A 57671-nucleotide genomic window follows, 5' to 3' on the forward strand; every position below is an offset into this window, starting at 1 on the left:
AAATGCTATACTAAGCCGAGCATAGTATAAAAGATGAGAAGAAACGAGATAAGTGAGGTCGGTTTTTAAATCATGGATGATGTGCAGCAGTTGTTCAAACGGCATACCTATACGGCAAAGATTTCCGTTGCCTTTTTTTACGGTGTCTTGGTGTCAATCGCGGTGAATTTTTTCTGGACACCCGGACATATTTATTCGTCCGGTGTGACCGGGTTAGCGCAGTTGGTGAACACCTTAACGGGTGGTCTAGGAGTCTTTCACATTGGAACGGGTTTAGGGCTGTTTCTGATTAACATTCCCATGTTTTTCTTGGCTTGGAAACAAATTGGGAAATCCTTTACCATTTTTACCTTTATCTGTGTCTTGTTTGCGTCGGTGATGATTCGCTGGATTCAGCCGATTCACTTAACCAATGATCCCATTATCTGTGCCATCTTTGGGGGAGCCGTCAATGGATTCGGGACCGGCTTTGCTTTAAAGAACGGGATTTCGACCGGTGGGTTAGATATTATTGGGATCGTCGTTCGTCGTAAGACTGGGCGCAGCATCGGTACCATTAACATCGCATTTAACAGTTTGATCGTGATTAGTGCCGGGTTTGTTTACGGGTGGCCTTACGCGCTGTATTCAGCATTAGGGCTTTACGTGAATGCTAAAGTCATGGACATTACGTTTACGCGGCAACAGCGCATGCAGGTCATGGTGATTACGGACCGGCCTAAGACGGTGATTGACAGTATTCAAAATCACATGCGGCGAGGCATCACGATCGTTCATGGGGCCGAAGGGGCTTACCGACATGATGAAAAGACGATCCTATTTACGGTGATTACCCGGTATGAAATGGATGCGTTAGAAACGGCTATGGAGGAATCAGATCCTAAGGCCTTTGTTAGTATCTCAGATACGGTAAAAGTGTTGGGACATTTCTATGAACCGAAATGGTAAGTCAAAAGTGGTTGGGCGCTAATTGCCCGCCACTTTTTTATAAATAGGCCCAACATTATGAATTTTATGGTGGAATGTTAAAGGTTCTTAAATTTCGCTAGGTTATCTCGGGAGATGTGGTATAATTCTCGATGTTATGGGCAGCGAAATTTAGTGATATTGGTGATTAACGTGAAAGAGATTTATTTGTGGTTAGTACGACTAATGTCGCTACTGTGTGCAAGGCGTCACCGAAATAAAGTGGTTTATTTACTGAGTTTTAGTGATAACTTGCCATTCATCAAAGCATTGGCAGCAGCTTTACCCGCCGATGTTGATTTACTTGTGTTTTACCGACCAGAGCATGAAGCGGCAGCCACCCACTTGGCCGCCGCTGGGATTACCACATGTGTCTTTCGAGATGATCTGCACTTCGTTTGGCGGGGGATTCCCAGCCTGATGCAAGCACGTCTCTTGTTTTGTGATAATTATTATGCCTTTCTGGGCGGGTTGTGGCACCCGAAAAATATGCGAATTGTGCAAATGTGGCATGCTGCGGGAGCAATTAAACGGTTTGGCTGGGATGATCCGACAACGAGTCGGCGCCCTAAGAGCGACCGGCGCCGTTTTCAAGCAGTTTATAACCAATTTGATGACTACGTGGTGGGGTCATCAGCAATGGGCCAGGTGTTTGCCAATAGTTATCGCGTCCCTTTTGAGCGGATGCAGATTTTGGGCTATCCTCGATCCGATCGGTTAGTTAACACTACTTGGTTGGCGAAAACTCGCCAGCGGGTGTATCGCTTAGCACCGGAATTACAAGACCAGCGGGTGATCTTGTATGCACCCACGTATCGGGATGGCGTCACCTTCAGACCACCGGAAGGTCTCGTAACAGCCTTACAGCAAGACCCAGCTGCGAAGGTTATTGTTAAGTTGCATCCGGCACTGGCAGATCAAACAGCTAGGCTCCAACAAGAACTGGGTACTCAGGTGGTGGTTGCCCAACACCTGAGTACCACTGAACTGTTAACCGTTACGGAAACTCTGATTACGGATTACTCGTCAGTTGCGTTTGACTATAGCTTATTGTCCAATGCACACAGCTTGTTGTTTTACTTGTTTGATTTGCCGGCCTACACGCAAGATCCAGGTGTTCAGGCCGACTTATTCGAGTGGTTGCCGAGTCCAGCTTTACAAACGGCTGCTGAACTGGCTGCTGCGATTCACGCGGATACCGCGACAGATTTCACCAAATTCAATCAACATTGGAACAGTGCTAATGACGGGCAAGCCACCCAGCGGGTGATTGACCGGTATGTCGCATTGTTAACCAATTAATTAAAGGAGTGCAGTGCCTTGAAAGAGGTCATGACCTTATTTAAAGAGCAAATTTCAAGCTTGGGAATTATTTTTCGGATTTCTCGATATGAGGACCAAGCGAGTTATCAGAGTCATTATTTAGGTTTAGCGTGGGAATACTTATATCCATTGATTCAAATTGGGATTTACTGGTTAGTCTTCGGTGTGGGTTTAAAACACGGTCAACCGTTGAATGGCGTTAGCTACCTCCCGTGGATGGTGATTGGGATTACCCCGTGGTTCTTCATGAACCGGGCCACGCTGGATGCATCTAAGAGTATCTATCAGCGGGTCAATATGGTGGCTAAGATGAAGTTCCCAGTATCCGCTTTGCCCACGATTAAAGTCGTCAGCAATCTTAGCTCCTTTTGGACAATGATGGTTTTTTCCATCTTCATTGGTCTATTGAATGGCGTTTATCCTAAGGTAGCGTGGTTGCAATGGATTTACTATTTCTTCGCTATGATTTGCTTGTTAGTCGCTTTAGGGGTCTTAAACTCCTGTATCAGTGTGCTCGTGCGAGATTACCATATCCTCTTACAGTCTGTGATGCGGATGTTATTTTACGTTTCTGGCGTGCTGTTTAACTTTGTCACAACGTCATTCCCCGCACCATTTGTGCATTTGTTGGAATTGAACCCGTATTATTACATTGTTAATGGTTTTCGGGAATCCTTCATTGGGAGTGGCTGGTTCTGGCAACATCCAATGCTGACCTTGGAATTCTGGTTATTTGTGTTCTTTGTTTTGCTGGTGGGGTCTCACTTGCACTACAAGTTCCGTTCACGTTTTGTTGATTTAATTTAATTGAAAGGAGCAACGTCAAATGGCTAACGGTTTGCAACGAATCATTCGGTCATTGAAGCTGGTTGCTCGCTATGGGCTCATCGTGATGAACGATGGGCTTATTTGTTTACCGATCAAACAGCGACAAGTCGTTTTTGAAAGCTTTAATGGCAAGGATGTTAATGATAATCCAGCCGCAATTTATCGTGAATTAGTGGCTACAGCGCCGGAATACCGGACAACGGCTTATTTTAGTGTCAAACCACGTGAATTTGCCGCGCTACATAAAAAATATCCCCAGATTCAACTGGTCAAACGGTTCACACCACGCTGGGTGTGGCTGATGGCACGGGCTGAATTTTGGGTACTCAACTCACGACTGCCAAATTGGTGGCATCAGAACCGGCGAACAACGGTGATTCAAACGTGGCACGGGACGCCACTTAAAAAACTGGGAGCAGACATTGAACATGTGGCGATTCCCGGAACCACGACGGCGGCGTATCATCAAGAGTTTAAGACGGCGGCTAGTCGTTGGCAATATTTAATTGCCCCTAACCAATACTCGCAGACGATTTTTAAGTCAGCGTTTGGATTCCATCATCAATTCTTATCGGTTGGATATCCCCGTAACGATCGGTTATATACGACGCTGCCGGCTGAGATTACGGATTTGAAACAGCAACTTTTGGGATCAACTAAGGGTCCCGTGGTGACTTACGCGCCGACCTGGCGTGATGATATGGCAGTTCGACCCGGCGTTTATCAGTTTGATCTGCCGTTTGATTTGGCGGAATTCTTCCAGCATGTTCCTGCGAATACGCAGTTAATCATTCGACCGCACTATTTAGTGAAGGACGCCATTGATATTCACGGGTTTGAAGAGCGGGTCCACGTGTTGGCCGAGACAGACATTACGGACTTGTATTTGATTTCTGACTTATTAATTACCGATTACTCGTCGGTGATGTTTGACTTTGCGAATTTGCAGCGACCGCAACTATTTTTTGCGTATGATTTGGCCCATTATCGGGATCAATTACGTGGTTTTTACTTTGACTATGAACAAGAAATTCCGGGTCCATTGGTGACGACGGCGAGTGCTTTTTATGCGCAGTTAGATCGTTGGCGCCAAGACGGGGCCTTTCACGACTACCAAGCACGGCAGGCCGCTTTTTATGAGAAATTTTGCTCATGGGAAGATGGAACGGCTAGCCGTCAGGTTGTTCAGGTCATGTTGCACGGAAAGGATGAGATAAAATGACACCATTTTTAATTGGGTCGCATGTGAGTATGAAAGGGAAAGAGATGCTGCTGGGGTCGGCCCAAGAGGCTGCTCAGTACGGTGAGAATGTCTTCATGATTTATACCGGTGCACCACAAAATACACGGCGTAAGTCAATTGAAGACCTAAACATTCCCGCGGCTAAGACTTTCATGGCGGCCCATGAACAGCGAGAAATTGTGGTCCATGCGCCTTACGTGGTGAATTTAGGTAATACGGCAAAACCGGCCAATTTTCAATTTGCCATTTCATTCTTGACGGCTGAGGTCCAACGGGCAGCGGCATTGGGCGCTAAGCAAATTGTTCTTCATCCCGGTGCCCATGTTGGCGCCGGGGCACCGGCGGCAATTGCCCAGATTGCTCAGGGACTGGATACTATTTTGACGGCGGCCGAGTCGCCAGTCCAGATTGCACTAGAGACGATGGCGGGTAAGGGGACTGAAGTTGGCCGGTCGTTTGAAGAGTTGGCAGCGATTATTGATGCCACTCCCCATAACGATCAACTGTCAGTCTGTTTTGATACCTGTCACACGAGTGATGCGGGGTATGCGATTGCCACAGATTTTGATGGGGTGCTCAATGAGTTCGATCATGTAATCGGACTAGATCGCCTGAAAGTGGTACATTTGAATGATTCCAAGAATCCACAGGGCAGTCACAAGGATCGGCATACCAATATTGGCTTAGGGACGTTAGGTTTTGACGTTTTGAATGCAGCGGCCCATCATCCTCAGTTAACAACGGTACCGAAAATTATGGAAACGCCAGTTATCGGCCCAGACCGTAAGCACGGTGTGAATCCGCATGGCTATGAAGTAGCAATGCTCAAGCATCAACAGTTTAACCCAGACCTGGAAGCAGATGTTTTGGCGGGGGTTCCGGTTGACGCTTATCTTCAACGTTAAAAGCGATTGTTAATTAAAATAAGCACGACTTTCAAGGCAAACTGCCAGTTTGAAAGTCGTGCTTATTTGATACTGCCTGCTAATGTATTGAAACCAATTAGTCTTGTAAGGAGTGGGGAATGAGGTCGTAATCGACACTTTCCATAATGAGCGTAGCGGTTTCCTCAATTGATTTGTTAGATACGTCAATAACCAAACAGCCAATCTTTTTATACAATCTTTGCGCGTAGGCTAATTCTTCTGTAATTTTGGCAGTGTCAGAATAAGCACTGTCAGCGGGAAGACCATAGGATAACATGCGCTCTTGCCGAATTTTACGCAGAATTTCCGGCCGATTGGTTAGGCCAAAGATCCGTTTGGGATCGACCTGCCACAACTCGTCTGGGAGTTGCGTTTTGGGCGACAGCGGGAGATTAGCAACCCGTAAGTTCCGGTTGGCTAGGAATAAGGACAGCGGCGTTTTAGACGTCCGTGAGACCCCTAAAATGACGATATCCGCTTTTAACAGACCAGTGGGGTCTTTACCATCATCGTAGGTTACGGCGAACTCCATGGCGGCAATTCGGTCGAAATATGTGTCATTGAGATTGTGGACGAGTCCAGGGACACCCTCGGGTTCCAGCCCGGTTGCTTGGTGCATCACATCCATGGCCGGTTGGATACAGTCAAACTGCTGTAGATGATTCGTTGCAGCAAATTCACGAACGTGTTGGCTAAGTTTTGGGCTAACCAAGGTGTGAAAAATCATCGCCCGTTGTTTTTTAGCTAAATTTAAAATACCATCCAGAATTGAATCTGTTTGAATGAACGGGAAACGTTGGTAACTCACTTGAATGGTCGGGTACTGTGAAACGGCCGTCTGGGCGACGGTTAGGGCGGTCTCTCCGGAAGAATCGGAGATAACGAAAATAGTCATTTGTTGCATAGCGAGCAACTCCTCTGGTCTTTTCCTCTAGTTTACCCCGAGAGATAAAACGGTTCAAATTTTATTTGCCTGCGTTATTGACGCGGTTTGTGTGTTTATGTATAATAGTTAAGAACCGTTACGCCGGTGGACAATGTTTAACCGGTGTTATTATTTGTGCTCGGAGGGAGGGAATTTTATATGGCAAAGACAGTCGTTCGCAAAAACGAGTCTTTTGACGACGCTCTTCGGCGCTTCAAACGTACGGTTTCCCGTAGCGGTACTTTACAAGAATACCGTAAACGTGAATTTTACGAAAAACCAAGTGTGAAGAAAAAGTTAAAATCAGAAGCTGCGCGTAAGCGTAAAGCCAAGAAGAAGCGTTTCTAAGCTCTTTTTGCAAGTATGAAAAAACCTCAAGGTCATTGGCCTTGAGGTTTTTTTGTGGTGAATCACTGATTAGTAAGCACCACTTTACCGATCATTCGGTTAGATTCGACCAAAGCATGGGCTTGGCGTAGATTAGCTGCAGTGATAGGCGTCAATGTTTTGGTCAACGTTGATTGCAAGCGACCGGCATCTAGCAAACCCCGTACTCGTTCTAAGATGGCGTGTTGGCTCTGCATGTCGGGTGTTTCATAAAATGACTTGGTATACATCCATTCCCAAGCAAAGGTGGCTCGCTTTTGCTTTAAAGCGCGCAGGTCGATGGGAGTGTTACTACCGGTAATGGAGACGATCGTCCCGCTGGGGGCAATGAGGTCAACAATTTCGGACCAATGTTGGTTGAGATTACTAAGTTCCAAAATATAATCGACCGTGTCTAGTCCCAGTGCGTGAACTTGTTCGACCACATCTTGTCGATGATTGACAACATGGTCGGCACCGTGTTGTTTAGTCCAGGCAATTGTCTCTGGACGAGAGGCCGTAGCGATGACGGTGAGTCCGGCTAATTTGGCCAATTGCGTGGCAATGGAGCCTACGCCCCCAGCGCCATTAATCACCAATAAAGTTCGGCCAGCGTTGTCGGCGGGGTGATCAATGTCCAGATGCATTTGTTCAAAGAGTGCTTCCCAGGCCGTCAATGAGGTTAACGGCATTGCGGCAATTTCGGCCGGTGAGAGTGACGTGGGGGCATGTCCCACGATTCGTTCGTCGACTAGTTGATAGTCGCTGTCCGTACCGGATCGTTTGAACGATCCAGCGTAAAAGACCCGATCACCAGATTGAAAGTCACGAACGTCGTTTCCGACTGCCGTGACGATTCCGTAAGCATCCCAACCAATCACTTTGGGGTGATCAAGAATGCCCGACGTGCTCCGGCGAACGGCAGTATCGACTGGGTTAACCGAAGTTGCGATAATCTGGACCAGTAAGTCATGTCCGGTAGGTTCCGGTCGGGGCACCGTGACGTCAAAGAAACTGTGATTGTCTTCGATTGGTAAATGGCGGTCAAAACCAATTGCGTGCATCATCGTCATAAAAATCATCCTTTCATTTCTGAAGATAGTGCTAGCGTAGTCTAATTAACGGCTAAAAACAATCCTGTAGTTTTAGGGAGTAACTAACACTGATGTAAGTGAGGGTTAACGGTCGTTTTTAGCTGGAAAACGGCGTATGATGAACGCATTCATGATAAAGAGAGGAAATGAGATGAGCATGCAACGTAAGGTTTACGACTGTGTCGCTGGTTGTCCGGTGGAAAGTACCCTACAGATTATTTCCGGAAAATGGAAAAGTGTCATTTTGTACCGGCTATTTCAAGAACAGGTTGCCCGTTACAGTGATTTTGAACGCTGGTTACCCACAATTTCATCGCGGATGTTGGCTCGTCAACTACAAGAATTGGTGACCGACGACGTTGTGACAAAGCAAATTTATGCGCAGATTCCGCCTAAGACGGAGTATCGGTTGACGGAATTTGGTCAAACGCTGCGACCCGTGATTGAAGCGATGGAACACTGGGGACAATATTATAATCACTTGCAAATGGGGCAGGTAACTTTACCTGACGCTCAGGAAAATAAGGTGTAGACTAAATAATAAGTTGAATTTTTTAGGAGGAAGACACATGAGTTTAGAAAGCCAACTCAATACAGATTTGAAGACCGCTATGAAGGCCCACGACAAACTATCGTTAAACGTTATCCGGATGATGAAGGCCGCTTTAACCAACGAAAAGGTTAAGCAGGGTCATGATTTAACGGCAGACGAAGAACTAACCGTGGTATCGCGTGAACTTAAGCAACGCAAGGAATCCTTGGCTGAATTTCAAAAGGGTGGTCGGCAAGACTTGGTTGATGGTGTTGAAGCCGAGATCAAGATCGTTGAGGCCTATGCGCCTAAGCAATTAAGTGCCGATGAAATCACCCAAATTGTCAAGGATAGCATTGCTAAGGTGAACGCTAGCGGAATGGGTGACTTTGGCAAGGTCATGGGTGCTGTTATGCCCCAAGTTAAGGGGAAGGCTGATGGTAATCTCGTCAACCAAACCGTTAAAGCGCAATTAAATCAATAACCGAAAACACCACGGCTGACTGGCTGTGGTGTTTTTAAATGATATGAATCTCATTGCAGTGGTGGGATTGAAAAAGAGAAAGTCCATGAGTCGGGGCTGGTCAATAGGGTGTCTTTATGAGGCAAAGTGTCTCGATTTAGTTTGTTCGGTCAGCTTTTCGCGCCGAATGCTTTTACAATCCCCGGTGGTATGCTAAAATTTGACTATCAATAACTTTAAATATAACGATAAAGGAGCCACCGTATTTGACTGAAAACACAACGATTGAAAAAGAATACATTCTGGAACGGCCTGAAGATGAAGTGGCCTTACTCGGCGTTCAGGATCAATTTGTGACCTTACTTGAGGAAGGGCTCAATGTGACGGTTAAGCCCTTTGGTAATTCAATCAAAGTCGCCGGTGCAGCCGAAGCTGTTGACCAAACGCTGGATATTCTACGGAATATGAGTGACTTGTTGGCTAAGGGAATCAAACTCAACAGTGCAGACGTCGTCAGTGCCATGAAGATGGCCGATCGGGGAACCTTGACGTATTTCAAGGATCTGTACACGGAGACGTTAATCAATGACGCCAAGGGTCGTCCGGTACGGGTGAAGAACTTTGGTCAACGACAATATATTGATTCAATTAAACACAACGATGTGACGTTTGGCATTGGCCCCGCCGGAACTGGGAAGACCTATCTAGCGGTAGTGATGGCGGTCTCTGCTTTAAAGCACGGCGATGTGGAGAAGCTGATTATTACCCGGCCAGCAGTCGAAGCCGGTGAAAGTTTGGGATTTTTACCAGGAGATTTGAAAGAAAAAGTTGATCCCTATCTCCGACCAATCTACGACGCGTTGTACGCCATCTTAGGTGCAGAACATACGACGCGATTGATGGATCGTGGGGTCATTGAAATTGCCCCATTGGCTTATATGCGTGGACGGACGTTGGAATCGGCCTTTGTTATCTTAGACGAAGCCCAAAACACCACGAATATGCAAATGAAAATGTTCTTAACGCGGTTAGGTTTTGGTTCTAAAATGATCGTCAACGGGGATATCTCACAGATAGATTTGCCGCACAATACGCGTTCGGGGTTGGTTCAAGCCCAACATATCTTACAAAACGTGGCACATATTAACTTTGTCACCTTTAGCGCCGATGATGTGGTTCGCCATCCAGTGGTTGCCAGCATCATTAACGCTTACGAAGCAAACGAAACTAAACCAAATGGAGCTAAAAAATAATGGATTTAGAGATTTACGATAAGACCCAAGATGGCGTGCCGGCTGAGCACGTAAACCTGATTCAAGATGTTTTGCAGTATGCTGGAAAATACTTGAAATTAGCGGACAATACTGAAATGTCCGTGACGTTGATGAACAATGAAGACATTCATCGGATTAATCAACAATACCGGGGAGTTGATCGCGCTACTGACGTCATTAGTTTTGCGATTGAGGATGATGACGAGGAAGCTGCGGATTTTCCGTTGGTTATGGATGATGAATTGGCAGCCGAAATTCCAGAAAACATCGGGGATATTTTTGTGTCGATGGATAAAGTGGCCGAACAGGCTGACTATTTGGGACACTCTTACGAACGGGAACTGGGCTTCTTAGTGGTCCACGGTTTCTTGCACTTGAACGGATATGATCACATGGAACCGGAAGACGAGAAGGTCATGTTTAAGTTGCAAGCCGATATTTTAGATGCTTATGGCCTCAAGCGATAAGCACCGGCAAACCGGTAAAAACCGTGCTTTTCGCCAATCATTAGGGCACGCGTTAGAAGGGTTACAGGCGCTCTTTCACTACGAGCGTAATTTTCGCAAGCACCTCTTGTTTGGCAGTTTGGCTGTGATAGCGGGCTTAATCCTGCAATTAACGATTAATGAATGGCTGTGGTTAATGCTGGCCATTTTCTTGGTTTTGATTGCGGAGACATTGAATACCATTGTGGAAGCGGTGGTAGACCTAGTTGTCGGTCAAACGTATCATGAGTTAGCGAAGCGGGCCAAGGATGTGGCCGCAGGTGGCGTCTTATTGGCGGCTCTTTTTGCGGTCATAGTTGGGGCGCTCGTGATGTTACCAGCGCTAGGCCGCTGGTTCTAGGAGGAAATTATGGATAATCCAGATTACAAATCAGGTTTTGTGGCCATTGTGGGTCGGCCCAATGTGGGAAAATCAACGTTTTTAAACCGGGTAATTGGCCAAAAGATTGCGATCATGTCAAATACGGCCCAAACGACCCGTAACAAGATTCAAGGTATTTATACGACGGATGAAGCCCAGATTGTGTTTATTGATACGCCAGGGGTGCATAAGCCGAAGAGTAAGCTAGGCGATTATATGGTGCAGTCAGCCATGTCTGCTTTAAACGAAGTTGACGCGGTGCTATTTATGGTGAACGCGGCTGAAAAACGGGGTGCCGGTGACAACTTTATTATCGATCGGCTAAAGAACGTAAAAGCCCCAGTTTATCTCTTAATTAACAAGATCGATCAAGTTAAACCGGATGATTTATTGCCGGTCATGGAGCAATACCAAACGGCACTTCCTTGGAAAGCGGTGTACCCAATTTCAGCGTTGGAAGGTAACAACGTTGATGAATTGTTAACGGGATTAGTTGAACAAATGCCAAATGGACCGCAATATTATCCAGCCGATCAAGTGACAGATCATCCCGAACGGTTTGTCGTGAGTGAGCTGATTCGCGAGAAAATTTTTATGTTGACGCGTGAAGAGGTGCCCCATTCAGTTGCCGTTGAGATTGAAAGCATGAAGCAAAAAGATGAGGATCACGTGCACATTGAGGCAACGATTATCGTTGAACGGCCAACTCAAAAAGGTATCATGATTGGTAAAGGCGGTAGCATGCTTAAAAAGATCGGCACATTAGCCCGTCAGGATATTGAGCACCTGTTGGGTAGCAAAGTCTATCTGCAATTGTGGGTGAAAGTTCAGCCCAACTGGCGGGACAAATCCACGTTGCTGAAGTCTTACGGCTATCGGCGTGACGATCTGTAAGACAAGAAAGTGGGGATGACGGGTGGCACGAAATGTAACGGATTTTCACGGCATCCTGTTGTTTCGACGTGATTATGCTGAACGTGATTTTTTAATCAAGTTTTTTACGCAAGAGTTTGGCAAGAAGATGTTTTTGGTTCGAGGAGCTAAGAAGCGGGGCTTCAAGATGGTGGCGGATATCTTGCCGTTTACGGTTGGTAGCTACGTTGGCGATATTGCGGATGACGGGTTGTCCTACATTCGAACGGCCCGTGAAACGCGGCAATTTCAAGATATTAGCGCGGATATTTTTAAGAATGCTTACGCCACGTATATCATGAGCTTGGTGGATACGGCTTTTCCGGATAGTCAGCCGCTACCAGACTGGTACCACCGGGTGCAACGGGCACTGACGTTAATTGATGATGGCGTCAATGCCGCGATTGTTACCAATATCATGGAAATTCAATTAATGCCGGCCTTTGGGGTGGCGCCACAATTGCAAGGTTGTGCCGTCTGTGGGCGTAATGACTTGCCCTTTGACTACTCAGAAAGCTATGGCGGTCTTTTATGTCAGGCGCACTGGACGCTAGACCCGCGACGGTTGCATGTCAGCCAGCGGACCATCTACTATCTTCGTCAGTTCTCGGTCTTAGATTTAGATCGGCTGCATACGATTAACGTCAAACCGCAGACTGAACATGCTTTGCGGCAATTGATGGATGAAATCTATGACAGCCAGATTGGGGTTCATCCCAAGAGCAAGCGTTTCTTGGACCAAATGCAATCGTGGTCTGCACGGTTAAAACCACCGACTGACCATTGACAACCCTGTGGGGAACGACTATCATAAAACTCAGTTAAATAAGTCGATTATGATGAATGAGAAACATAGTGTTGATTCTTAGCGAGTTCGGGAGAGTGGGAGCCGAATAATTGGTGCTGTGGGTTGGCACATTCGGAGTCGTTTCCAAGTAAGCTGCTAATCGGTGATCGATTAGAAGTAGGGTGGAACCGCGAAATTAAAACTTCGTCCCTACGTGAATTTGCCTCGGTGAATTCTCGTAGGGATTTTTTTGCGCTTATTTGTTAAATAAGGAGGAACTGCACCTATGACAGAAAAACTGTCCATGCAAGCAATTATTTTGAAGTTACAACAGTATTGGTCCGCTCAGGGCTGCATGCTGATGCAAGCTTACGATACAGAAAAAGGTGCTGGGACGATGAGTCCTTACACATTTTTACGGGCGATCGGTCCAGAACCCTGGAACGCCGCTTACGTTGAACCTTCTCGGCGTCCAGCCGATGGCCGTTACGGGGAAAACCCGAACCGGTTATACCAACATCACCAATTCCAAGTAATTATGAAACCCTCTCCCGACAACATTCAAGAGCTTTACTTGAATAGTTTGAAGGAATTGGGCATTGATCCTTTGGAACATGATATTCGGTTCGTCGAAGATAACTGGGAAAACCCATCCATGGGCTGTGCCGGTGTTGGTTGGGAAGTTTGGTTGGACGGGATGGAAATCACCCAGTTCACTTACTTCCAAGTTGTTGGGGGTATGGAAGTTGACCCCGTCACGTCCGAAGTGACTTATGGTCTAGAACGATTGGCCTCATACATTCAAGACGTTAACTCCGTCTTTGATTTGGAATGGGCCGATGGTGTCAAGTATGGTGATATCTTCAAGGAACCAGAATACGAACATTCTAAGTATAGTTTTGAAGAAAGTAACCAAGACATGTTATTGCGGCATTTCGATGAATTTGAAGATGAAGCCAAAAAGCAAATCGCCAATGGTTTGGTACATCCAGCCTATGACTATGTGCTGAAGTGCAGTCATACATTTAACCTGCTGGATGCCCGCGGGGCGGTTTCGGTGACTGAACGGGCCGGCTACTTATCACGAATCCGGAATATGGCGCGTTCAATTGCGCGGGCTTTCGTTGCTGAACGAAAGAAGCGCGGCTTCCCACTGGTTAAGGATGAAAAGCTACGCCAACAATTATTAGCGGATGAGGAGGCCAAATAATGGCACACACATTTTTACTAGAAATTGGGCTGGAAGAAATGCCCGCACACGTCGTGACACCAGCCATTAAGCAGTTGGTTAAGCGGACGGCGGATTACCTAAAAGAAGAACGCGTCGATTATGATGAGATCAAACCATTCTCAACGCCCCGGCGTTTAGCGGTCTTAATTACGGGACTTGCCGACAAGCAAAGCGATATTAGCGAATCCGTCAAAGGACCAGCTAAAAAGATTGCCCAAGACGCTGAGGGTAATTGGAGCAAGGCCGCAATTGGGTTTACTCGTGGTCAAGGTTTGACCACCGATGACATTACCTTTAAGGAAATTAAGGGTACCGAGTACGTTTACGTCGATAAATTTATTGCTGGTGAACCAGTGGCTACCGTTTTGGCTGGACTCAAGGACGTCATCACGGCCATGACTTTCCCGACGATGATGAAGTGGAGCACCCATCATTTCCAATATATTCGACCAATCCGTTGGCTGGTAGCCTTGTTAGATGCCGACGTCATTCCGTTTAGTATCTTGGATGTGACAACGGATCGTAATACCCGTGGTCACCGCTTCTTAGGTAAAGACATATCGATTGCAACGGCCGCTGACTACGAAGGTGACTTGACCAGTGAATTTGTGATCGCTGATGCGGATAAGCGTAAGTCGATGATTAAAACTCAAATTGACAAGCTGGCCGCCGATCATGGTTGGACGGTTAACGTTGATGCGGGCTTGTTAGAAGAAGTTAACAACTTGGTAGAGTGGCCAACTGCTTTTGCCGGCAGCTTCGATGAAAAGTATTTGACGATTCCAGAAGAAGTTCTGATTACCTCAATGCGTGATCACCAACGGTTCTTCTATGCACGGGATGCACAAGGGCAATTATTGCCAACGTTCATTTCGGTCCGTAATGGGAACGATCATGACTTACAAAACGTGGTTTCAGGAAACGAAAAGGTCCTGACTGCGCGACTAGAAGATGCCATGTTCTTCTATACGGAAGATCAGAAGAAGACGATTGCTGATTACGTTGACCGGCTGAAGACTGTTAGCTTCCATGATAAGATCAGTACGATGGCTGAGAAGATGAGCCGGGTTAAAGCAATTGCTGGGGTTTTGGCCAAGCACGTTGGGTTAAACGATGCCCAGACTAAGGCCGTATTGCGGGCCAGTGAAATCTATAAATTTGATCTGGTTACCGGAATGGTTGGCGAATTTGCTGAATTGCAAGGTGTCATGGGTGAAAAATACGCCTTACTTCAAGGTGAAGATCCCGCTGTGGCTCAAGCGATTCGTGAACATTACGAGCCAATCTCTGCCGATGGTGCTTTACCAGCGTCTGTTCCCGGTGCCGTATTAGCCTTAGCTGATAAATTCGATAGTATCTTAACGTTCTTTGCCGCTGGCATGATTCCGAGCGGTTCAAATGATCCTTACGCATTGCGGCGGCAAGCAACTGGGATTGTGCGGATTGCTCAGGACCAACAGTGGTCCTTACCAGTAGCTGACTTGGCACAGGCCTTTGTTGCAGCCGAGACGACGGCCAATGTTGCACCAAAGCTCGATCAAGCTGGACAAATTGACGCGCTGGTTAACTTTATCAAGGATCGGATTCGGAAGATTCTCCGTTCGGCTAAGCAACGTCACGATATTATTGATGCCGTGACGGCCGGTAGCAGTAGTGATGTCTTACAGATCTTTACGGCAGCCGATATTTTGGCGAGTCATGCTGACGATGCCAACTTTAAGGATGTGATTGAATCCTTGACGCGGGTGATTCGTTTGGCCCAAAAGGCACCCGCTGAAGTGGCCGCCACGACAGTTGATCCAGCATTGTTTGAAAATGACAGTGAAGGGCAATTACATCAAGGTGTCGCAACAGTGGCCACGGCAGCGAAGGACGGGTTAACGGCCTTATATACAGCCTTAGCTGATATCCAACCAGTCATTGCGGCTTACTTTGACGCCACGATGGTAATGGCAAAAGATGATGCCGTTCGGAATAACCGTTTGGCGGAATTGAGTCGGTTAGCTGACCTAGCATTGGCATTGGGTGATTTGGATCAACTGGTTGTGAAGTAAAATCGAGAGCTTTTAATTGGACAATCGGGATTTATGTGCTATCATATAACTTGTATTTTTGCGCACGAATTCCAATTAAAGAGTCGCACTTTTCGGGTTCCCGGGGTGCGACTTTTCAAGGCTAAGGGCGCGATGAGATCCACGGTAAAGGGAGTGATGGCTTGGCGAAGATACCCGAAGACGTGATTGAAACGGTGCGAACGGCCACGAACATTGCGGATGTGGTCGGTCAATATGTTCAACTCAAAAAGTCGGGGAAGAACCTGTTTGGGTTATGCCCCTTTCACGAGGAACGAACACCGTCATTTTCCGTTGCAGAAGACAAACAAATCTTCCATTGCTTTAGTTGCGGTCGTGGTGGTAATGTGTTCAAGTTTCTCATGGAATTAGAACACGTGACGTTCCCCGAAGCAGTGGTGAAGGTAGCTGATTTTAGTCATGTGGACCTTGATAGTGAATACCGTCAGGATGCCCAAGGACCGGCAGTAGATTCCAAAACCAGTCAATTGATTGCGTTACAGGAGCAAGCCGCTAAGCTGTATCACCATATTTTGGTGAATACGGAGGTGGGGCAGCCCGCTTTAGATTATTTGCATCAACGGGGACTAACTGATGAGACGATTGAGACATATCAGTTAGGTTTTGCGCCAGGTCAGCGGCTACTCAAACCGTTTTTTGACCAGCGTAACAGTGACTACCAGCTGTTAAGGCAATCGGGACTCTTTATTGAAAATGCGCAGGGGGAATTACGGGATCGGTTTACTGAACGCGTGATGTTTCCGTTACGCAATGCGAGTGGACACGTTACGGCCTTTTCTGGGCGGCTGATGCAACCAGCCGACAATCAGCCCAAGTACTTGAACAGCCCTGAAACCACATTATTTAATAAGAGTCGCTTATTATTTAATTTTGATTTAGCGCGTCCCGCTATTCGTGAGGCCGGTGAAGTGACGTTGTTTGAAGGATACATGGACGTTATTTCTGCGACTCAAGCAGGGGTTCGTAACGGGATTGCCTCGATGGGAACAAGCTTGACGACAGAACAGATTTACGCAATCGAGCGGACGACTGACAAGTTAAATGTTTGTTATGATGGGGATGAGCCCGGTCAACGGGCCATCTCACGGGCTTTGGGCCTGTTAAATCAGCACAGTCACTTGCAGTTAAGTGTGATTCAACTACCAGAGGGTCAAGATCCCGATGAATATCGACAAGCGCATGGGGATGTGGCTTTTAAGCAAATGATGACCACCGCCAAAGAGACGCCAATTAAGTTTCAACTACGATTTTTGCGGCGCAATAAGGCCCTCGATACGGACGCGGAGCGCTTGGATTATGTGAATCAGGTCATGCCACTTTTGGCGCAGGTGCAAGAACCGGTCGAATTGGACCTTTACCTGAATCAATTGGCGACAGAGTTTAAGATTGATAAGTCAGCCCTATTGGCACAGTTAAAACAAACTCAGCGGGATGTAGCAGCGCAAACCGAGCGTGACCGACCACGGGAGCCAGAAAAGGCACCTGTGGCTCCGCCAGTAACGGTTTACCAGCAACAGCGGCCGTTAACCCGCTTAGAACGGGCAGAACGGAACTTGCTGTATCATTTGCTCCACGATCGAAATGTGTGGGCGAAAGTCAGCAGTGTTGCTGACTTTTGCTTCGTTCACGATGATTATCAAGTGATTTATACCTTGGCCCAAGGTTATTTCCAAACGCATCAAACGTATCAAACCGCGCAGTTTACGGACTTCATTCAAGAAGACCGGCTGCAGCAATTAGTCATCGAGTTAGAAACAACCACTCATGCGGCGGCTACCCCACGTGAGATCGATGACTATTTAGCGGTGATTATGAATGAAGCGCCCGTCGATGAACAACTCCGCCAGAAGAAAAATCAACTGGCGGAGGCCTCACGATTGGGTGATGCCGAGCAGCAACGGCAGTTAGTCATTGAGATTGTTCAATTGGAGCGACAACGCCAAGCGAACAAGCAACTTTAGTCTAGGGGGTATTTTAATGGCAAAAAAAACCACGGATCAACCAATGTTTGACCAAAAAGCATACAACAAGACGGTACGTGCCTTAATCAAGGACACCAAAAAGGCGGGTCACATCACGTATGATGACTTAACTGATAAGGTGGCGACACCGTACACGCTGGATGCTAAGCAAATGGACAAGTTACTTGAAACCATTTCCGATGCCGGAATCAGCGTGGTTGATGCTAAGGGTGAGCCAGACGCACGGGCGGTTAAAGCTCAAAAGGCCGTTTCTAAGAAAGAATTAAAAGATGCTTCGACGACAACGGGCGTTAAGATTAACGATCCAGTGCGGATGTATCTAAAGGAAATTGGGCGCGTCAACCTCTTGACTGCCGATGAAGAAGTCGCATTGGCTTTACGGATTGAAAACGGTGAAGAAGCCGCTAAGCAAGAACTAGCGGAAGCCAACTTACGGTTAGTGGTTTCTATCGCTAAGCGTTACGTGGGTCGGGGAATGCAGTTCTTGGATTTGATTCAAGAAGGTAACATGGGGCTGATGAAGGCCGTTGAAAAGTTTGACTACCGCAAAGGGTTTAAGTTCTCAACTTACGCAACTTGGTGGATTCGTCAAGCGATTACACGGGCCATTGCTGACCAAGCCCGGACGATTCGGATTCCCGTTCATATGGTGGAAACCATTAACAAGTTAATTCGGATTCAACGGCAATTACTTCAAGATCTTGGGCGCGAACCAACGCCAGAAGAAATTGGGGCCGAAATGGATATGCCAACGGAAAAGGTTCGCGAAATCTTAAAGATTGCGCAAGAACCAGTTTCTTTGGAAACGCCAATTGGTGAAGAAGATGATTCTCACTTGGGTGATTTCATTGAAGACCAAGATGCCACCAGTCCAGCTGACCATGCCGCTTACGAATTGTTAAAAGAACAATTGGAAAGCGTCTTGGATACGTTAACTGATCGGGAAGAAAATGTCTTGCGGCTACGGTTTGGCCTAGATGATGGTCGGACGCGGACGTTGGAAGAAGTGGGTAAAGTCTTCGGGGTTACCCGGGAACGGATTCGCCAAATTGAAGCAAAGGCTTTGCGGAAATTACGGCACCCATCACGCAGTAAACAACTGAAAGACTTTTTGGAATAGATTTGTAAAAGCAGCTACCGGTTAAGGTGGCTGCTTTTTTTAGTCACTGATGACAGCTAAGCCAGAGATAGATGGGAAGGTGTCAAAAAAAGTGAAATCGTTTACACAAGAAAATAACCGTGATTGCGTTAATTTATTGCGTCAGAAGTCTTGAAAAATCATCTAAAGGGGATATAATGTATCTCGTTTAAGAAATTGACAAGGTTCGTAACGTTTGGGAAAGGAGGGGCCCTTTGAAAGCAAAACCGAGTCTTGAACAGGCACTTTGTATTGTGGCTTTTCTGGGGATTCAGGATCGACAAATTCCGTTACATAGTTCATTGGTGGCGGAACGGTTGGGCATCTCAACTAGTTATTTGAAGAAGATCGTCCAACGATTAGCTGCTGGTAAAATCGTGAAGACCGTATCTGGTCGCGTTGGGGGGATTGTCCTGACCCGTAATCCGCATGACATTACGTTATTAGACATTTTTGATGCGATTGAGGGACCACAATCCTTTGTGAAAAACACGGGACTGGTCAAGCGATTATTTGATTTTGAGCAGCGTGATCAGTTTATGCGGATGTATGGACTAAAGAATCTCCATGGTGAACAGTCGGTTGCCAACGTGCTGGCAACATTTGGTGCGGCTGAGAAACAATATCGACAGCAGTTAGCGACGTTGTCCATTGGTGACATTTTGCCATCAAATGGGAGCCAACCCCTAGAACTTGATTGGACAACCTGGTTAACCCGATAAGAGCAGAATAGAAGTTAGTTTAGTTAATTATTTAGGAGGTATTATCCCGTGCGTTGGATGAACAAGCATTACATCTGGAATGTGATTGGTTGGTTAGTGATTGTTTTGCTAGCCGTCCTGACAATTCCAAACATGAGTAAATTGGTGGCCGATAAAGGACAGATTACGGTCCCCAGCAATTATCAAAGTACCGAAGCAACAAATATGCAAAAGAAATGGGGCCGTTCACAACGGGGAACTACGGCCGTCGTAGTGGTCTTTAGTAACGGTAATACCGCGTTGACCAGTGATCAAAATAAGCAAATTGATAAGACCATTAAGCGGATTAAAAATCATGAGGATCAGTATCAAATTCGATCAATGACGGCAGCTAGTGATAGTTCAACTGCTGCTTCCCAACTAATCTCTAAAGATAAGAGTACGCAACTATTACAGTTGAACGTGCGTAAGTCGTCAAGTCATTCAATCACTTCGATTCGTGACCAAATCACTCAATTAGCTAAGACTGATGGGGTGAAGACGTATCTAACGGGGGCCGATGTTTTAAATCAAGACTTCTCGGATGCTACGCAAGCCGGGGTGCAAAAGACTGAAATTATTGCGGCAATTTTTATTTTCTTAGTATTGTGGTTAGTATTCAGATCGCCAGTGACACCGCTCTTCTCGTTGTTAACGGTTGGCGTATCCGTGATTACATCGATTTCTGTTGTGGCAAACTTGGTTGACCGCTTCAACTTTCCATTCTCTAACTTCACCCAAGTCTTTATTGTGATTGTTCTGTTTGGGATTGGGACTGACTATAATATTCTCCTCTACAACGAGTTTAGGGAGCGGTTAGCCAACGGGCAAGACCGCTACTCAGCAACCAAAGAGGCCATCAAGATTGGTGGTCGTACGGTTCTTTATTCCGGGTTGTCCGTGTTAATTGGGATGAGTGTGTTGGGTTTTGCCAACTTCTCCTTGTATCGGTCAGCCGTTGGTATTGCTGTTGGGGTTGTGGTCTTGTTGGCCGTGCTTCTGACACTGAATCCGTTTTTTATGGCAATCTGTGGGCCACACATGTTCTGGCCAGTGAAGAAATTCTCTGGTGAAGGCGACAGTCGTCTCTGGCATGGTATGGCTAAGCACGCGATGATTCGGCCGGTGATTACGTTGATCGTTGCCGGAATTGTCTTTATCCCACTTGCACTGGCGTCTCACGGGACGTTGGATTACGATGATACAGTGGAAATTGGCAATAATGTGCCGGCTAAGCAAGGGTTACGCGTGGTGCAAAAGCACTTCTCCAAAGGAACCGCGGAACCAACGACAATTTACATCCAAAGTGATCATAAGTTAAATAACGAGAAATCCTTACTACTCATTGATCGTCTGACCAAACAACTGCAAAATGCAGATGGGGTTAAGACGGTGGCGTCCGTCACGCAGCCTGGTGGGAAAGCCATTAAGCAATTGTATGTTCGGAACCAAATGAGTTCAGTAACTACAGGATTAGTTAAGGCCCAAAAAGGTGTCAATAAGGTTAACAAAGGACTAAAGTCAGCCAATAGTCAGTTAAGCAAAGAAGATGTCTCTGGATCAGTGAAAAAGGCCCAGAAGCTGGCGACAGGTGCCAAACAAGTCAGTGATGGGACGAAGACCTTACAGACAGGAATTTCACAAGTCACAACGGGTGTTAGTCAAATGAATACCAGTGTGGCTGGTGCGACGAGTTCCTCACAACAAGCTAAATTAGCACAACTGGAGGCCGCGCTACCACAATTGAACGCAGCTATTCAAGAGCTTAGTGCGCAAGTTAACAGCAGTGCGTCAGGCAGTACCAGTGGTGTGACGAGCGGCTTAACTAACATTGGGAGTTCCGCTCAGGATATCAAGTCACAACTCCAAAAGGTTCAAGGCTTGGTCTCTAGTGCGTCAGCTAGTTCTGGTAATGGGTACGCAACAGCGGTTCAAGCTTTTAGTTCCGCTGGAGCACCATTATCAGCGACACAAAAAGCAGTTTTACAGTCAGTTATGAAGCAACAGGCGTCTGCCCAAGCTAGTTTATTAGCTTCCGTGAAGTCATCGTTATCACAGGTGGCTACGGATACGTCTAATATTGGGACGTCAACGACAAACGTGGCTAGTCAACTACAAACCTTGCAAGGTACGACGTCACAATTGCAATCATCAGTGGCGACGTTGGCGCAAAAATCTAACGTGGTGTTGCCGGGTGCAGCAACGGCCTTGTCATCTGCTAGTTCACAGACAAGTGAGATATCTTCTAAACTGGGTTCGTTGTCTGGGGCGATGTTCACGATTAACAACAAGATGCCTGCACTGGTGAGTGGTGCCAGCCAAGTTGCCGCTGGTAACCAAACAATGGCAGAGCAACTGGCCTCAATGAATAAGAAGTTAACGAAAATGCGGAGTCGTTTATCTGCTGCAACAACCGGTTTGAGTTCGGTTTCTTCCGGTGTCGGAACAGCCAATACCTACCTCAAGGGCTTACAGAAGTCAGCTGCGGCGGAGACGTTCTACATTCCGAAGAAGTCGATCAACAGCGGGTCATTTAAGCAATCGATGGACACCTACATGTCACCGAACCACAAGCTAACGAAGCTGACGGTTGTCTTGAAGGACGATCCAAGTTCAGCGGCAGCCATGGCGCGGCTACCTAAGCTGGAAAAGATTGTCAATGGGAGCCTGCAAGGAACCAGCTTGAGCGGTGCTAAGGTTGCCTTTGGCGGCAATACGTCGCAAACTAATGACACGTCTGCGATGGCCTCTAGTGACTTTACGCGGACTGTGATTATCATGTTAGCCGGAATCTTTGTGGCCTTGATGGTGGTTACCCGTTCTCTGGTTCAACCAATTGTGATCGAAGGAATCTTGCTGGTCGCTTACTCTGGTGCCTTAACGTTAGTGCACTGGCTAGTGAAGCCAATTTTGGGAACCAATATGTTGACATGGAACACGCCATTCTTCACATTCGTGATGTTGATTTCTCTGGGGGTTGATTACTCGATCTTCTTGATGCGTAAGTATCGTGAAAGTCTTCATGAACCGGGTGCGACGAGTGATAAAATGTTACATGCGGCAACGGTTATTGGTACGGTGGTCATTTCAGCCGGGATTATTTTGAGCGGTACATTCGCTGCATTGATTCCATCTGGGGTGATGACCTTGATTCAAATTGCCTTGGCCGTGATTTTGGGGATTGTCTTATTGATTATTCTCTTACCAATTGTTATGCCAGCCGTTATGAAGATTACGTACCCTTATCCTTACTCTAAGATGGGGCAAGCAACGGCGTCAACGGATGATGATCAACCGCAAACGCGTCGTCAGCAAAAATAAGCTAAGTTAAAGAAGTCAGTGCCAATTGGTGCTGGCTTTTTTAGTGGTTCCGCTATCCAATTTTACGTGACTAGCTTATACTAAAAGGTAATGAGAAAAACAGAAGGGAAGAAAATTTATGGATGCACAACATCTATCAGTCCGACTCGCAACGGTCGCTAAATACGTTCCGCAAGGCAGTCGGTTAGCTGATATCGGGACCGACCACGCCTACTTGCCCGTTAATCTCGCACAACGGGGGGTGATTGCTGGCGGTGTGGCTGGCGAGGTCGTTAAGGGTCCCTTTGAAAATGCCGCGCATGAGATTGAACGTGAGGGCGTGGCTCATCAGATTACGGCGCGCTTAGCGAATGGGCTACAGGCCATTGAGGCGGATGACCAGATCGATACAGTCGCGATTGCTGGAATGGGAGGAACGCTCATCACGCAAATTTTGACGCAAGACTTTGAGCGCTTGGCCGGGGTGCAACGCCTCATCTTACAACCGAATGTGGGGGAATGGCACGTTCGGCAATTCTTGATGACGCACGGTTTTCAACTTGTCGCGGAAGAAATTGTCAGTGAAGATGGGCATGATTATGAAATCTTGGTAGCCGATAGACAGGCCCAGCCACAACAATATACGGCTGAACAACTACGCTTTGGACCGTATCTACTAGCTGAACACAATGCGACGTTTATGGCGAAATGGCAACGAGAACTTGCCCGGACAGAAGCAGTCCTCCAACAGGTACGTTCAGCTAAGGCGGTTCCGGTTGAAAAGGTGACGGCTTTAGAAGCAGAATTGGCTGAAATTAAGGAGGTCTTGCAACGTGTTGGTGCGTGAGTTAGTGTCACGGTTTGAGCAGTTCGCCCCAAAGTCATGGGCAGAGCCCGGCGATCCGGTTGGCCTTCAGTTAGGGCGATTAGATGCACCGGTCCACAAAGTCTTGGTCACCTTGGACGTGCGGCCAGAAGTGGTGGCCGAAGCCATTGAGATCGGGGCAGACTTTATTTTTGCTCATCATCCGATGATGTTTCGACCAGCTAAAAACTTAGACTTGGCGGTTCCCCAAAACCAGATGTATGCGACGCTTTTACAACATCACATCACGGTATACGGTGCCCATACGAACTTAGACAGTGCACCCGGGGGGATGAATGATTGGCTAGCCACTGTTTTAGGCTTGCAACAATGCGTGGGTTTAGTTCCTAGTAATGGGGTTGGGGCAACGTCCGAAATTATGATGGGGCGGATTGGTGATTTGTCGGAAACGACGACCGTCCGTGAGTTTGCCCTAGCTTGCAAACGATACTTTCACGTTGACGGGTTACGGCTGATTACCCACACGCCAGAAGCGCCAGTTAAGCGAGTCGCTATTCTCGGTGGTAGTGGTGGACAATTTTACCCAGCAGCGCTGGCTAAGGGCGCTGATGTTTATGTGACGGGCGATGTTTCCTATCATCCCGGTCACGATATGATTGCGGCTGGGTTGAATGTCATTGATCCCGGTCACCATATTGAAAGCATTTGTAAGCCACATTTAACGGCCATGTTCCAGCAATGGGCGCAGGAAAATAACTGGGCGATAACGGTGCAGACTTCGCAGTTAAACACCGACCCGTTTACTTTTCTTTAAAGGGCAAAACAGGTAAACTGATTGGAAGTAAGTAGCTTAAATATTGAGGAGTGATTTATTTTGGCAAAGTATGACAACTTGATTCCCCGCTTCTTGAAGTATGTAAAAATTAATACGCGGTCTGATCCGCAGTCGACGACAATTCCATCAACGCCCCGATTGACAGCATTTGCAGAAGGGCTTGTAACGGATTTACAGGCAATCGGATTAACTGATGTGCACATTAATGCCCAATCCGCTTATGTTTTTGCGACCTTACCGGCTAATACAGATAAGGCAGTTAAAAAATTGGGATTCATTTCTCATTTTGATACAGCAGATTTTAACAGTGAGCACATTAACCCACAAATCGTTGAAAACTATGACGGCCAATCGGTCATCAAGCTGGATGAAGCTGGTAAGTATACGTTAGATCCAGCTGTTTTTCCTAATTTAAAGAATTACGCTGGGCATACGTTGATTACTACTGATGGTCAAACGCTATTAGGGGCCGATGATAAATCTGGGGTAGCTGAAATCATGGCAGCGGCCGAATACTTATTGGCTCATCCTGAAATCAAGCATGGCGAGATTAAGATTGGTTTAGGGCCTGACGAAGAAATTGGGACAGGGGCTGATCACTTTGATGTGGCCGATTTTGGGGCAGACATTGCCTATACAGTTGATGGTGGTCCCTTGGGACAGCTTGAATATGAAACCTTTAATGCCGCGGATGCTCAGGTTGAGATCACGGGGACCAATGTTCACCCAGCCGAGGCCAAGGGCGTCATGGTTAATGCGTCGCAGGTAGCCATGGACTTCCACGCTGCATTGCCAGAACACGATCGTCCAGAATATACGGAAGGTCGTGAAGGGTTCTTCCACTTATATAGCATGACAGGAGACGTTGATACGGCCCATCTCAGCTATATTATTCGTGATCACGACCGGCAAATTTTCGAGGACCGCAAGCAACTCTTCCAAGGCGTTGCCGACCAATTAAACCAACAATATGGGTCAAAACGGGTCCAGGTCACGATCAAGGACCAGTACTACAACATGCGTGAAGTGATCGAAAAGGATATGACGGTGGTTGACTTGGCTAAGGATGCACTCGAGGCTCTTAACATCAAGCCGTTAATTTTCCCCGTCCGTGGTGGAACAGATGGGTCCAAAATTTCCTTTATGGGCTTGCCAACACCGAACTTATTTGCCGGTGGCGAGAACATGCACGGTCGGTTCGAATATGTGTCTGAACAAACCATGGAACAAGCGACCGATGTGATTATTAAGATCGCGGAATTGGCGGAACAGCGGGCTTAAATTATTTGGTCAAAAAAGGTCAAATTATTTGGATTTCTCGTTTAAATCAGTTAGAATGAATCATGAAAAAGGAGGTTGCCGGTGTTGGTTACCTCTTTTTATGACTCTTAAAATTAACGAAAAACTAACTGAGGGGGACTCGATATGAATCCAGAAAAAATGACAGAAGCTTTAACAAGTGCTTTAGCCGAAGCACAGCGGATTGCAGTCACACGTCAGCATCAAGCAGTGACCGTGGCTCACTTGTTTAAATTTCTTGTTCAGCCCGGCGAATTAGCCCGGCAACTTTTTCAAGACGCGGGTGTTGATGTGACGGCACTCGATCACGAACTCGATCGGGAACTCGATAGTATTAGCACGGTCACGGGTAGTGGCGTGCAGTATGGTCAGGAGTTCTCTAGAAATTTAACCGAATTACTCCAAAAGGCCGATCAGATTCGTGACGCCTATCACGATGATTTTATGGCTTTGGATACAGTGGTTCTGGCCGTTATGCAATTGAACGGTGAAGCGCTGACGGATTATCTCAAACAACAGGGGTTGACGGAAAAGAAACTCCGGGCAACAGTTGATGACTTACGTGGAGGTGAACGGGTGACGTCTAAGAATCAAGAAGATCAATATAAAGCATTAGAAAAGTACGGTACTGATTTAGTCAAAGCTATGCGTAGTGGTAAGATTGATCCGATTATCGGTCGCGATGATGAAATTCTTTCAGTCATTCGGATTCTTTCGCGTAAGACCAAGAATAATCCGGTTTTAATTGGTGAACCGGGTGTTGGTAAAACGGCGATTGTTGAAGGCTTGGCGCAACGAATTGTGCGTGGAGACGTACCGGATAATTTGAAAGATAAGACGATTTTCTCCCTAGATATGGGGGCTTTAATTGCCGGGGCGAAGTACCGTGGTGAATTTGAGGAACGATTAAAGGCAGTTCTCAAAGAAGTCACCAAGAGTGATGGTCAGATTATCATGTTTATTGATGAAATTCATAACATTGTGGGTGCCGGTAAGACAGAAGGCAGCATGGATGCTGGTAACTTGTTGAAGCCGATGTTGGCCCGCGGCGAGCTTCACTTGATTGGGGCCACCACGTTAGACGAATATCGTCAATATTTGGAACAGGATAAGGCATTGGAACGGCGCTTCCAGCGGGTATTGGTCAACGAACCGAGCGTGGCTGACACGGTTACCATTTTACGGGGATTGCGGGAACGCTTTGAAATTCACCATGGCGTTAAGATTCATGATAATGCCTTGATTGCGGCCGCTAAATTATCCGATCGGTATCTGACAGACCGTTTCTTACCCGATAAGGCAATCGACCTCGTTGACGAGGCCTCCGCTTCGATTCGTGTGGAAATGAATTCGGCGCCAACGGAATTGGATCAGGCTCGGCGGCAGTTGATGCGGATGCAAGTTGAGCAGACGGCATTGAAGCAAGAAACGGACGAGGCCTCGAAACAACGACTCAGTGACCTACAGAAAGAATTAGCCGATACGAAGGAAAAGGTCGATCACCTGAGTGCGCGGTGGAATCAAGAAAAGTCTGCGATTAAGCAATTAGGTGACAAGAAAACGGAATTAGACCAGGCTAAACGTGAATTGGAGAATGCTGAGTCGGCTTATGATTTAAACCGGGCAGCCGAATTGCAACACGGAACGATTCCCCAATTGGAAAAGGAATTAGCCGATTTGGAGCAAACCGATCAGCAACAAGATTGGTTGGTCTCCGAGTCAGTGACTGAAAACGAGATTGCCGCAGTAGTAAGTCGGATGACCGGTATTCCCGTGACGAAACTGGTCCAAGGTGAACGTGAGAAACTGTTGAAATTGGCCGATCATCTGCATGAACGGGTGGTTGGTCAAGACCAAGCCGTTTCGGCGGTGGCTGATGCGGTCTTGCGGTCACGAGCAGGCTTACAAGATCCAACCAAACCGTTAGGGTCGTTCTTGTTTCTGGGACCGACCGGGGTTGGGAAAACAGAATTAGCGAAAGCCTTAGCTGAAAACTTATTTGACAGTGAAGATCACATGGTCCGAATCGACATGAGTGAGTACATGGAAAAGGAATCGGTCTCACGATTGGTCGGCGCGGCGCCAGGATACGTCGGCTATGAAGAAGGCGGCCAGCTAACGGAAGCCGTTCGGCGTAATCCGTACACGATTGTTTTGTTTGATGAAGTGGAAAAGGCGCACCCAGACGTCTTTAACTTGTTACTGCAGGTCTTAGATGATGGCCGGTTGACGGATAGTCAGGGGCGGACTGTAGACTTTAAGAATACGATTTTGATCATGACATCTAATCTGGGATCGGAGTTGCTGTTACAAGGAACTGACGACCAGGGTCGGATTAGTGAGGACGCTAAGAAACAAGTCGCCCAATTGCTCCAAAGTCATTTCCGGCCAGAATTCTTAAACCGGATTGATGAAACGATTATGTTTACCCCACTGTCCTTAGCGGATGTTGAACAAATTGTAGTTAAACTGATTGATCACCTTGCCACTCGCCTACACGAACAGCAGTTAGACTTGACCATTACGCCAGCTGCACAAACGTGGATTGCGAAGGCCGGCTACCTGCCAGCTTATGGGGCCCGGCCATTACAACGGTTTATCACGACCCATGTTGAAACACCATTGGCTCGTGAATTGATCGCTGGCACAATTCCAGCCAATAGTCTGATTACGATTGATGTTGCTGACGACCAGTTAACGTTCACCCATGCCCCGCAAGCAGTAGCTGATGCACAGTAAAGTGAAGTAGGGAAACGATAACCGGTTACTAGTTATTTTGAGATGGTATCGGTATAAGCTCCTCCAGAATCTTTGATGATTCTGGGGGAGCTTTTTAGGTGCCAACGAACATTTGTTCATCTAGCGTGTTTACTGGGTCTTTTCTGGTATAATGGGACTAACGATTTTGAAGACGAAAGGAGCTGCAGGCATGTTTGTACCGTTACAGGTGTTCAGCACCTATAGTTTATTACAGAGCACCAACCGGATTGATGATCTCGTCCAAACGGCTAAGAAGCGGGGGTACACTGCACTGGCATTGGCGGATAAGAATGTGATGTACGGTGCCGTAGCTTTTTATAATGCGTGTCGACAAGCCGACATTAAGCCACTTTTAGGACTAACGCTAACGGCACAGGGGCTGAACGATGCCACGCAGGCCTACGATTGGGTCTTTTTAGCGCAAAATTTTACGGGCTACCAACAACTCATGCAATTATCGACGGCGTATCAGGTTGGCGGTGGGCCAGTTGACTTGACCCAGTTGACCAAAAACCTTAGTCAGCTGACTATGATTGCCCCATTAGATAGTGAAATCCATACGTTGGTAGCCAATGACCAACTAGCGCCGGCCCAGCAGATTCTCCATCAGCTAAATGACTGGTCGGTGGGCCAACTGGCCATCGGCGTGTCACCGGATTTGACTGCTGTGAGTCGTGACCACTTACAAAGCCTCGGTCAGGCAACGACAACGCCGTTAGTGGCGTTATCACCGGTCGCGTATTTGAATCGAGACGATCATTTTGCGGTCACGGTGTTACGAGCGATCGATGCCGGTGAAACGATCAGTGATCCGACGACTGAACAGCAAGTTCAAGGGACTCATTGGTTACGGCCGGCCGCCGAGGAAACCCAGCGGTTTGCTAACGTGGGATTGACGGCTGCTGTGACGATGACGGCGTCAATTGCTGCTGCTAGCACGGTGACGTTACAATTTCAGCAACCGCAGTTGCCACAATTTCCGACCCCCAATCAGGAGAACTCCCGCGATTATTTGCGTGAGCGCTGCGTGGCGGGTCTAAAGCGTCGACTAACAGCTAACCACATTACCGATGCGACGCCTTATCAGCAACGCTTGGATCACGAACTTGGGGTTATTCACCGGATGGGCTTCGATGATTATTTCCTAATTATTTGGGATGTGATGAACTTTGCCCATCAAGCAAATATTCAAACCGGGCCCGGTCGAGGATCAGCTGCAGGGTCATTGGTGGCCTATGTTCTAGCCATTACTGAAGTGGACCCGCTGGCTTATGATCTGTTGTTTGAACGGTTTTTAAATGAAGAGCGGGCCCAAATGCCCGATATTGATCTGGATATTCCAGATAATCGGCGGGAACAGGTTTTGCAATACGTTCATGATAAATATGGTCATGAACGGGTGGCTCAGATTATTACCTTTGGGACACTAGCGGCTAAGGCCGCATTGCGGGATGTCGGCCGGGTTTTGGGGATGGCGCCTTACGAGCTTAGCGACTGGAGTGCGGCCATTCCAGCCGAGCTACACATCACTTTGCAGCGGGCCTATGATCAGTCACAACGGTTACGTAATTTAGTTGCTGATAGCTCGCGTAATCAATTGTTGTTTGCGACGGCACAGAAGTTAGAGGGATTGCCGCGGCACTATTCAACCCATGCGGCTGGTATTGTTTTAAGTCAGGGACCACTGCGTGATTTGGTGCCGTTACAGCCCGGAAGCGAAGAACTACTGATGACGCAATACCCCAAAGACACCGTTGAAGCAGTTGGTCTGCTAAAAATGGACTTCTTAGGGTTACGTAATTTGAGCATTCTTGCCAACGCCCTGGCATTGGTGAAAAAACAAACTGGAAAAATCGTGGACCTTAATCAGATTGATTTAAATGATCCAGCAACGCTAAAGTTGTTTGCAACCGGTGAGACGAACGGGGTTTTTCAGTTTGAATCTTCTGGGATTAAACGGGTCTTACGCCAACTCCAGCCGGATAGCTTTGAGCTGGTGGCCGCGGTTAATGCGCTCTACCGACCGGGACCTATGGAAAATATCGATACGTTTATTCGCCGGAAAAACGGGCAGGAACCGGTCACTTATCCGGCTGATGCTTTAGCGCCGATCTTAGGCCCAACGTATGGTGTCTTGGTTTACCAAGAACAAGTCATGCAAGTTGCTTCTGTGATGGGCGGCTTCACGCTGGGCCAAGCCGACTTATTGCGGCGGGCAATGAGTAAAAAGAAAAAACAAACGATGGACGCCATGCAAAAACAATTCGTGGCGGGTGCCCAACAACGAGGTTATGAGCCAGCGGTGGCACAACGGGTCTTTGCCTATATTGACCGGTTTGCAAACTATGGTTTTAATCGCTCACACGCGGTTGCCTATAGTAAGTTAGCCTTTCAGTTAGCTTACTTGAAGGCCCATTACCCAGCCGCCTTTTACGCGGCCTTGATGAACTCTGTCATTAATGTTGGTTCTAAGACGAAGGTCTATCTGACCGAAGCTAAACGACATGGCGTAACGGTCTTACCGCCGGATATTAACCGCTCAACAGCTTATTTTAACCTGTATCACTCGGCAATTATCTTTGGTTTAAGTAGTATCAAGGGGGTTCGCCGTGATTTCTTGCGTGAAGTCTTAGCTGAGCGGCATGAGCACGGGCCATTTAAGGATTTGCATCAGTTCCTCGAACGGATCGCATCGAAATACCGGAAGGCCGATCTACTTAATGCTTTGGTGTATGCGGGGGCATTTGACCATTTTGGTCATAATCGAGCGGAATTAATTGCGGCGTTGCCGGAATTCATCAGCAGTGTTGAGTTGTCAGGAGACAATGTGGAACTAATTGCGGCGCTGGCTCCGAAAATCAAATCACAGCCTGATTTAGATTTGATGACAAAGCTGAGCCAAGAAGAAGCGGTTTTGGGGGCCTATTTGTCGGGGCATCCGGTTGAGCAATACCAACAACTGGGTCGACAGTTGCAGGCCCAAGCTGTGAGTGAATTGACAGCCAATGCCCGCGTGACGGTTTTGCTTTATGTGATTAAGATTCGGCAGATTCGAACGAAACGGGGAGAACCAATGGCGTTTGTAACTGGTAGCGATGAGACTGCCGATGTGAGTGTCACGATTTTCCCTAACCAGTTTCGGCAGATAAGCGAGTGGTTAGCAACGGATCAAGTGATTGTGGTGCGCGGTAAGGTTGAGCAGCAGCGGGGATTACAAATTGTGGCCGATCAAGTCAGTCTGGCTGATCAGATTCCCGTTAAGCCGGTTGCCGACCAGCACACAACGCCAACGTTACCGGCTGGTGCGCGGTGGTTCATTCGAGTCGACCAGCAGCATACTGATCGGGCAATTGCCCAGCAACTGGCACAATTTCTAACGGCGCATCGAGGACCAGTACCAGTTATCGTGTATCAACCGCAGACCGATGAGAAGCGAATTTTGCCGAAAACCCAGTGGTTGCAGGCGGATGCACAACTGAAGGTGACTTTAGAAGCCTTGATGGGAACAGGAAATGCTATTTTTCAAAATGGATAGACCAATTTAGATAAAAATACCTCTGGACTATTGTTCAAGGCTTTAGTATGATTGTACCAATCACAAGAAGTCTTATCTGGAGGTATTTTTTAATGCAATTAAACGTGAAAGTCTACTCAGATGGCGCGGAATTATCTGCCATGAAAGCCATCGCCGAACAGGAGAATATTCAGGGCTTTACTACTAACCCCAGCTTGATGAAGGCAGCGGGAATCACAGACTATCTGGCCTTTGCTCGTGAGGCCGTAGCGACTTTTCCAGACCGATCAATTAGTTTTGAAGTCTTTGGCAATACACCAGAGAGAATGTTAGCGGAGGCCAAGGTGTTAGCCGGATTGGGCGAACATGTCGCCGTCAAAGTGCCCATTATTCGTGCAACTGGTGAAGACAATACGGCAGTGATTCATGAACTGTCAATGGCTGGCGTTCAGGTAAATGTGACGGCGATCACCACTTTAGCCCAAGTGAAATTAGCAGTTGCTGCCTTAGAGGAGACGACGGGTGGCATTGTGTCCGTCTTTGCTGGTCGGGTTGCCGATACAGGTGTTGATCCGTTACCACTGATGCGGCAGGCGGCAGCGATTTGTCATACAAAGGCCCAAGTTGAACTTTTGTGGGCTAGCACCCGGGAAGTTTTCAACATTGTTCAGGCCGATCAAACTGGCTGTGACATTATTACGGTGCCACCCAAGATTTTGGCAAAATTGCAGAAATTTGGCACTGATGCTGAAACAGTTTCACTAGATACAGTGAAAACATTCGATCAGGATATTGCTGCCTTGGGATTCAGTATTCCAGTTCCGGCGGCTGAAAAACAATAAAAAACTAACAACTATAACCTGCTAATTATTGAATTAGCAGGTTTTTGCGTAAATCTGGGAAGAAGTCTTGACGGAAAACGCTTACTTTGAGAAAATTCAAACAAACGCTAAAAAATTAACAAACAAAGGCGACATCGAAATTCAAAAGTGATAGAATGATTTTGGAATCAAATTTGTGCCGGACTTTTGTGTTGCGGTTTTTAGCCAAATGACAGACTGGTCCGTGCCAATTTTAAAGGAGAGATTTTTCTTATGAAGAAAACCAAGATCGTAAGTACCCTTGGTCCTGCAAGTACTGACGTTGATACGATTGTTAAGTTAATCGAATCTGGCGCCAACATCTTCCGGTTCAACTTTTCACATGGTGACCACGAAGAACACTTAGGCCGGTTGGAAAATGTCCACAAGGCTGAAAAGATTACCGGTAAGACCGTTGGTATCATGTTAGATACGAAGGGTGCCGAAATTCGGACCACGGTTGAAAAGGGCGGCAAGCTCCAATTCAAGACGGGTGACCAATTCCGGATCTCTATGGACGATTCACTCGAAGGGACCAAGGAAAAGATCGCTGTGACTTACCCTGGTTTGTACGATGATGTCCACGAAGGCGGCCACGTCTTATTTGATGATGGTTTGTTGGACACGGTCGTTGATAAGAAAGACGACGCAACTAAGGAATTAATCGTAACGGCTCAAAACGATGGTGTCTTAGGTTCTCGTAAGGGTGTTAACGCACCTGGTGTTTCCATTAACTTACCTGGGATCACTGAAAAGGATTCTGACGATATTCGTTTTGGTTTGGACCACGAAATTAACTTCATTGCTGCTTCATTCGTTCGGAAGCCACAAGATGTCATGGACATCCGTGAACTCCTCGAAGAAAAGCACATGGAACACGTTCAAATCTTCCCTAAGATTGAATCTCAAGAAGGTATCAACAACTTTGATGATATCATCAAGGTTTCCGATGGTTTAATGGTTGCTCGTGGTGACATGGGTGTTGAAATTCCAACGGAAAACGTACCTTTGGTTCAAAAAGCTTTGATCAAGAAGTGTAACATTTTGGGCAAGCCAGTTATCACGGCTACGCAAATGTTAGACTCAATGCAAGAAAACCCACGTCCTACACGTGCCGAAGCTTCTGACGTTGCTAACGCCGTCTTTGATGGTACTGACGCAACAATGCTTTCTGGTGAAAGTGCTAACGGTGAATACCCAGTAGAATCCGTTGCAACGATGAACCGGATCGATATCAAGGCTGAAAATGCTTTGAAGGACTTTGGTCGTGATAACTTAGACTTCGACAACGGTGACGTTACGGAATCTATTGGTGCTTCTGTTGCGCGAGTTGCTAACGAATTGGGCGTTAAGACCATCGTTGCTGCTACGGAAACAGGCTACACGGCAAAGATGATCTCCAAGTACCGGCCAAATGCTGATATCTTGGCAGTTACCTTTGACGACCGGACTCGTCGCGGCTTGATGGTTAACTGGGGTGTCTACCCAATCGTTACCGAAAAGCCATCAAACACGGATGAAATGTTTGATTTAGCTGCTGCTAAGGCCGTTGAAACGGGCTTAGCTAAGGAAGGCGACTTGATCTTAATCACCGCTGGTGTACCAGTTGGCGAACGCGGCACGACTAACTTGATGAAGATCCAATTGATCGGTTCAAAGTTGGTACAAGGCCAAGGCGTTGGTGACGACACGGTGATTGGTAAGGCCATCATTGCGAACACGGCTGCTGAAGCAAATGCTAAAGTTGTTGAAGGTGGTATCTTAATTGCTAAGAACACCGACAAGGACTACTTGCCAGCTATTGAAAAGTCAAGTGCTGTCATCGTTGAAAACGGTGGATTGACTTCTCATGCTGCAGTTGTTGGAATCTCCATGGGAATTCCAGTTATCGTTGGTGCCGTTGGCGCTAGTGATAAGATTTCTGATGGTGAATTGATTACAGTTGACTCACGTCGCGGTATCGTTTACCACGGTGCTTCTAACGCACTTTAATAAGAGATAAACCTGTTATGGAAACGGCCCCTCTGTCGGGGGACCGTTTTTTTGTACGCAAAATTCAGGAAAAGGGTCGCTAGTTGAGGGGATTCCGTGTAAAATAAGGAATAGACACTTTTGAACGGTAAACCAGTCAGACTGGTAGAATTGAGGAGAAATTATGGCAGATTTATTAGGCCGCATCATCGCGGGGAAGGTTACTGACGAAAATGAAACAGCGTATTTCGTGCAGGTTGCAGGAACCACTTTTTATTTAGATAAGGCGGAGATCAAGAAGCCGCTAAAGCTCGGCTCGAATTTCAAAGGCTTTGCTTATGAAAATGAAGATCATGATCTTCAAATTACCCGGGACGCGCCTCAGGTGCAAGTCGATCATTATGGCATGGGAACGGTTGTACGGAATCAGCGGACTTTGGGGGTCTTTGTGGATATCGGATTACCCAACAAGGATATTGTCGTTTCCTTGGATGACCTACCAGCTATGATGGAACTATGGCCACAACAAGGGGATCAGCTAATGATTGCTTTGCGTGAAGATAACAAGCACCGGTTGTGGGGCGTCCTGGCAGATGGGGATATCTATCAAGCCATTGCCCAGCCTGCTAACAAACGAATGCAAAATGCCAACGTTATCGCGCGGGCTTATCAGCTTAAATTAGTAGGAACGCGGGTTATGACGGACCATTATGAACTGGGATTTATTCACCCAAATGAACGGGAAACGGAACCACGTTTAGGTGAAGAATTACATGCGCGGGTCATTGGGGTGCATGATGACGGGACGTTGAATTTATCGCTTCGTCCCCGGACTTTTGAAGCGATTGATGATGATGCGTCGATGTTACTAGCCGCTTTAGAGCACAGTGATGACGGTCATTTAGACTTTAGTGACAAGAGTGACCCGGCTGCGATTAAGGCTTACTTTGGCATTAGTAAAGGCCAGTTTAAGCGGGCAATTGGGCATTTGTTAAAAGCACGAAAGATTACGCAACATGATGGTCAATTGTGGCTAGTGACTGATCCGGATACACCGCAGGATTAAGGAGTGATTGAATGGCTGAATTGGCAACCCAAGTGGCAGATTTTGGCCATTACTTGACAGTTGAACAGGGCTTAGCCGCCAATTCGGTAACGAGTTACACGCAAGAATTGCGTAATCTGGGCACTTATTTAGCACAACAGCACCTGACTAGTTTTAAGGATGCTGATCGGTTGACGATAATGGCTTATTTAAGTAACTTGACGGCAACGGGGAAATCGCGTAATTCAGTGATTCATGCCGTGTCCGCTTTACGAAAGTTTTACCGTTATCTGGTACAAACCCATCAGATGACCACTAATCCGATGGCCAATGTGGCTGCACCTAAACATGCTGAGCATTTACCGGCCGTTTTGACGGTGGCAGAAGTAGATCGATTACTAGCCGCGCCGGATACAACGACTAAGTACGGATTGCGTGACCGGGCTATTCTTGAGGTGATGTACGCCACGGGACTCCGGGTCAGCGAACTCGTTCATTTGAAACTGGCCGATCTTCATTTGGAAATGGGTCTTATTCAGACTTTGGGTAAGGGGGATAAAGAACGCATCATCCCCATTGGTGACGTGGCGACAGACTGGATTAACCGGTATTTACAAACCAGCCGGCCGGTGCTGTTGAAGCAACGAACGAGTCCCTATTTATTTTTAAATGCGCACGGCGGCGGCCTGAGTCGTCAGGCCATTTGGCAAAAAATTAAGCAATACGTTGCGGTTGCGCAGATTAATAAGGACGTGACGCCGCATACGTTACGACATTCATTTGCGACCCATATCCTGGAAAATGGTGCCGATTTGCGGGTTGTGCAAGAGTTGCTGGGGCATGCGGATATTACGACAACTCAAATTTATACGCATATTTCTAAGAAACGATTGGTAAAGGTCTACGATCAATACCACCCGCGAGCTTAGTGTGATAAAGTAAGAGGTCGTTGGAATGGAGGAGGACCATGTTATTAAAATATCGGAGTGATTATCAAAAGATTGCGATGGGCCTACTCAGCCTGTTGCCCACGTTTAAAGATTGGGATCGGCTTCAGCGCGAGCTTAGTTGGTACCAAGGTGGCGATGACCGGACGCTTTATTTGTGGAAAGATGAAAACGATGATTTTGCCGGGGCTTTAGGAACAGAGGTTCATGATCAATTTCTGATTGTGCGCTTGGTTACGCTGATGCCAGACAAACCGGTTACAGCTAGTACCTGGCAAATGTTGGATCAATTGACGACTGCTGTGCCGAACAGACGATTAATGGGAACCCTAACAACAGCGAAGATTATTGCAAAGTGGGAGTATCATCATGGACAAAACCACAGTGAACGGACAACCGCTGATTCAGGTCAGTGATTTTGAAGGTCCGTTGGATTTACTATTACACCTCATTAAAACCAATGAAATGGATATCTATGATATTCGAATTAGTACGATTACGAGCCAATACTTGACGTATTTACATCAAATGCAGCTCGTCCGGTTAGATGTTGCCGGGGAATACTTTGTCATGGCGGCAAATCTGATGGCGATTAAAGCCAAACTCTTATTACCCAAGCCACAGTCAGTGGCCCCCGTCGATGAGGATGAACCTGCTGATCCCCGTGAAGAGTTGGTCAATCAACTCTTAGAATATCAGCGATATAAACAGGCTGCCCAAGCATTGAAACAACGGGCGCTAGAACGCCAGCAGCACTTTACCCGTCCGGCCATGGCGGTTCCGGAGTCGGTCGAATTGACAGTGGCACCAGGGATCAAACCAGTTGATTTACAGACCGCTTTGGTCCGGCTGATGCAGCGAGCAACGTTAGCCAAGCCGGTGACGCAAAGTGTGCACCAAGAACACTTTACGATCAAACGGCAAATGACGACGATTTTACAACGGCTAAAGGGAACGACGGCACCGGTAGCGTTTGAACAATTGCTGGTGACCCATCCCGTGATGGAAGAAGTGGTGACCACGTTTCTAGCGGTGTTAGAGCTGGCGCGCCAACGGCAGGTTCAGCTCCAACAGGCGGGACGCTTGGCGCCTCTGCAAGTTAACTTTTTACAAATGGAAGGTAGGTTTAGCACGGATGTCACCTCTAGCACAGATTGAAAGTTTGCTGTTTGTCAGCGGTGACGAAGGGATTTCGGTTGCGGATTTGTCGGCAGCAACCGGCCTCATGCGCCCCGCAGTGTTAGCGACCTTGGAACGGTTGGCTCAAAAATATGCGGCTGATGAAGCCTCTGCCTTGGAGTTAATGGTCAACGATACCACATATCGGTTAGTGACCAAGGAAGCTGCGAGTGATCTGGTTAAACGCTATTTTGAGAATCCCTTAAGTACAAGTTTGTCGCCAGCCTCGTTAGAAGTCTTGGCGATCATCGCTTATCGACAACCCATCACGCGAATTGAAATTGATGAAATTCGGGGAGTTCAGAGTGCCTCAACGGTTCAGAAATTGGTGTTGCGCCGGTTAGTTGAAGATGCGGGGCGTTTAGATGAACCCGGTCGCCCCAAGTTATATCAAACCAGTGATTACTTTCTCGATTACTTTGGACTTGAACAATTGGCAGAGTTGCCGCCGTTACCTGCAGCGGCCCAACCAAGTGAGACAACAGCTGATGAGGCGACCGGTGATTTATTCCTGCAGGCCTTTAATCAGCAACTCAATCAATCAGGAGATGAAGCTTAATGGAACGATTACAAAAAGTCTTGGCTCACGCGGGCGTTGCTTCGCGTCGTCAATCAGAAAAGTTAATTATGAGTGGCCGAGTTAAAGTTAATGGTGCGGCAGTGACCGAGCTGGGGACTAAGGTGGGCGTGCATGACCAAATTTTAGTGGATGGTGTACCAATCTCTAGTGAAGCACCAATTTATATCATGTTATATAAGCCGCGTGGTGTCGTGTCTACAGCGAATGATGACAAAGGGCGTAAGACAGTCGTAGATTTGGTGGAAAATGTGAGCCAGCGGGTTTACCCAGTCGGTCGACTAGATTATGATACGTCGGGGTTGTTATTATTAACTAATGATGGTGAGTTGGCCAATCGATTGACCCATCCCCGTTATGAAGTTGAGAAGACGTATATTGCCCGCGTGACGGGCGTGCCCACGAATGATGCGATGAAACAATTACGGCAAGGCATCACCGTTGATGGGGAAACTTACGCACCGGCCAAGTCGAAGGTCTTAAGCGCTGCTGATGATCGTAAAACGGCGATTATTTCATTGACGATCCACGAAGGCAAAAATCATCAAGTTAAGAAAATGCTGGCAGCGGTGGGCTGCCCAGTTGAAAAATTAAAACGAGAACAATATGGCTTCTTGACGTTAAAGGGATTGAATGCTGGGGAAGCACGTCAGCTGAAACCAGAAGAAGTCAAAGAACTTCGGCGGTTGACCCATTTGGCTTAGAACCAAATGGTTGACAGGTCAAGGATCTCTTAGTATATTAAGTGTGTAATTAAATCTGGTTCATCTTCAGGGCAGGGTGGAATTCCCGACCGGCGGTAAAGTCCGCGACCCGCGTGAGCGGTTGATTCGGTGTAACTCCGAAACCGACAGTAAAGTCTGGTATGCAGAAGATGAGACGTTGCTTTTTGCGTGAGCATATTGGTGCGCGTAAAACCCAAGGTCTTGCCCTTCTGTGGTGAGACCTTTTTTAGTGGGGATCGCCACGAGATGGCCGCAAGGAGGAACACGTATTATGGAAAACAGTCGTCATGGCTTAGCCGTTCGTTCAATGGTGGAGATGGCCTTATTTTCAGGGGTGGCCTTCGTCCTCATGTTCATTTCCGTCCCCATTATCCCACTAGTTCCCTACATGAAATTAGATTTAAGTGATCTGGTGGTTTTGTTAGGCATGAGCTTGTTTGGACCCGGGGGAGCTATTTTAATTGCGGCAGTTAAGGAATTATTGTATTTGGTCGCCACGGGATTAGATATTGTGAACTTTATCGGTGTGTTAACGGCATTTATTGCTGATTTGGCCCTGATCTTGCCCATTGGAGCCTTGCTAAAGCGGCCCATGCCGTCTTTAAAACGTCAGGTCTTAGCGGTGATCACGGGAACTTTGAGTTTGACCATCATCTTGTCACTGGCTAATTGGTGGGTCATCACGCCATTGTATTTAAAAGTCTGGCATATGTCCCTCGGCTTGCCGGTTAATCAACTAATCTTGTTGGGGGTTATTCCGTTTAACTTAATTAAGGGCATCGTGCTGGGGAGTTTATTTATTATTTTAAGCCGACGAATGGCACCGTGGATTGCGAAGCATTCGGTGCGGTGAAGCGTCCGTCACTGAAAAGTGGGTTACCGATAGTGGTGACCCACTTTTTGTATGGTAAACTGGAAACTAATCAGTCAGGAGGTCAACACGTGGAACCAGTCGATTTATTACCTTTATTAAGTGAAAGTCAACCGCGGCGGTTACGGGTTGTCGAGAACCTATTGCGGGGACGGCGAACGGTTTCGACGTTGTACTGGGGGCAGCGATACCACCTCTTATCCTTGCTGAATCTGAATAAGACCTTGACACGTGGCGGTCTCGATGACACTGCGGCCGCTTTGGTGGCTCACGGTTGGGCGCAAATTGATGCCGAAAAAGAAACGGTCCAGCTAACTGCTGCCGGAGCAGCCCAGCGTGACGCCAAAGTCTACTATCAACCGGTAACGACCGAGCAGTGGCCCTACTTGGATCACCAGGTACTACGAGCGCGGTTGTTTTTAGCAATTCAGGTTGTCTCGCAGTATGCGCATAGTCAAGCACAATACTATCCGTTACAGGTGGACTTAGCTGCCCGTCAAGCTGTACGGCGGTGGTTTCACACGATGAAGGGCCCCACCTTGGCTGCAACCATTTCCGCCGCTTTAACCGCGAGTTTGACGAAAATTCCAACTATGGCAGCAGACGTGTTAACTGCTCAGTTTACCGGGTTTAATCAGCCCGGTGTAACGAGTGAACAGCAGGCTCAGTTAACGGGTAAAACGACCTGGGAGTTATATCTGATGCAGCTGGATGGTCTTACGCAAGTGGCGCTGGACGCGCGCCAACCAACCCACCCGTTACATTCGTTAGTGGCAGCTTTGTGGCAACCACCAGTGGCCCATAGTGCCCAGGTGACTTTAGCAGCCGTTCAAACGGGGCAAACGCTGACACAAATTGCGGCGACCCGGCATGTCAAGTTAAGCACGGTGCGAGAACATTTGTTAGAAGCGGCGATAATGCTATCATTGACGGATTTTCCGTACGCACAATTATTACCGGCAACCACTCGTCAGGATTTTCAGACGGTCGTTTCGGGGCCGATTGATGAGTGGCAGTATGGTGACTTACCGGAGACTGTACAGAATCAATACGATTTTTTCGATTTTAGATTATTTGCCATTTGGTGTGGTAAACAGGAGGCATAGGGATGTGCGGGAAACATTAGTAGAGAGTCTACAAGCAGTTTTTGGTTTTGATCAGTTTCGCCAAGGCCAATTGGCGGCACTAACGGCCCTCGAAACAGGGCATGATACGTTAGCCGTCCTGCCGACCGGTGCGGGTAAAACACTGATTTACCAGCTCTATGGATACCGCCATCCAGGATGTGTGTTGGTGGTGTCACCCTTATTATCATTGATGAATGATCAGGTTGATCGAATGCGGATGAGCGGGTTTAAACGGGTGGCGGCGATTACTTCACAGACCAGCTTCACGGAACGACAACAGATTTTACGACAACTCGATCAGATTCAGTTCTTATTTTTATCACCAGAGATGTTAGCTCAGCCGACGATGCTTGCGCGAGTGCAGCAGTTAACGCTTAGCTTGCTAGTGATTGATGAGGCCCATTGTATTGTGCAGTGGGGGCCGGATTTTCGGCCGGAGTACCTGCTATTAGGAGCCATTCGGGATCGACTAGGACAACCGTTGACACTAGCCTTAACCGCAACCGCTGGGCAGCAGACGCGACAAGAAATTGCTAAGCAGCTGCGGTGTACGCCACAGGTGGTGACGGAATCGGTCGATCGGCCCAATATATTCTTGGATGTGGAATACGTGGCCGACGAAGCTGAAAAGCAAGAACGACTGCAACAGTTGGTAACCACGTTAAAACGTCCTGGAGTGGTGTATTTTTCCAGTAAACAACAGGCTAGTGACACTGCCCTATGGCTGCAACAAACGGCAAACGTTCAAGCGGCGGCGTACCATGCGGGTCTGGCTGCCGAAGATCGATTTAAGATTCAACAACAGTTCATGGCGGGGCAACTAGACGTGATCTGTGCGACGAGCGCGTTTGGGATGGGAATTGATAAAAACGATGTCCGGTACGTGATTCATTACCACTTGCCCGCGGACCTCGAAAGTTATGCCCAAGAAATTGGGCGCGCGGGCCGGGATGGTCAGCAAAGTGTGGCAATTTTGCTGTATGCCGGTGGAGATGAGCGTCTGCCTTTGGCGCTGGGTGAAACTAACCGGCCAGATGCCGAATTAATTCAGCGATATTATCAACACCCCACCAACTTTGCAACTGATGAACCGGTCATTCAGCTCCTACAGTTTTATTATCAACACGGCATTAGTGAGGCCGCCGTGGTGCGGTTGTTTCAACAACGGCAGCGCGAACGCACTCGCGCTTTGGCACAGATGTTAGCTTATGTTCGTGAGGAGACCTGTTTACGGCACCAATGGTTGCAGGCATTTGACGAAGTCGCGCCGGCGCACGGGGCTAACTGCTGTTCACCAGCGACTTCATCATTAGATGCTGCGGCTTTGCACTTAACTAGGACTACCACGGAATTAACTAGGACTACCACGGAAGTGCCTACCGTGACGACGGTTAGTTGGCAGGAACGGTTACACCGGCTATTTTAAGAAGATTTTAGAGAATTTGTGGGGGCAGTATGGTACAATAACGGGTGAAAGTTTTTCAGGGAGGTTAGATGATGAGTCAAAAGCAGGACGATCCAACGTCAAAGGAACAAGAGTCCCATCCGTGGGATTCGTCATTTGCCGACGATCGCGATGATCAGGGTAACCTGTCACGAACTAAAATGCGGCGGCAAAATCATAGCAACACGATGGTTACCGTCATTTTAATTGCAATCATCGTTGTGATTGCAGCGGCTTCACTGGTTTACGGGTTAGCACGGCAAAGTGCCGTGAATCGGCCTCAAAATACAGAAAAGGTGGCGGCTAGTTCTTCCAGCTCATCCAGTCATTCAGCTAAAGCATCCAGTAGTCACAAAAAGAAGACAGCTAAGAAGACGTCTTCGACTGCGTCTAGCAGCCATCAATCAGCAACGTCCACAACAACTGCTAGTTCGGCAACTACGACTAGCAGTTCTTCGACTGCGACCAGCACGACGAGTTCTAGTCATGTCGCCAGCAGTTCTAGCTCGTCAGCAGCGACAGGGTCTAAATACGCAACGGTAGAGTCCGGACAGGGTGTCTATCGGGTAGCGACTAACGCTGGGATCTCGGTGCAAAAATTATTAGAGCTAAATGGGCTGTCTTCTGGCGCCTCGTTACACCCCGGACAAAAGTTGCGGGTTCGATAGAATTTAAATATAGGGAGTTTGGTTTTCATGGAGAAGCAGGGATTACAAGTAGCCATTGATGGACCAGCATCTGCCGGTAAAAGTACGGTTGCTAAGATAGTTGCCCAACGTTTTCACTACATATATTGTGATACGGGTGCGATGTACCGCGCGATTACTTGGAAGGTCTTGCAGGCAGGCGTTGCCTTGACTGATGAAACGGCAGTTAAGGCATTGCTGGACCAAATAACGATTCGGTTTGAACCAGGCACCCCCGTCCAAAAGGTGTTTGTTGATGATACGGAAGTGACGTTAGCCATTCGTCAACCTGACGTGACCAATTCGGTGTCGGCTGTTTCAGCGTTACCAGCGGTCCGGTCAGAATTAACGGAACGGCAACGACAAATTGCCGAAGCCGGGGGGATCGTGATGGATGGTCGTGATATCGGTTCAACGGTGTTGCCCCATGCTGAAGTTAAGATTTTCTTGGTGGCTAGCGTTGACGAACGGGCGCAACGTCGTTTGAAGGATAATGCGGCTAAGGGAATTACAACGCCATTGGCCACATTGAAGCATGAAATTGAGGAACGTGATCGTAAGGATTCCACGCGAAAAGTGTCACCATTGACGCAAGCAGCCGATGCCATTCGGTTAGATACAACGTCAATGAGCATTGAACAAGTGGCCGATAAGATTGCTGAAATCATAAAAGAAAAAGAATCCCACTAGAAATGGGCATTTTACTAGCTTTTACTGGCATAATCAGCTAAAATAGTATGTAGAGTTGTCGCAAGGAGGAAAAATTCGCATGAGTGAAAATGGCACGAGTCAAAACAATGAAAATAACGATCTATTAGATGCTTTAAACAGCATCGACACCGTTAAAGTTGGTGACGTTGTTAAGGGTGAAATCTTAGCAATCGATGATGACCAACAAGCAATCGTTGGGATTGCTGATACTGGGGTTGAAGGGGTTGTTCCCAAGAAGGAATTATCCACTAAACCAGTTGATGATATTAAATCTGTAATTAAAGTCGGGGATGTCTTAGACCTCGTCGTAATTTCTCGGATCGGTTCCGATAAGGAAGGTGGCAGTTACTTGCTGTCACAACGTCGTTTGGAAGCCCGTAAGGTTTGGGACGACATCCAAAAGGAATTCGAAGCTGGCAACACGTTAACAGCACCCGTTACCCAAGTGGTTAAGGGTGGTTTAGTCGTTGATGCTGGTGTACGGGGCTTTGTTCCTGCATCCATGGTTTCTGATCACTTCGTTGAAGATTTGGCACAATTCAAGGGCCAAACTTTGGAATTCAAGATTGTTGAAATCGAACCAAGTGAAAACCGCTTGATCTTGTCCCACCGTGCGATTGTTGAAAAGCAACGCGCTGCTCAAAAGGAAGAAATCATGGCGAAGTTAACGGCTGGCGACGTTGTCGACGGTAAAGTTGCTCGTTTGACGAACTTCGGGGCCTTTGTTGACCTTGGCGGCGTTGATGGGTTGGTCCACGTTTCTGAAATCGCCTTTGAACGGGTTGAAAAGCCTAGCGATGTTTTGAAGGTCGGCCAAGATGTTAAGGTTAAGGTCTTATCAGTTGATGCTGATCGCGATCGGATTTCCCTTTCCATCAAGCAAACCTTACCAGAACCATGGGATGGGATTGAAGACAAGGCACCTCAAGGTAGCACGTTAGACGGAACTGTTAAGCGTTTGACGAGCTTCGGGGCCTTTGTTGAAGTCTTCCCTGGTGTTGAAGGCTTGGTTCACATTTCCCAAATTTCTCACCAACACATCGCAACGCCTGCTGACGTTTTGAAGGTTGGTCAAGAAATCAAGGTTAAGGTCTTGGATGTTCGTCCAGAAGACCACCGTTTGGCATTGTCCATCAAGGCTTTGGAAGAAAAGCCACAATCTGGTGACGATGACAACGAAAACCGTAACACTAACCGTAGCCGGAGCAACAACAATGGCGGTAACAACAACCGTCGTCGTAGCAACCGGAACAATGCTGAAACTTCAACGGCTAACGCCCCAGAAGAAAGCACTGGTTTCTCTTTAGGTGACCTGATTGGGGACAGCCTGAAGAAGGACATGGAAGATAACGAAAACAACTAATACGTTTGGTTGAAGGGGTCTGGAACGGAACTTTTGTTGGTTTCGTTGCGGACCCTTTTCGTGTCAAACGGAAAAAGGAGGGATTAACTATGGCTTATCCAGTAGTTGCCATTGTTGGCCGACCCAACGTTGGAAAATCAACGCTGTTTAACCGAATTGCCGGTGAACGAATCTCAATTGTGGAAGATACGCCAGGAGTTACACGTGATCGAATTTATTCACGTGCGGAATGGTTAGGAACCGAATTCCGGATGATTGATACTGGTGGGATTGATATGGGTGATGAACCCTTTTTGACCCAAATCACACAGCAGGCGGAAATCGCGATTGATGAGGCCGACGTGATTGTCTTTATCGTTAGTGCACCGGAAGGAATTACCGATGCGGACGAAAAGGTTGCTAAAATCTTGTATCGGGCTGATAAACCCGTTATTTTGGCTGTCAATAAGGCGGATAATCCAGAGGTTCGTGAATCAATTTACGATTTCTACTCACTTGGCTTTGGCGATCCATACCCCGTTTCTGGGGTTCATGGCTTAGGCCTGGGGGATTTGCTTGATGCAGTGGTTAAAGAATTTCCTGAAAAGGATGGCGCGCCTAAGGATGATTCCATTCGATTTAGTTTAATCGGTCGGCCCAACGTTGGGAAATCATCGTTGGTCAATGCGATGTTAGGCGAAGAACGGGTGATTGTCTCGAATATTGCGGGGACTACCCGTGATGCCATTGACACTAAGTTTGTGGCTGATGACACGAAATTTACGATGGTTGATACGGCCGGAATTCGTAAGCGTGGTAAGGTTTATGAGAATACGGAACGTTACAGTGTTATGCGAGCCATGCGGGCCATCGATGATTCGGACGTGGTATTGGTGGTTCTGAATGCCGAAGAAGGCATTCGGGAACAAGATAAGCGTGTGGCGGGGTATGCCCATGAGGCTGGTCGCGGTATTATTATCTTGGTCAACAAGTGGGATACCTTGAAGAAGGATAACCACACTTTAACCGACTTCCAAAACTTGATTCGCATCGAGTTCCAATACCTCAGCTATGCACCGATTATCTTCGTTTCAGCGAAGACGGGGCAACGATTGGAACAGTTACCGGAGATGATTAAGCGAGTGGCTGACAACCATAACAAACGGGTTCAGTCAGCAACCCTTAATGATGTGGTGATGGATGCTATCGCCTTGAACCCCACGCCATCGGATAATGGAAAACGGCTGCGGGTGTATTACGCAACCCAGGTTGCAATCGCACCACCGACATTTGTTGTCTTCGTGAACGATCCGAAGATGATGCATTTCTCTTATGAACGGTTCCTAGAGAATCAGATTCGAGAGCACTTTGATTTTGAAGGGACACCGATCCATTTAATCGAGCGGGCTCGTAAGTAGATTAAGACTGATGATAGCAGTATTTTAGCGTGATTTTAACGTTTTTTTAGGAAAATGGGGTCTTCTCACCACTTTATTGCTAAAAAATCGCGTTATCCCTTGTCATATAAGGATTCCTGTGCTATCTTTGATAAAGAAATGATGCGGTTGACCGTATTTGTTTCATCATTTTTGGACCACTCAAAAATGACATAGATGTCATTCATCTAATCTTCTTTCAGGAGGTGAATTCACAATGGCAAACAAAGCACAATTGGTTAGCGATGTTGCAACTGCAACTGGCTTAACTAAAAAGGACGCAACGGCTGCAGTTGATGCAGTCTTCGATTCTGTCCAAGCAACGTTAGCAAAAGGCGAAAAGGTTCAATTGATCGGCTTTGGTAACTTTGAAGTTCGTGAACGTGCAGCTCGTAAGGGCCGTAACCCACAAACTGGACAAGAAATCCAAATTCCTGCAAGCAAAGTACCTGCATTCAAGCCAGGTAAAGCCTTAAAGGATGCTGTTAAGTAATTGGTATCAATTATTTAGCGGGTAGTAAAGGCCAGTACGGTGAATGCCGGGCTGGCTTTTTGCTACCCGTGAAAAGTGACACAGATAAGCAACTGGAGGCGGGTTATGAGTTACGCACAAACAGCACTTGATCAATTAGAAAAGGGCCAGTTAGACGCATTTAAGAAGCAATATGCGTTAGCTCTGCGCCATGATGATGACGATACGCTCTTTAGCCTAGCAGAAGAATTGTATTCACTGGGATTTTTGAATCAGTCACGCCGAATTTATGAAAAATTACTCAAGAAGTATCCAGATGAAGATGAATTACGCACAAATCTAGCAGATATTGCGATTGATGAAGACAAAAATGATGAAGCACTGGACTATTTAAATCAAGTTCGGCCTGATTCGCCGGCTTATATTGAATCATTGATGGTTGCCGCCGATCTGTATCAGACCCAAGAACTCTTTGAGGTCAGCGAACAAAAGTTGTTAACCGCTCGCCGGTTAGCACCTGAGGAGCCCGTGATTACGTTTGCCCTCGCGGAATTGTATTTTACAATGCGTGAATTTCGTAAGGCAATTCCCCTCTATCTGGAACTAATCACGGCCGGGACGACTGATATGTCACGGGTCAACCTTGTTGAACGGTTAGGGGTTGCTTACGCCAACGCTGGGCGGTTCGAACAAGCCATTGGTTACTTGAAACAAATTCATTCGGGGGACATGACGCCGGATGTTAAGTTTGAAACGGCGTTCACTTACTTGCAGCTAAAGGAGCGCACTGAGGCCATTCGGTTGTTTAACGAATTGAAGGATAGTGACGATCACTACACGTCTCTGTATCCTTATTTGGGACAAGCGCTGGAAGAGGAGAACCGTTTACCGGAAGCCTTAACAGCCTTGCAGGAAGGTCTAGGCGTTGACCAATATAACGAGAAGCTATGGTTACAGGCCGCCCATGTGGCGACGCGACTGGACGATGAGGCCTTAGCCGAGCAGTACCTAAAGCGGGGACATGAGCTAGACAGTGACGATCTGAGCGCGGTCATTCAGTTAAGTAACCTGTACGTTAAGCAGGAGCGCTGGGCTGAAACGCAAGAACTGGCGACACCTTATGTTCAAAACGATGATGCTGACCCGCAACTGTACTGGAACTTAGCGGTGGCAGCAGAACATGAAGAAGACTATGCAACTGCCCGAAAGTATTATGATGCGGCAACGCCATTCTTTATGGATCAGGCTGATTTCTTACGGTCGGCCATTTACTTTTATCGTGAAGAGGGCGCCCGTGAAGAAGTTGTTCGGCTGTTACAAGCTTACTTAAAGCAAGTACCAGATGACAGCGAAATGGCGTTAATGTTAGAGGGTTATACTGATTAATGGGGAAAGGCACGCTTCAATTTTGAAGGGTGTTTTTTTATTAACCAAATAGCACAAAAATTACTTTAACTTATAACATTCAAAAAAAGCGACCGCCAAACCCGCGGTCGCAAAAAACTAGTGCCTAAACCGATTTAACCAACCCTTATCCGGCAGTCCAAATGAAAAGCCTTCACCCAATGCTTCGTTCACATTGATAACTGAGATGAATGCCCGTGAATCATTACGCTGAATAATCTGCCGCAACCGATACAACTCGCTGGGAGCCACTACTACGTAAATCATCTTGCGTTCTTGATGGGAGAAACCACCTTCACCATTGACGAGACTAACGCCACGTTCCAATTCCGTCATAATTTCATCCGTAATTTGTTGATAATTCTCGGAAACAACGATCACACCACGCGCGGCATAAGCGCCTTCTTGAGTGAAATTCACAATTCTTGCGAAGACGTAAGAATAGATTAAGGTGTAAGCCATATGTTGAATATCAATGTAAACCAGCGAGATTAATAAAACGACAACGTCTAAGTAAAGGAGGGTCCGTCCCATGGGCACTCCCCGAAACCGTTCAAAAATTCGGGCGATAATGTCAGTACCACCAGTAGTGCCACCATAGCGGTATAACAGACCGGAACCGAAACCACCAATAATACCAGCGCCCAGGGCAGATAGTAGTAAGTCACCGTGCAAAGCAATGGTCAATGGGACCCGCTGCCATACCCACAGACACAAAGACAGCATACCCGTTCCATAGATGGTATAGATTAATGATTGGCGGCCCAAAAATCGCCAGCCAATAATAATTAAGGGAACATTAATCAGAATGGTTGAATAGGCCGGATCGATATGGAAAAGGGCCCGAAAAATCAGTGTAATTCCTGAGATACCACCGTCTGCTAAATGATTGGCAATATTGAAAAAGACTAGTCCAAAGGCAAACATGGCACACCCAATTCCAATCATAAGTAAGTCAATAAAGCGAATTGATTCATCTGGCTGCTGTGTCACCATTATCACTCCCATCTGAAAAAATAACTTGATAAACTCAATCATAGCACAGTCCTCTAGAAAACTGGCGATTATCTATGGCGGAATTGCAGGAGTTTGAATTCAATTCTAGCGGGTAATCTGTTAGACTGACATAGTGAGACAATAACAGAAAGTAACTGGCAGAAGGGTGACAATTATGCAGCTAGAACACTTACCAGAAGAATTTGAAATGGCCCGGCCAGTCCTCCAAACGATCGAACAGGCCGGTTATGAGGCTTACTTTGTCGGTGGCAGTGTCCGGGATACCATTTTGGGTAAAGAGATTCATGACGTGGATATTGCGACAAGTGCCTATCCAGATGAGATTAAACACCTCTTCAAGCGAACGGTGGATACGGGGATTGAGCATGGTACCGTCATGATCCTCGATCATGGAACGGGATATGAAACAACGACATTTCGGTCTGAATCAACCTATACCGATTTTCGCCGGCCGGACCAAGTAACCTTTGTGCGCTCACTGGCTGAGGATTTAAAGCGACGGGATTTTACCATCAATGCCTTGGCAATGAAGGAAGATGGTACCGTCATTGATCTATTTGACGGTCTAGCTGATTTAAAGCATCGGCAGATCTGCGCCGTGGGTGATCCACAAGAACGGTTCCATGAGGATGCGCTACGGATGATGCGGGCGGTTCGATTTGCTAGTCAATTGAACTTTACAATTGTGCCAGAAACCTTGGCGGCCATGACCAGTCATGCTGAGTTACTGCGTAAAATTGCCGTTGAGCGAACGCAAGTCGAGCTACTCAAGCTATTAACGGGACAGGCGCCCCAACAAGGACTCACGGATCTGTTGACGACCGGACTGTGGCAGTACTGTCCTGACTTTGCCGACCACAAGGCTGACTTAGAGAGGCTAACAGCGCAACTACATCAAGGTGCTAGCACCGACTTGACCGCGTGGACATTGTTAACCACCAGTTTTGGCTTAGAAACTAACGCTATTACCACATTTCTAAAACACTGGAAAACGGCTAATCAGACGATTTCCGCCGTACAGATGACGACTAAGACGGCACAACACTTACTGCAAGGGCCCTTGTCTACTTGGCAGGTCTACCAATGTGGTGAAGATCAACTAATGATCGCTAATGAAGCGGCAGTCGTACTAGGTGCTACGGATCGATCACGTGAACTGATAGCGCAATGGCAAAATTTACCAATTCAAACGAAGAAAGCTTTGGCTGTCACTGGACGAGATCTTATGCAAGCCGGTGTGCAACCCGGTCCACAGTTAGGGGCTATTTTGGGCGACTTGGAGTATCAAGTTGTCACGGGTAAACTGCCCAATGAGAAATCGGCATTAGTGGCTGCTGTCACCGATTGAATTTGAAAAATAAGAGAGTGAAGATATTATGCAAACGTTACGAGCAGAAAATTTACATCGGACTTACGGTGAAAAAACACTGTTTGATAATCTGAATTTTATTATTAATGAGCATGACCGAATTGGCCTGATTGGGGTCAACGGTAGTGGTAAAACGTCGCTGTTGAATACTTTAGCGGGCATCAGTAACGAACAGACGGGGGAATTAGCAACGCCCAAGGACTACACCATTGGGTATTTGACTCAGAAGCCAGATCTGGATGAAAACTTAACCGTGATGGATGCGGTTTTCTCCGGTGATCAGAAGGTATTTGTCACGATCCGTCGGTATGAGGCCGCACTGGCAGCTTATGGTGCGCATCCTGACGACGAGCAGGCCCAAAAGCGGTATCTAGATGCGGAAGCACAAATGAACGAAGAGGATGCTTGGACAGCCGAAAGTGATGTTAAAACGATCCTGACACAGTTAAAAATTACGGATCTATCCCAAGAAATTAAAACCATGTCTGGGGGACAAGTCAAACGGGTCGGACTGGCCCAAGTGTTAATTCAGTCACCTGACTTACTTCTCTTAGACGAACCGACCAACCACTTGGACTTCGATTCAATTGCGTGGTTACAACAGTATTTGACGAGTTATAAAGGGGCTCTCCTAGTGGTAACCCATGATCGGTACTTCTTGGATCAAGTGGCTAATCAAATCTGGGAATTGGATTTCGGTAAACTTTATCAATACCCCGGTAACTATCAGGCTTACGTTCAAGAAAAAGCTGAACGGGTAAATTTGGAAGCCGAAGCCGAACAAAAGCAACAACGGCTCTATCAACAAGAATTGGCTTGGATGAAGGCCGGGGCTAAAGCACGCTCCACTAAGCAACAAGCCCGAATCAATCGGTTCAACGATATTGCCAGCAATGTCGGCACCCGACAAGTCGAGCATCACGTGGCGATTTCCTTAGGTCAACAACGGCTGGGGAAAAAGGTTATCGAATTAAAGGATGCTAACCTCAGCTTGGGTGGTCATACCATTCTCAATGACTTTAGTGATTTGATTCAGGCCGGCGAACGGATTGGGATCAGTGGTGAAAATGGGGCCGGTAAATCCAGTTTGTTGAACGTCATCGCCCAACGACTGCCATTGGATTCAGGGATTGTAACGGTTGGTGAAACGGTCAAAATGGCCTACTATACTCAGCAAATTGAACCGATTCCAGAAGATAAGCGTATGATTAACTATCTATCGGAAGTTGGTCAGACGGTTACGGATAAGCAAGGGAATTCGGTGAGTGTGACTGAGTTGTTGGAACAGTTCCTCTTCCCACGGTTCATGCATGGTACATTGATTCGTAAACTGTCCGGTGGTGAAAAACGGCGCTTGTATCTGTTAAAGCTATTGATGGAACAACCTAATGTGTTACTTCTGGACGAACCAACTAACGATTTGGATATTAGTACGCTGACCGTATTGGAAGACTATATTTCCCAATTTTCTGGTACCGTCATTACAGTCTCCCATGATCGGTATTTCTTGGATAAAGTTGCCGATCGTCTGTTAATCTTTACGGGAAATGGTCAGATTGAACGTTACTCGGGCCAATTTAGTAGTTACTTGGCAGCACAACAGGCACAGACGAAGCAGGCAACTAAGGCGAAGTCAAAACCAGCAGCGCCAAAGGAATCGGCACCTGCTAAGCCCAAACAAAAGGTGAAGCTGACGTATGCTGAACAAAAGGAATGGGAAGGGATCGAGAGCGTCATTGACGATCTTGAATCGCAAAAATCAGCGGTTCAAGAGGCCATGAATGCCAATGGCGCCAATTATGATAAACTAGCCGACCTACAGGCCCAACTCGATGACTTAGACCACCAGTTGGATGACAAGATGGCGCGTTGGGAATATCTCAGTGAGTACGCAGAATAGGGGGAAAAACGGTGTTAGAAGAGGCATATTTAGATTTAGCTAAGACTGTCTTGACGACGGGTCACGAAAAAACGGACCGTACGGGAACCGGAACGATTAGCTTATTTGGCTACCAAATGCGGTTTAATTTGCAAGAGGGCTTCCCACTATTGACTACTAAAAAGGTGCCCTTTGGTCTCATTAAATCCGAACTCTTGTGGTTCCTTCGTGGGGATACTAATATTCGGTTTTTATTGCAACATCACAACCATATTTGGGACGAGTGGGCCTTTCAACGCTACGTTGATAGTCCCGAATATCACGGGCCAGATATGACCGACTTTGGTCGCCGTTCCTTGGTGGATGCAGACTTTAATCAGCAATATCAAGCAGAAAAAAAGGCATTTTGTGATCGAATCGTGACGGATCAAGCTTTTGGTGACCACTTTGGTGATCTGGGTCTAGTTTATGGTAGTCAGTGGCGGGCTTGGCAAGGTCATCAAGGTGAAACCATTGATCAACTGGCCAATGTGATTGAGACGTTGCGGACGCACCCAGACTCTCGGCGGATGATCGTTTCAGCGTGGAATCCGGCTGATGTGCCATCAATGGCTTTGCCACCTTGCCACACGCTCTTTCAATTTTACGTCAATGATGGCAAATTAAGCTGTCAGCTTTACCAGAGAAGTGCTGATATCTTCCTAGGTGTGCCCTTCAACATTGCCAGCTACGCATTGTTGACATCGTTGATTGCTAAGGAAGTGGGCTTAGAGGTGGGCGATTTCGTCCATACGCTGGGTGACGCGCACATCTACAGCAATCATATCGAGCAAATCAAAACCCAGTTAGCACGGACACCACATGCTGCGCCACAGTTGTGGTTAAATCCTGATAAGTCGAGTATCTTCGATTATGAGATGAGTGACATTAAGGTGACAGGATATGACCCTGAACCAGCAATTAAGGCCCCTGTGGCCGTTTAGAGAGGGCTAAGACGGATGCTAATCTTTTTATGGGCAGAGAGCCAGGGACGAGTTATCGGGCTGCACGGCGGCTTACCATGGCATTTACCGGCTGACATGCATTACTTCAAAACGGTGACGACGGGTCATACAATTGTGGCCGGAAGCAAAACCTTTGCTTCGTTTCTACGACCGCTACCTAACCGTAAAAATATCGTGGTTTCTCATCAACCAGCAACGGCCTTCCCAGAAAATGTCAGCGTGCTGCACTCATTGCCAGCGGTGCGGGCCTACGCAGCAGCTCGCCCACAAGAAAAAATATTTGTGGTCGGTGGGGCGCAATTATTTGCCGGCCTGCTGGATGACGTTGATTTCCTGTATCGAACCCGGATTGATGCTGGATTTGACGGCGATACATGGATGCCAGTGATCGATTACAGTCAATTTACGCTAATTGACCAACAACCAGGGATTCGTAATGAAAAAAATCCGTATGATTTTGTTTTTGAACAATATCAGCGGCATTAAAAACGAACGTGATTGGTGAGCTTTGACGACGCCAATCGCGTTTTTTAAGACGTATTAACTTATTGAGTCGTTGGTGGCTGACAACGTTAAAGATTAACCACTAGTGACCGGAAGTCGACGACAAAAAATGGTCCACCTTAGTCGCAATTGCAACTGAGGTGGACCATTTGACCCTAAGATTAAGCGTATAACAGGATTGAGAAGTACATCAATCCGGTCCCTAACATAACAAATAGGTGCCAGATAACGTGACCGAATGGGACACCCTTAAAGCTATATAGTACCGCACCCACGGTGAAAGACACGCCACCGAAAAATAACAGAGTAAACCCAATCGGTCCTAATCCATGATAGAGGGGTTTAATTCCTAGCAAACACATCCAACCCATGACGACGTAAATGACGGTCGACAGGGTTTGGTATTTGCCTAACCAGATGGCTTTATAAATAATGCCACAAATAGCCATCCCCCAGATAATGCCAAACATGGTCCAACCCAGTGCGCCACCAACGACTAGTAAACTGTAGGGCGTATAAGTCCCAGCAATCAATAAATAAATGGCACAATGATCAAATATTTGAAAGACGTGGCTCGCCCGGGTAAAGTACAAACTATGGAATAGTGTTGAGGCGAGGTAAAAAAGGACTAAGATAGCACCATAGATGGCAAAGGTTGTCATTCGCAATGTGCCACCCTTGGCGTGAGCTTGAAGTAGTAGAATGACGAGGCCTGCGATGCTTAATCCCGCACCGATTCCATGGGTCGCGGCGTTAAGCACCTCGTTAATGATTTGATATGCGCGGCTGTGTCCGTTTGTCAAATGAAACCCTCCCTTAATTTGTCGGTAATAGTCTTTGACTAACCGTTACCGGTGAGTTAGTAACAACTACTGAAAATTATCCATAACTCTGCTATACTATTACCGTATGTTCCATTACGCATATTGTAGCATAAACCAAAATTTCTGGTCAGAAAGTGTGGGATCCCCATGGCTAAAATCAAAATCGTCACAGACTCTTCTGCTGGCTTAACCGATCAACAGATTGCAGACTATGACATCACAATTATCCCGTTAACGGTAATGATTGATGACACAATTTACGTTGAACGAGAATCAATTACGAATAAAGAATTTATTGAAAAAATGAAAACGGCGAAAACGTTGCCGAAGACGAGTCAGCCACCATTAGGATCGTTTGTCGAAACTTTTGATAAGTTGGGCGAAGATGGCAGTAGTGTGATTTGCTTTAATATGCTGGCAGCCATTAGTGGTACGGTTCATACGGCAGAGCAGGCCGCGCAATTATCTAAGACCGATGTCACCGTAGTCGATAGTCAAACGACCGATCAGGCGTTGGCTTTCCAAGTCGTGGAAGCAGCTAAATTGGCAGCCGAAGGTGCTGACAAGGCGGCGATCTTGGCTCGAGCGGCAGCCGTACGGGATCATACCAAACTCTTCATGGGTGTGGTAACGTTAGAGAACATCTTGAAGGGCGGGCGTTTAAGCCGGGCTGCTGGGATGCTGACCTCACTGTTGAATATCAAGATTGTTTTGGAAGTCACTGGTGGCGAACTGAAGATTCGGGCTAAAGGTCGGGGAATGAAGACTATTGACCGGTATTTTGACAAAGTCTACGAACAGTTGAAACAGACACCGGACGTTGTTGCTATTGGGATTTCTCACGTTGAAGCTTTTGAATCCGTGGATAAGATCAAACAACACCTCAGTGAAGTCGTTCCAGGTAAGGATGTCTTAGTCAGAGAAACGGTGCCAATTATTGCCACGCATGGTGGCCCAGGTGCTTTTGCGTTAATGTACTACACCGATCCGACAAAATAGGAACGCATTGACGAAAAGGGGTGGCTGGTCCACCGCTTTTTCTTTATCCTGAGGGGGATTTTAAATGAAATTTAAAAACTTGAGTAAGGTGGTGGGTGTCACCCTGCTCTTGGCGTTGGTGGTGCTTGCCGCATTAACCTACTGGCATCCTGGTATACGGACCACGCAATCGCCTAAACAAACGCAGAACCGCCGTTCTATCGTTCGGGTGGTGGCTTTAGGTGATTCCTTAACCGAGGGTGTGGGTGATACGCAGAAACAAGGCGGCTATACTGGTCGATTAAAAACGATGATTCATCAACAAGATCATGTTAAAGTGGTGATGCATAACTTTGGCAAGTCGGGTGACCGTAGCGACCAGATTGAAACCCGGTTGGTCAATAGTCGAGCCCAACAGCGTCAAGTAAAAAAGGCCCAGGCAATTGTGATGACGGTCGGCGGTAATGATCTGCTACAAACCCTGACTAAAAATGTCACGATTAATCAGCGGGCAAAGTTAACCCATCAGCTGGGATCCGCCCAAACGGTTTATCAAAAGAAATTGAAACGTTTGTTAACCACCGTTCGCCACTATAATCCAAGTGCGCCGATATACTTGTACACCATTTATAATCCAATCTACGTGTACTTTGCCAATCTGTCACAGATTACCAACGCCGTTAATAATTGGAATGTGGCTACCAAGCAAACGGCTGGGCAATTTAGCCAGTTGTATATGGTCGATATTAACCGGGCTTTGTCAGTCGGTCAATTTAAAACAGCGGCTCAACAAACTAAACTGAAACAAACGGCTAAAAAGAATAATGATGGTCAGCTATCCACGCAAAATTTCCAAACTATGATCTTAGCTAGCAGTAGTACGGATGAGCTAAACGATTATCTTTCATCGGCTGACCATTTCCATCCGAATGCCAAAGGCTATCGACTCATGACGCGTTATGTCTTTAAGCAAATGCAGGCTCATCAACAATGGCTAATGAAATAAGGAGGCATTTATATGGAACGACAAACCACGCCCGTTAAGCAGACTAATTGGTGGAAATGGGGGTTCATT

General features: G+C 47.0%; 52 protein-coding genes and 1 riboswitch (1 of these 53 only partly in view). Of the genes, 48 read left to right on the forward strand and 4 right to left on the reverse strand.

Annotation, left to right across the window (positions count from 1 at the left end; translation table 11 throughout):
- Nucleotides 1–72 precede the first annotated feature (72 nt).
- From FC61_RS01615 to FC61_RS01635, 5 genes are all read left to right on the forward strand, one after another.
- A complete protein-coding gene (locus FC61_RS01615) occupies nucleotides 73–948 on the forward strand; it encodes a YitT family protein (protein WP_021741046.1) in 876 nt (291 codons plus the stop codon).
- A gap of 114 nt (nucleotides 949–1062) precedes the next feature.
- Nucleotides 1063–2268, forward strand: a complete 1206-nt coding sequence (locus FC61_RS01620) for a CDP-glycerol glycerophosphotransferase family protein (RefSeq protein WP_080774888.1) — start codon at nucleotides 1063–1065, stop codon at nucleotides 2266–2268.
- Between the two features lie 18 nt (nucleotides 2269–2286).
- Nucleotides 2287–3096, forward strand: coding sequence for an ABC transporter permease (locus FC61_RS01625; RefSeq protein ID WP_011667514.1), 810 nt, complete (start codon nucleotides 2287–2289; stop codon nucleotides 3094–3096).
- A gap of 19 nt (nucleotides 3097–3115) precedes the next feature.
- Nucleotides 3116–4339 carry a CDP-glycerol glycerophosphotransferase family protein gene (locus FC61_RS01630; protein ID WP_021741042.1) on the forward strand — a complete coding sequence of 408 codons (1224 nt, stop codon included), beginning with the start codon at nucleotides 3116–3118 and terminating at the stop codon, nucleotides 4337–4339.
- On the forward strand, nucleotides 4336–5265 hold the full coding sequence (locus tag FC61_RS01635; RefSeq protein WP_021741041.1) for a deoxyribonuclease IV: 930 nt from the start codon (nucleotides 4336–4338) through the stop codon (nucleotides 5263–5265). Before FC61_RS01630 ends, FC61_RS01635 begins: the two co-directional genes overlap by 4 nt.
- A gap of 97 nt (nucleotides 5266–5362) precedes the next feature.
- Here FC61_RS01635 and FC61_RS01640 read toward each other — a convergent pair whose 3' ends face one another.
- A complete protein-coding gene (locus tag FC61_RS01640; RefSeq protein WP_042516739.1) occupies nucleotides 5363–6190 on the reverse strand; it encodes a pyruvate, water dikinase regulatory protein in 828 nt (275 codons plus the stop codon).
- A gap of 180 nt (nucleotides 6191–6370) precedes the next feature.
- On the opposite strand from FC61_RS01640, the gene rpsU reads away from it, so the two are divergent.
- The gene (gene rpsU / locus FC61_RS01645) at nucleotides 6371–6559 is read left to right on the forward strand and encodes a 30S ribosomal protein S21 (protein ID WP_011667518.1); all 189 of its coding nucleotides are present in this window, start codon (nucleotides 6371–6373) and stop codon (nucleotides 6557–6559) included.
- Between the two features lie 62 nt (nucleotides 6560–6621).
- Here rpsU and FC61_RS01650 read toward each other — a convergent pair whose 3' ends face one another.
- Nucleotides 6622–7641 carry a zinc-binding alcohol dehydrogenase family protein gene (locus FC61_RS01650; RefSeq protein ID WP_035464137.1) on the reverse strand — a complete coding sequence of 340 codons (1020 nt, stop codon included), beginning with the start codon at nucleotides 7639–7641 and terminating at the stop codon, nucleotides 6622–6624.
- A 187-nt stretch (nucleotides 7642–7828) separates the two neighbouring features.
- On the opposite strand from FC61_RS01650, the gene FC61_RS01655 reads away from it, so the two are divergent.
- The 35 genes from FC61_RS01655 (at nucleotide 7829) to FC61_RS01825 (ending at nucleotide 49003) form a co-directional block, all read left to right on the forward strand.
- Nucleotides 7829–8203 carry a winged helix-turn-helix transcriptional regulator gene (locus FC61_RS01655; protein ID WP_035464135.1) on the forward strand — a complete coding sequence of 125 codons (375 nt, stop codon included), beginning with the start codon at nucleotides 7829–7831 and terminating at the stop codon, nucleotides 8201–8203.
- A 37-nt stretch (nucleotides 8204–8240) separates the two neighbouring features.
- On the forward strand, nucleotides 8241–8687 hold the full coding sequence (locus FC61_RS01660) for a GatB/YqeY domain-containing protein (RefSeq protein WP_011667521.1): 447 nt from the start codon (nucleotides 8241–8243) through the stop codon (nucleotides 8685–8687).
- Nucleotides 8688–8932: 245 nt separating this feature from the next.
- Complete coding sequence (locus tag FC61_RS01665; RefSeq protein WP_021741036.1) at nucleotides 8933–9919, forward strand: PhoH family protein; 987 nt, start codon at nucleotides 8933–8935, stop codon at nucleotides 9917–9919.
- Nucleotides 9919–10407: an rRNA maturation RNase YbeY gene (ybeY, locus tag FC61_RS01670; RefSeq protein ID WP_011667523.1), complete on the forward strand. Its 489-nt coding sequence runs from the start codon at nucleotides 9919–9921 to the stop codon at nucleotides 10405–10407. Before FC61_RS01665 ends, ybeY begins: the two co-directional genes overlap by 1 nt.
- The gene (locus tag FC61_RS01675) at nucleotides 10385–10786 is read left to right on the forward strand and encodes a diacylglycerol kinase family protein (RefSeq protein ID WP_011667524.1); all 402 of its coding nucleotides are present in this window, start codon (nucleotides 10385–10387) and stop codon (nucleotides 10784–10786) included. The genes ybeY and FC61_RS01675 overlap by 23 nt, the downstream gene beginning before the upstream one ends.
- Nucleotides 10787–10795: 9 nt before the next feature.
- The gene (gene era, locus FC61_RS01680) at nucleotides 10796–11701 is read left to right on the forward strand and encodes a GTPase Era (protein WP_011667525.1); all 906 of its coding nucleotides are present in this window, start codon (nucleotides 10796–10798) and stop codon (nucleotides 11699–11701) included.
- Nucleotides 11702–11723: 22 nt separating this feature from the next.
- A complete protein-coding gene (gene recO, locus FC61_RS01685; RefSeq protein WP_021741034.1) occupies nucleotides 11724–12506 on the forward strand; it encodes a DNA repair protein RecO in 783 nt (260 codons plus the stop codon).
- Nucleotides 12507–12792: 286 nt separating this feature from the next.
- Nucleotides 12793–13716 carry a glycine--tRNA ligase subunit alpha gene (gene glyQ / locus FC61_RS01690; RefSeq protein WP_011667527.1) on the forward strand — a complete coding sequence of 308 codons (924 nt, stop codon included), beginning with the start codon at nucleotides 12793–12795 and terminating at the stop codon, nucleotides 13714–13716.
- Nucleotides 13716–15791 (forward strand): glycine--tRNA ligase subunit beta, encoded by a 2076-nt coding sequence (glyS, locus tag FC61_RS01695; RefSeq protein WP_021741033.1) that lies wholly within the window; start codon nucleotides 13716–13718, stop codon nucleotides 15789–15791. Before glyQ ends, glyS begins: the two co-directional genes overlap by 1 nt.
- 161 nt (nucleotides 15792–15952) lie before the next feature.
- Nucleotides 15953–17791, forward strand: coding sequence for a DNA primase (gene dnaG, locus FC61_RS01700; protein ID WP_021741032.1), 1839 nt, complete (start codon nucleotides 15953–15955; stop codon nucleotides 17789–17791).
- A 10-nt stretch (nucleotides 17792–17801) separates the two neighbouring features.
- Nucleotides 17802–18932, forward strand: a complete 1131-nt coding sequence (gene rpoD, locus FC61_RS01705; RefSeq protein ID WP_369707381.1) for an RNA polymerase sigma factor RpoD — start codon at nucleotides 17802–17804, stop codon at nucleotides 18930–18932.
- A 233-nt stretch (nucleotides 18933–19165) separates the two neighbouring features.
- Entirely contained in the window at nucleotides 19166–19672 is a 507-nt protein-coding gene (locus FC61_RS01710; protein WP_011667531.1) for an RrF2 family transcriptional regulator, read from the forward strand.
- A 57-nt stretch (nucleotides 19673–19729) separates the two neighbouring features.
- A complete protein-coding gene (locus FC61_RS01715) occupies nucleotides 19730–23011 on the forward strand; it encodes an MMPL family transporter (protein ID WP_021741030.1) in 3282 nt (1093 codons plus the stop codon).
- Nucleotides 23012–23129: 118 nt separating this feature from the next.
- Entirely contained in the window at nucleotides 23130–23837 is a 708-nt protein-coding gene (locus FC61_RS01720; protein WP_021741029.1) for a tRNA (adenine(22)-N(1))-methyltransferase, read from the forward strand.
- Nucleotides 23824–24630, forward strand: a complete 807-nt coding sequence (locus FC61_RS01725) for a Nif3-like dinuclear metal center hexameric protein (RefSeq protein WP_035464121.1) — start codon at nucleotides 23824–23826, stop codon at nucleotides 24628–24630. Before FC61_RS01720 ends, FC61_RS01725 begins: the two co-directional genes overlap by 14 nt.
- Nucleotides 24631–24690: 60 nt before the next feature.
- Nucleotides 24691–25932 (forward strand): peptidase T, encoded by a 1242-nt coding sequence (pepT, locus tag FC61_RS01730; protein ID WP_011667535.1) that lies wholly within the window; start codon nucleotides 24691–24693, stop codon nucleotides 25930–25932.
- A gap of 144 nt (nucleotides 25933–26076) precedes the next feature.
- The gene (clpB, locus tag FC61_RS01735; RefSeq protein WP_021741026.1) at nucleotides 26077–28689 is read left to right on the forward strand and encodes an ATP-dependent chaperone ClpB; all 2613 of its coding nucleotides are present in this window, start codon (nucleotides 26077–26079) and stop codon (nucleotides 28687–28689) included.
- A 190-nt stretch (nucleotides 28690–28879) separates the two neighbouring features.
- A complete protein-coding gene (gene dnaE, locus FC61_RS01740; protein WP_042516738.1) occupies nucleotides 28880–32245 on the forward strand; it encodes a DNA polymerase III subunit alpha in 3366 nt (1121 codons plus the stop codon).
- A 92-nt stretch (nucleotides 32246–32337) separates the two neighbouring features.
- The gene (locus tag FC61_RS01745) at nucleotides 32338–33066 is read left to right on the forward strand and encodes a transaldolase (RefSeq protein ID WP_021741023.1); all 729 of its coding nucleotides are present in this window, start codon (nucleotides 32338–32340) and stop codon (nucleotides 33064–33066) included.
- A 252-nt stretch (nucleotides 33067–33318) separates the two neighbouring features.
- Entirely contained in the window at nucleotides 33319–35076 is a 1758-nt protein-coding gene (gene pyk, locus FC61_RS01750) for a pyruvate kinase (protein WP_011667539.1), read from the forward strand.
- Between the two features lie 163 nt (nucleotides 35077–35239).
- The gene (locus FC61_RS01755) at nucleotides 35240–36121 is read left to right on the forward strand and encodes a CvfB family protein (protein ID WP_021741022.1); all 882 of its coding nucleotides are present in this window, start codon (nucleotides 35240–35242) and stop codon (nucleotides 36119–36121) included.
- A gap of 11 nt (nucleotides 36122–36132) precedes the next feature.
- On the forward strand, nucleotides 36133–37029 hold the full coding sequence (gene xerD, locus FC61_RS01760; RefSeq protein ID WP_011667541.1) for a site-specific tyrosine recombinase XerD: 897 nt from the start codon (nucleotides 36133–36135) through the stop codon (nucleotides 37027–37029).
- A gap of 38 nt (nucleotides 37030–37067) precedes the next feature.
- Nucleotides 37068–37463: a hypothetical protein gene (locus tag FC61_RS01765; RefSeq protein ID WP_021741021.1), complete on the forward strand. Its 396-nt coding sequence runs from the start codon at nucleotides 37068–37070 to the stop codon at nucleotides 37461–37463.
- Entirely contained in the window at nucleotides 37417–38205 is a 789-nt protein-coding gene (locus FC61_RS01770; RefSeq protein WP_035464119.1) for a segregation and condensation protein A, read from the forward strand. The genes FC61_RS01765 and FC61_RS01770 overlap by 47 nt, the downstream gene beginning before the upstream one ends.
- Complete coding sequence (gene scpB / locus FC61_RS01775; protein ID WP_011667544.1) at nucleotides 38183–38785, forward strand: SMC-Scp complex subunit ScpB; 603 nt, start codon at nucleotides 38183–38185, stop codon at nucleotides 38783–38785. The genes FC61_RS01770 and scpB overlap by 23 nt, the downstream gene beginning before the upstream one ends.
- Nucleotides 38785–39507 (forward strand): pseudouridine synthase, encoded by a 723-nt coding sequence (locus FC61_RS01780; RefSeq protein ID WP_011667545.1) that lies wholly within the window; start codon nucleotides 38785–38787, stop codon nucleotides 39505–39507. The genes scpB and FC61_RS01780 overlap by 1 nt, the downstream gene beginning before the upstream one ends.
- A gap of 58 nt (nucleotides 39508–39565) precedes the next feature.
- Nucleotides 39566–39683, forward strand: a riboswitch (FMN riboswitch).
- 116 nt (nucleotides 39684–39799) lie between these two features.
- On the forward strand, nucleotides 39800–40381 hold the full coding sequence (locus tag FC61_RS01785; protein ID WP_024525204.1) for an ECF transporter S component: 582 nt from the start codon (nucleotides 39800–39802) through the stop codon (nucleotides 40379–40381).
- A gap of 89 nt (nucleotides 40382–40470) precedes the next feature.
- A complete protein-coding gene (locus FC61_RS01790; RefSeq protein WP_042516737.1) occupies nucleotides 40471–41505 on the forward strand; it encodes a helix-turn-helix domain-containing protein in 1035 nt (344 codons plus the stop codon).
- 4 nt (nucleotides 41506–41509) lie between these two features.
- A complete protein-coding gene (locus FC61_RS01795; RefSeq protein ID WP_021741841.1) occupies nucleotides 41510–42952 on the forward strand; it encodes a RecQ family ATP-dependent DNA helicase in 1443 nt (480 codons plus the stop codon).
- 71 nt (nucleotides 42953–43023) lie between these two features.
- Complete coding sequence (locus FC61_RS01800) at nucleotides 43024–43638, forward strand: LysM peptidoglycan-binding domain-containing protein (RefSeq protein ID WP_011667549.1); 615 nt, start codon at nucleotides 43024–43026, stop codon at nucleotides 43636–43638.
- A gap of 27 nt (nucleotides 43639–43665) precedes the next feature.
- Nucleotides 43666–44346 (forward strand): (d)CMP kinase, encoded by a 681-nt coding sequence (gene cmk / locus FC61_RS01805; protein WP_011667550.1) that lies wholly within the window; start codon nucleotides 43666–43668, stop codon nucleotides 44344–44346.
- A 79-nt stretch (nucleotides 44347–44425) separates the two neighbouring features.
- Complete coding sequence (gene rpsA, locus FC61_RS01810) at nucleotides 44426–45730, forward strand: 30S ribosomal protein S1 (protein WP_011667551.1); 1305 nt, start codon at nucleotides 44426–44428, stop codon at nucleotides 45728–45730.
- A gap of 89 nt (nucleotides 45731–45819) precedes the next feature.
- Nucleotides 45820–47127 carry a ribosome biogenesis GTPase Der gene (der, locus tag FC61_RS01815; protein ID WP_011667552.1) on the forward strand — a complete coding sequence of 436 codons (1308 nt, stop codon included), beginning with the start codon at nucleotides 45820–45822 and terminating at the stop codon, nucleotides 47125–47127.
- A 235-nt stretch (nucleotides 47128–47362) separates the two neighbouring features.
- A complete protein-coding gene (locus tag FC61_RS01820) occupies nucleotides 47363–47638 on the forward strand; it encodes an HU family DNA-binding protein (protein WP_011667553.1) in 276 nt (91 codons plus the stop codon).
- A 105-nt stretch (nucleotides 47639–47743) separates the two neighbouring features.
- Nucleotides 47744–49003, forward strand: coding sequence for a tetratricopeptide repeat protein (locus FC61_RS01825; protein ID WP_021741843.1), 1260 nt, complete (start codon nucleotides 47744–47746; stop codon nucleotides 49001–49003).
- 117 nt (nucleotides 49004–49120) lie between these two features.
- On the opposite strand, the gene FC61_RS01830 is transcribed toward FC61_RS01825, so the two are convergent.
- A complete protein-coding gene (locus FC61_RS01830; RefSeq protein WP_042254316.1) occupies nucleotides 49121–50017 on the reverse strand; it encodes a YitT family protein in 897 nt (298 codons plus the stop codon).
- Nucleotides 50018–50192: 175 nt separating this feature from the next.
- Here FC61_RS01830 and FC61_RS01835 point away from each other — a divergent pair, with 175 nt between their 5' ends.
- From FC61_RS01835 to FC61_RS01850, 4 genes are read left to right on the forward strand one after another with little or no spacing between them, the layout of a single operon-like run.
- Nucleotides 50193–51386: a CCA tRNA nucleotidyltransferase gene (locus FC61_RS01835; protein ID WP_021741844.1), complete on the forward strand. Its 1194-nt coding sequence runs from the start codon at nucleotides 50193–50195 to the stop codon at nucleotides 51384–51386.
- 28 nt (nucleotides 51387–51414) lie between these two features.
- Nucleotides 51415–53307, forward strand: a complete 1893-nt coding sequence (locus FC61_RS01840; RefSeq protein ID WP_021741845.1) for an ABC-F family ATP-binding cassette domain-containing protein — start codon at nucleotides 51415–51417, stop codon at nucleotides 53305–53307.
- An 11-nt stretch (nucleotides 53308–53318) separates the two neighbouring features.
- The gene (locus FC61_RS01845) at nucleotides 53319–54269 is read left to right on the forward strand and encodes a thymidylate synthase (RefSeq protein WP_021741846.1); all 951 of its coding nucleotides are present in this window, start codon (nucleotides 53319–53321) and stop codon (nucleotides 54267–54269) included.
- A gap of 15 nt (nucleotides 54270–54284) precedes the next feature.
- Nucleotides 54285–54776: a dihydrofolate reductase gene (locus tag FC61_RS01850; protein WP_021741847.1), complete on the forward strand. Its 492-nt coding sequence runs from the start codon at nucleotides 54285–54287 to the stop codon at nucleotides 54774–54776.
- A gap of 179 nt (nucleotides 54777–54955) precedes the next feature.
- Here FC61_RS01850 and trhA read toward each other — a convergent pair whose 3' ends face one another.
- Nucleotides 54956–55597, reverse strand: a complete 642-nt coding sequence (gene trhA / locus FC61_RS01855; protein WP_011667560.1) for a PAQR family membrane homeostasis protein TrhA — start codon at nucleotides 55595–55597, stop codon at nucleotides 54956–54958.
- A 168-nt stretch (nucleotides 55598–55765) separates the two neighbouring features.
- Between trhA and FC61_RS01860 the strand changes: the two genes are divergently transcribed.
- The 3 genes from FC61_RS01860 to FC61_RS01870 all read left to right on the forward strand — a co-directional run.
- Nucleotides 55766–56617 carry a DegV family protein gene (locus FC61_RS01860; RefSeq protein WP_021741848.1) on the forward strand — a complete coding sequence of 284 codons (852 nt, stop codon included), beginning with the start codon at nucleotides 55766–55768 and terminating at the stop codon, nucleotides 56615–56617.
- Nucleotides 56618–56681: 64 nt separating this feature from the next.
- The gene (locus FC61_RS01865) at nucleotides 56682–57602 is read left to right on the forward strand and encodes an SGNH/GDSL hydrolase family protein (RefSeq protein ID WP_021741849.1); all 921 of its coding nucleotides are present in this window, start codon (nucleotides 56682–56684) and stop codon (nucleotides 57600–57602) included.
- A 12-nt stretch (nucleotides 57603–57614) separates the two neighbouring features.
- On the forward strand, nucleotides 57615–57671 hold the beginning of the coding sequence (locus tag FC61_RS01870) for a YpmS family protein (protein ID WP_011667563.1). 543 nt of this gene lie beyond the right edge of the window; the window shows 57 of its 600 coding nt (coding positions 1–57); it begins with the start codon at nucleotides 57615–57617; the stop codon falls past the right edge of the window.

The organism is Levilactobacillus brevis ATCC 14869 = DSM 20054 (assembly GCF_001433855.1).
Classification (GTDB): Bacteria; Bacillota; Bacilli; order Lactobacillales; family Lactobacillaceae; genus Levilactobacillus; species Levilactobacillus brevis.

What these genes read in the sequence shown, in the direction of transcription:
- FC61_RS01615 (WP_021741046.1), top strand. Translation starts at nt 73, where the DNA reads ATGGATGATGTGCAGCAGTTGTTCAAACGGCATACCTATACGGCAAAG.
- FC61_RS01620 (WP_080774888.1), top strand. Translation starts at nt 1,063, where the DNA reads ATGTGGTATAATTCTCGATGTTATGGGCAGCGAAATTTAGTGATATTG.
- FC61_RS01630 (WP_021741042.1), top strand. Translation starts at nt 3,116, where the DNA reads ATGGCTAACGGTTTGCAACGAATCATTCGGTCATTGAAGCTGGTTGCT.
- FC61_RS01635 (WP_021741041.1), top strand. Translation starts at nt 4,336, where the DNA reads ATGACACCATTTTTAATTGGGTCGCATGTGAGTATGAAAGGGAAAGAG.
- FC61_RS01640 (WP_042516739.1), bottom strand. Translation starts at nt 6,190, where the DNA reads ATGCAACAAATGACTATTTTCGTTATCTCCGATTCTTCCGGAGAGACC.
- rpsU (WP_011667518.1), top strand. Translation starts at nt 6,371, where the DNA reads ATGGCAAAGACAGTCGTTCGCAAAAACGAGTCTTTTGACGACGCTCTT.
- FC61_RS01650 (WP_035464137.1), bottom strand. Translation starts at nt 7,641, where the DNA reads ATGCACGCAATTGGTTTTGACCGCCATTTACCAATCGAAGACAATCAC.
- FC61_RS01655 (WP_035464135.1), top strand. Translation starts at nt 7,829, where the DNA reads ATGCAACGTAAGGTTTACGACTGTGTCGCTGGTTGTCCGGTGGAAAGT.
- FC61_RS01660 (WP_011667521.1), top strand. Translation starts at nt 8,241, where the DNA reads ATGAGTTTAGAAAGCCAACTCAATACAGATTTGAAGACCGCTATGAAG.
- ybeY (WP_011667523.1), top strand. Translation starts at nt 9,919, where the DNA reads ATGGATTTAGAGATTTACGATAAGACCCAAGATGGCGTGCCGGCTGAG.
- FC61_RS01675 (WP_011667524.1), top strand. Translation starts at nt 10,385, where the DNA reads ATGCTTATGGCCTCAAGCGATAAGCACCGGCAAACCGGTAAAAACCGT.
- era (WP_011667525.1), top strand. Translation starts at nt 10,796, where the DNA reads ATGGATAATCCAGATTACAAATCAGGTTTTGTGGCCATTGTGGGTCGG.
- glyQ (WP_011667527.1), top strand. Translation starts at nt 12,793, where the DNA reads ATGACAGAAAAACTGTCCATGCAAGCAATTATTTTGAAGTTACAACAG.
- glyS (WP_021741033.1), top strand. Translation starts at nt 13,716, where the DNA reads ATGGCACACACATTTTTACTAGAAATTGGGCTGGAAGAAATGCCCGCA.
- FC61_RS01715 (WP_021741030.1), top strand. Translation starts at nt 19,730, where the DNA reads ATGAACAAGCATTACATCTGGAATGTGATTGGTTGGTTAGTGATTGTT.
- FC61_RS01720 (WP_021741029.1), top strand. Translation starts at nt 23,130, where the DNA reads ATGGATGCACAACATCTATCAGTCCGACTCGCAACGGTCGCTAAATAC.
- clpB (WP_021741026.1), top strand. Translation starts at nt 26,077, where the DNA reads ATGAATCCAGAAAAAATGACAGAAGCTTTAACAAGTGCTTTAGCCGAA.
- dnaE (WP_042516738.1), top strand. Translation starts at nt 28,880, where the DNA reads ATGTTTGTACCGTTACAGGTGTTCAGCACCTATAGTTTATTACAGAGC.
- FC61_RS01745 (WP_021741023.1), top strand. Translation starts at nt 32,338, where the DNA reads ATGCAATTAAACGTGAAAGTCTACTCAGATGGCGCGGAATTATCTGCC.
- pyk (WP_011667539.1), top strand. Translation starts at nt 33,319, where the DNA reads ATGAAGAAAACCAAGATCGTAAGTACCCTTGGTCCTGCAAGTACTGAC.
- FC61_RS01755 (WP_021741022.1), top strand. Translation starts at nt 35,240, where the DNA reads ATGGCAGATTTATTAGGCCGCATCATCGCGGGGAAGGTTACTGACGAA.
- xerD (WP_011667541.1), top strand. Translation starts at nt 36,133, where the DNA reads ATGGCTGAATTGGCAACCCAAGTGGCAGATTTTGGCCATTACTTGACA.
- FC61_RS01765 (WP_021741021.1), top strand. Translation starts at nt 37,068, where the DNA reads ATGTTATTAAAATATCGGAGTGATTATCAAAAGATTGCGATGGGCCTA.
- FC61_RS01770 (WP_035464119.1), top strand. Translation starts at nt 37,417, where the DNA reads ATGGACAAAACCACAGTGAACGGACAACCGCTGATTCAGGTCAGTGAT.
- scpB (WP_011667544.1), top strand. Translation starts at nt 38,183, where the DNA reads ATGTCACCTCTAGCACAGATTGAAAGTTTGCTGTTTGTCAGCGGTGAC.
- FC61_RS01780 (WP_011667545.1), top strand. Translation starts at nt 38,785, where the DNA reads ATGGAACGATTACAAAAAGTCTTGGCTCACGCGGGCGTTGCTTCGCGT.
- FC61_RS01785 (WP_024525204.1), top strand. Translation starts at nt 39,800, where the DNA reads ATGGAAAACAGTCGTCATGGCTTAGCCGTTCGTTCAATGGTGGAGATG.
- FC61_RS01800 (WP_011667549.1), top strand. Translation starts at nt 43,024, where the DNA reads ATGAGTCAAAAGCAGGACGATCCAACGTCAAAGGAACAAGAGTCCCAT.
- cmk (WP_011667550.1), top strand. Translation starts at nt 43,666, where the DNA reads ATGGAGAAGCAGGGATTACAAGTAGCCATTGATGGACCAGCATCTGCC.
- rpsA (WP_011667551.1), top strand. Translation starts at nt 44,426, where the DNA reads ATGAGTGAAAATGGCACGAGTCAAAACAATGAAAATAACGATCTATTA.
- der (WP_011667552.1), top strand. Translation starts at nt 45,820, where the DNA reads ATGGCTTATCCAGTAGTTGCCATTGTTGGCCGACCCAACGTTGGAAAA.
- FC61_RS01820 (WP_011667553.1), top strand. Translation starts at nt 47,363, where the DNA reads ATGGCAAACAAAGCACAATTGGTTAGCGATGTTGCAACTGCAACTGGC.
- FC61_RS01825 (WP_021741843.1), top strand. Translation starts at nt 47,744, where the DNA reads ATGAGTTACGCACAAACAGCACTTGATCAATTAGAAAAGGGCCAGTTA.
- FC61_RS01830 (WP_042254316.1), bottom strand. Translation starts at nt 50,017, where the DNA reads ATGGTGACACAGCAGCCAGATGAATCAATTCGCTTTATTGACTTACTT.
- FC61_RS01835 (WP_021741844.1), top strand. Translation starts at nt 50,193, where the DNA reads ATGCAGCTAGAACACTTACCAGAAGAATTTGAAATGGCCCGGCCAGTC.
- FC61_RS01840 (WP_021741845.1), top strand. Translation starts at nt 51,415, where the DNA reads ATGCAAACGTTACGAGCAGAAAATTTACATCGGACTTACGGTGAAAAA.
- FC61_RS01850 (WP_021741847.1), top strand. Translation starts at nt 54,285, where the DNA reads ATGCTAATCTTTTTATGGGCAGAGAGCCAGGGACGAGTTATCGGGCTG.
- FC61_RS01860 (WP_021741848.1), top strand. Translation starts at nt 55,766, where the DNA reads ATGGCTAAAATCAAAATCGTCACAGACTCTTCTGCTGGCTTAACCGAT.
- FC61_RS01865 (WP_021741849.1), top strand. Translation starts at nt 56,682, where the DNA reads ATGAAATTTAAAAACTTGAGTAAGGTGGTGGGTGTCACCCTGCTCTTG.